At 62.5% G+C, this 56,431-nt stretch carries 59 protein-coding genes and 2 pseudogenes (1 of these 61 cut by a window edge); 44 read left to right on the top strand and 17 right to left on the bottom strand.

Annotated elements, in window-relative coordinates; translation table 11 throughout:
* Both cobA and GOEFS_RS13470 read left to right on the top strand, forming a co-directional pair.
* Positions 1-93, top strand: a pseudogene (cobA, locus tag GOEFS_RS13475) (uroporphyrinogen-III C-methyltransferase); it begins 1,159 nt to the left of the window's first position.
* Between the two features lie 61 nt (positions 94-154).
* Positions 155-1,645 carry a DHA2 family efflux MFS transporter permease subunit gene (locus tag GOEFS_RS13470; protein WP_007318475.1) on the top strand — a complete coding sequence of 497 codons (1,491 nt, stop codon included), beginning with the start codon at positions 155-157 and terminating at the stop codon, positions 1,643-1,645.
* Positions 1,646-1,715: 70 nt separating this feature from the next.
* Here the strand turns inward: GOEFS_RS13470 and yaaA are convergent, their stop codons facing one another.
* Positions 1,716-2,456: a peroxide stress protein YaaA gene (gene yaaA / locus GOEFS_RS13465; RefSeq protein WP_040525129.1), complete on the bottom strand. Its 741-nt coding sequence runs from the start codon at positions 2,454-2,456 to the stop codon at positions 1,716-1,718.
* 39 nt (positions 2,457-2,495) lie between these two features.
* Between yaaA and GOEFS_RS13460 the strand changes: the two genes are divergently transcribed.
* A complete protein-coding gene (locus GOEFS_RS13460; protein ID WP_007318473.1) occupies positions 2,496-4,226 on the top strand; it encodes a proline--tRNA ligase in 1,731 nt (576 codons plus the stop codon).
* Between the two features lie 81 nt (positions 4,227-4,307).
* On the opposite strand, the gene GOEFS_RS13455 is transcribed toward GOEFS_RS13460, so the two are convergent.
* Entirely contained in the window at positions 4,308-4,739 is a 432-nt protein-coding gene (locus tag GOEFS_RS13455; protein ID WP_007318472.1) for a ferritin-like domain-containing protein, read from the bottom strand.
* On the bottom strand, positions 4,736-5,278 hold the full coding sequence (locus tag GOEFS_RS13450) for a hypothetical protein (protein ID WP_245549847.1): 543 nt from the start codon (positions 5,276-5,278) through the stop codon (positions 4,736-4,738). The genes GOEFS_RS13455 and GOEFS_RS13450 overlap by 4 nt, the downstream gene beginning before the upstream one ends.
* 87 nt (positions 5,279-5,365) lie before the next feature.
* Here GOEFS_RS13450 and rimP point away from each other — a divergent pair, with 87 nt between their 5' ends.
* The 7 genes from rimP (at position 5,366) to GOEFS_RS13415 (ending at position 13,221) form a co-directional block, all read left to right on the top strand.
* Entirely contained in the window at positions 5,366-5,914 is a 549-nt protein-coding gene (gene rimP, locus GOEFS_RS13445; protein WP_007318470.1) for a ribosome maturation factor RimP, read from the top strand.
* 69 nt (positions 5,915-5,983) lie between these two features.
* On the top strand, positions 5,984-7,009 hold the full coding sequence (nusA, locus tag GOEFS_RS13440; protein ID WP_007318469.1) for a transcription termination factor NusA: 1,026 nt from the start codon (positions 5,984-5,986) through the stop codon (positions 7,007-7,009).
* Between the two features lie 45 nt (positions 7,010-7,054).
* Positions 7,055-7,408 carry a YlxR family protein gene (locus tag GOEFS_RS13435; RefSeq protein ID WP_040525118.1) on the top strand — a complete coding sequence of 118 codons (354 nt, stop codon included), beginning with the start codon at positions 7,055-7,057 and terminating at the stop codon, positions 7,406-7,408.
* Between the two features lie 77 nt (positions 7,409-7,485).
* Positions 7,486-10,329: a translation initiation factor IF-2 gene (gene infB, locus GOEFS_RS13430; protein WP_040525117.1), complete on the top strand. Its 2,844-nt coding sequence runs from the start codon at positions 7,486-7,488 to the stop codon at positions 10,327-10,329.
* Positions 10,330-10,454: 125 nt separating this feature from the next.
* Positions 10,455-10,916 carry a 30S ribosome-binding factor RbfA gene (gene rbfA / locus GOEFS_RS13425; protein WP_007318465.1) on the top strand — a complete coding sequence of 154 codons (462 nt, stop codon included), beginning with the start codon at positions 10,455-10,457 and terminating at the stop codon, positions 10,914-10,916.
* Between the two features lie 5 nt (positions 10,917-10,921).
* Positions 10,922-11,881 carry a DHH family phosphoesterase gene (locus tag GOEFS_RS13420; RefSeq protein WP_040525127.1) on the top strand — a complete coding sequence of 320 codons (960 nt, stop codon included), beginning with the start codon at positions 10,922-10,924 and terminating at the stop codon, positions 11,879-11,881.
* A gap of 56 nt (positions 11,882-11,937) precedes the next feature.
* Entirely contained in the window at positions 11,938-13,221 is a 1,284-nt protein-coding gene (locus GOEFS_RS13415; RefSeq protein ID WP_050949902.1) for an MATE family efflux transporter, read from the top strand.
* Here the strand turns inward: GOEFS_RS13415 and GOEFS_RS13410 are convergent.
* The 3 genes from GOEFS_RS13410 to GOEFS_RS13405 form a co-directional block, all read right to left on the bottom strand.
* A complete protein-coding gene (locus tag GOEFS_RS13410; protein ID WP_138918010.1) occupies positions 13,129-13,929 on the bottom strand; it encodes a DUF3824 domain-containing protein in 801 nt (266 codons plus the stop codon). The two genes, GOEFS_RS13415 and GOEFS_RS13410, sit on opposite strands and share 93 nt — an antisense overlap.
* Before the next feature lie 98 nt (positions 13,930-14,027).
* The gene (locus GOEFS_RS23655) at positions 14,028-14,357 is read right to left on the bottom strand and encodes a hypothetical protein (protein WP_007318461.1); all 330 of its coding nucleotides are present in this window, start codon (positions 14,355-14,357) and stop codon (positions 14,028-14,030) included.
* A 145-nt stretch (positions 14,358-14,502) separates the two neighbouring features.
* The gene (locus GOEFS_RS13405; RefSeq protein WP_138918009.1) at positions 14,503-14,832 is read right to left on the bottom strand and encodes a hypothetical protein; all 330 of its coding nucleotides are present in this window, start codon (positions 14,830-14,832) and stop codon (positions 14,503-14,505) included.
* 456 nt (positions 14,833-15,288) lie between these two features.
* Between GOEFS_RS13405 and GOEFS_RS13400 the strand changes: the two genes are divergently transcribed.
* From GOEFS_RS13400 to truB, 4 genes are all read left to right on the top strand, one after another.
* Positions 15,289-16,044: an esterase/lipase family protein gene (locus GOEFS_RS13400; RefSeq protein ID WP_040525115.1), complete on the top strand. Its 756-nt coding sequence runs from the start codon at positions 15,289-15,291 to the stop codon at positions 16,042-16,044.
* 99 nt (positions 16,045-16,143) lie between these two features.
* Entirely contained in the window at positions 16,144-17,109 is a 966-nt protein-coding gene (locus GOEFS_RS13395; protein ID WP_007318458.1) for a metallophosphoesterase family protein, read from the top strand.
* A gap of 51 nt (positions 17,110-17,160) precedes the next feature.
* Positions 17,161-17,832, top strand: coding sequence for a 4'-phosphopantetheinyl transferase family protein (locus tag GOEFS_RS13390; RefSeq protein ID WP_007318457.1), 672 nt, complete (start codon positions 17,161-17,163; stop codon positions 17,830-17,832).
* Positions 17,832-18,755, top strand: a complete 924-nt coding sequence (gene truB, locus GOEFS_RS13385; RefSeq protein WP_007318456.1) for a tRNA pseudouridine(55) synthase TruB — start codon at positions 17,832-17,834, stop codon at positions 18,753-18,755. The genes GOEFS_RS13390 and truB overlap by 1 nt, the downstream gene beginning before the upstream one ends.
* 10 nt (positions 18,756-18,765) lie before the next feature.
* Here truB and GOEFS_RS13380 read toward each other — a convergent pair whose 3' ends face one another.
* Positions 18,766-19,518 carry a metal-dependent transcriptional regulator gene (locus GOEFS_RS13380; protein ID WP_007318455.1) on the bottom strand — a complete coding sequence of 251 codons (753 nt, stop codon included), beginning with the start codon at positions 19,516-19,518 and terminating at the stop codon, positions 18,766-18,768.
* Positions 19,519-19,633: 115 nt separating this feature from the next.
* On the opposite strand from GOEFS_RS13380, the gene GOEFS_RS13375 reads away from it, so the two are divergent.
* From GOEFS_RS13375 to GOEFS_RS13355, 5 genes are all read left to right on the top strand, one after another.
* Positions 19,634-20,593, top strand: a complete 960-nt coding sequence (locus GOEFS_RS13375) for a bifunctional riboflavin kinase/FAD synthetase (RefSeq protein ID WP_040525114.1) — start codon at positions 19,634-19,636, stop codon at positions 20,591-20,593.
* 115 nt (positions 20,594-20,708) lie between these two features.
* Positions 20,709-20,978, top strand: coding sequence for a 30S ribosomal protein S15 (rpsO, locus tag GOEFS_RS13370; RefSeq protein WP_007318453.1), 270 nt, complete (start codon positions 20,709-20,711; stop codon positions 20,976-20,978).
* A gap of 91 nt (positions 20,979-21,069) precedes the next feature.
* Entirely contained in the window at positions 21,070-21,534 is a 465-nt protein-coding gene (locus GOEFS_RS13365) for a VOC family protein (RefSeq protein ID WP_007318452.1), read from the top strand.
* The gene (locus GOEFS_RS13360; RefSeq protein ID WP_007318451.1) at positions 21,531-21,857 is read left to right on the top strand and encodes an ArsR/SmtB family transcription factor; all 327 of its coding nucleotides are present in this window, start codon (positions 21,531-21,533) and stop codon (positions 21,855-21,857) included. Before GOEFS_RS13365 ends, GOEFS_RS13360 begins: the two co-directional genes overlap by 4 nt.
* Positions 21,850-22,329, top strand: coding sequence for an SRPBCC domain-containing protein (locus tag GOEFS_RS13355; RefSeq protein WP_007318450.1), 480 nt, complete (start codon positions 21,850-21,852; stop codon positions 22,327-22,329). Before GOEFS_RS13360 ends, GOEFS_RS13355 begins: the two co-directional genes overlap by 8 nt.
* Here GOEFS_RS13355 and GOEFS_RS13350 read toward each other — a convergent pair whose 3' ends face one another.
* Positions 22,330-22,962, bottom strand: a complete 633-nt coding sequence (locus tag GOEFS_RS13350) for an isochorismatase family protein (RefSeq protein WP_007318449.1) — start codon at positions 22,960-22,962, stop codon at positions 22,330-22,332.
* A 121-nt stretch (positions 22,963-23,083) separates the two neighbouring features.
* Between GOEFS_RS13350 and GOEFS_RS13345 the strand changes: the two genes are divergently transcribed.
* Together GOEFS_RS13345 and GOEFS_RS13340 are read left to right on the top strand one after the other, a co-directional pair.
* Entirely contained in the window at positions 23,084-24,049 is a 966-nt protein-coding gene (locus GOEFS_RS13345; RefSeq protein ID WP_007318448.1) for a GlxA family transcriptional regulator, read from the top strand.
* A 443-nt stretch (positions 24,050-24,492) separates the two neighbouring features.
* Positions 24,493-26,769 carry a polyribonucleotide nucleotidyltransferase gene (locus tag GOEFS_RS13340; protein WP_007318447.1) on the top strand — a complete coding sequence of 759 codons (2,277 nt, stop codon included), beginning with the start codon at positions 24,493-24,495 and terminating at the stop codon, positions 26,767-26,769.
* A 250-nt stretch (positions 26,770-27,019) separates the two neighbouring features.
* Here GOEFS_RS13340 and GOEFS_RS13335 read toward each other — a convergent pair whose 3' ends face one another.
* Complete coding sequence (locus GOEFS_RS13335) at positions 27,020-29,080, bottom strand: neutral/alkaline non-lysosomal ceramidase N-terminal domain-containing protein (RefSeq protein WP_007318446.1); 2,061 nt, start codon at positions 29,078-29,080, stop codon at positions 27,020-27,022.
* 309 nt (positions 29,081-29,389) lie between these two features.
* Between GOEFS_RS13335 and dapB the strand changes: the two genes are divergently transcribed.
* The 8 genes from dapB to GOEFS_RS13295 all read left to right on the top strand — a co-directional run bounded on the left by dapB (position 29,390) and on the right by GOEFS_RS13295 (position 36,093).
* Complete coding sequence (dapB, locus tag GOEFS_RS13330; protein WP_007318445.1) at positions 29,390-30,142, top strand: 4-hydroxy-tetrahydrodipicolinate reductase; 753 nt, start codon at positions 29,390-29,392, stop codon at positions 30,140-30,142.
* A 4-nt stretch (positions 30,143-30,146) separates the two neighbouring features.
* Positions 30,147-30,662: a hypothetical protein gene (locus GOEFS_RS13325; RefSeq protein ID WP_007318444.1), complete on the top strand. Its 516-nt coding sequence runs from the start codon at positions 30,147-30,149 to the stop codon at positions 30,660-30,662.
* A gap of 17 nt (positions 30,663-30,679) precedes the next feature.
* A complete protein-coding gene (locus tag GOEFS_RS13320) occupies positions 30,680-31,237 on the top strand; it encodes a maleylpyruvate isomerase N-terminal domain-containing protein (RefSeq protein ID WP_007318443.1) in 558 nt (185 codons plus the stop codon).
* A complete protein-coding gene (locus GOEFS_RS13315) occupies positions 31,237-31,716 on the top strand; it encodes a flavodoxin family protein (protein WP_083837330.1) in 480 nt (159 codons plus the stop codon). Before GOEFS_RS13320 ends, GOEFS_RS13315 begins: the two co-directional genes overlap by 1 nt.
* 136 nt (positions 31,717-31,852) lie before the next feature.
* Positions 31,853-33,271: an HNH endonuclease signature motif containing protein gene (locus GOEFS_RS13310; protein ID WP_007318441.1), complete on the top strand. Its 1,419-nt coding sequence runs from the start codon at positions 31,853-31,855 to the stop codon at positions 33,269-33,271.
* A 241-nt stretch (positions 33,272-33,512) separates the two neighbouring features.
* On the top strand, positions 33,513-34,358 hold the full coding sequence (locus GOEFS_RS13305) for a thymidylate synthase (RefSeq protein WP_050949901.1): 846 nt from the start codon (positions 33,513-33,515) through the stop codon (positions 34,356-34,358).
* Positions 34,355-34,858 carry a dihydrofolate reductase gene (locus GOEFS_RS13300; protein ID WP_007318439.1) on the top strand — a complete coding sequence of 168 codons (504 nt, stop codon included), beginning with the start codon at positions 34,355-34,357 and terminating at the stop codon, positions 34,856-34,858. The genes GOEFS_RS13305 and GOEFS_RS13300 overlap by 4 nt, the downstream gene beginning before the upstream one ends.
* Positions 34,858-36,093 (top strand): winged helix-turn-helix domain-containing protein, encoded by a 1,236-nt coding sequence (locus GOEFS_RS13295; protein WP_007318438.1) that lies wholly within the window; start codon positions 34,858-34,860, stop codon positions 36,091-36,093. Before GOEFS_RS13300 ends, GOEFS_RS13295 begins: the two co-directional genes overlap by 1 nt.
* Here the strand turns inward: GOEFS_RS13295 and GOEFS_RS13290 are convergent.
* The gene (locus GOEFS_RS13290; RefSeq protein ID WP_007318437.1) at positions 36,043-36,615 is read right to left on the bottom strand and encodes a PadR family transcriptional regulator; all 573 of its coding nucleotides are present in this window, start codon (positions 36,613-36,615) and stop codon (positions 36,043-36,045) included. The genes GOEFS_RS13295 and GOEFS_RS13290 overlap by 51 nt on opposite strands.
* A gap of 49 nt (positions 36,616-36,664) precedes the next feature.
* Here GOEFS_RS13290 and GOEFS_RS13285 point away from each other — a divergent pair, with 49 nt between their 5' ends.
* Both GOEFS_RS13285 and GOEFS_RS13280 read left to right on the top strand, forming a co-directional pair.
* Positions 36,665-37,279: a DUF3159 domain-containing protein gene (locus GOEFS_RS13285; protein WP_245549846.1), complete on the top strand. Its 615-nt coding sequence runs from the start codon at positions 36,665-36,667 to the stop codon at positions 37,277-37,279.
* A gap of 132 nt (positions 37,280-37,411) precedes the next feature.
* Entirely contained in the window at positions 37,412-38,176 is a 765-nt protein-coding gene (locus GOEFS_RS13280) for an HAD-IIB family hydrolase (protein ID WP_007318435.1), read from the top strand.
* Positions 38,177-38,263: 87 nt separating this feature from the next.
* On the opposite strand, the gene GOEFS_RS13275 is transcribed toward GOEFS_RS13280, so the two are convergent.
* Positions 38,264-39,040 (bottom strand): tyrosine-protein phosphatase, encoded by a 777-nt coding sequence (locus GOEFS_RS13275; protein WP_007318434.1) that lies wholly within the window; start codon positions 39,038-39,040, stop codon positions 38,264-38,266.
* Between the two features lie 151 nt (positions 39,041-39,191).
* On the opposite strand from GOEFS_RS13275, the gene thyX reads away from it, so the two are divergent.
* The 4 genes from thyX to GOEFS_RS13255 all read left to right on the top strand — a co-directional run bounded on the left by thyX (position 39,192) and on the right by GOEFS_RS13255 (position 43,541).
* A complete protein-coding gene (gene thyX, locus GOEFS_RS13270) occupies positions 39,192-39,941 on the top strand; it encodes an FAD-dependent thymidylate synthase (RefSeq protein WP_007318433.1) in 750 nt (249 codons plus the stop codon).
* A gap of 83 nt (positions 39,942-40,024) precedes the next feature.
* The gene (dapA, locus tag GOEFS_RS13265) at positions 40,025-40,930 is read left to right on the top strand and encodes a 4-hydroxy-tetrahydrodipicolinate synthase (RefSeq protein WP_040525113.1); all 906 of its coding nucleotides are present in this window, start codon (positions 40,025-40,027) and stop codon (positions 40,928-40,930) included.
* A complete protein-coding gene (locus GOEFS_RS13260) occupies positions 40,927-42,897 on the top strand; it encodes a ribonuclease J (RefSeq protein WP_007318431.1) in 1,971 nt (656 codons plus the stop codon). Before dapA ends, GOEFS_RS13260 begins: the two co-directional genes overlap by 4 nt.
* An 11-nt stretch (positions 42,898-42,908) precedes the next feature.
* Entirely contained in the window at positions 42,909-43,541 is a 633-nt protein-coding gene (locus GOEFS_RS13255) for a TIGR03085 family metal-binding protein (RefSeq protein WP_007318430.1), read from the top strand.
* Between the two features lie 284 nt (positions 43,542-43,825).
* Here GOEFS_RS13255 and GOEFS_RS23825 read toward each other — a convergent pair whose 3' ends face one another.
* A complete protein-coding gene (locus GOEFS_RS23825; RefSeq protein ID WP_245549845.1) occupies positions 43,826-44,008 on the bottom strand; it encodes a hypothetical protein in 183 nt (60 codons plus the stop codon).
* A gap of 94 nt (positions 44,009-44,102) precedes the next feature.
* Here GOEFS_RS23825 and GOEFS_RS13250 point away from each other — a divergent pair, with 94 nt between their 5' ends.
* On the top strand, positions 44,103-46,733 hold the full coding sequence (locus GOEFS_RS13250) for a DNA translocase FtsK (RefSeq protein ID WP_245549844.1): 2,631 nt from the start codon (positions 44,103-44,105) through the stop codon (positions 46,731-46,733).
* A gap of 271 nt (positions 46,734-47,004) precedes the next feature.
* Entirely contained in the window at positions 47,005-47,997 is a 993-nt protein-coding gene (locus GOEFS_RS13245; protein WP_007318428.1) for a TerC family protein, read from the top strand.
* A 17-nt stretch (positions 47,998-48,014) separates the two neighbouring features.
* Here GOEFS_RS13245 and GOEFS_RS13240 read toward each other — a convergent pair whose 3' ends face one another.
* Positions 48,015-48,299: a YciI family protein gene (locus GOEFS_RS13240; RefSeq protein WP_007318427.1), complete on the bottom strand. Its 285-nt coding sequence runs from the start codon at positions 48,297-48,299 to the stop codon at positions 48,015-48,017.
* A 24-nt stretch (positions 48,300-48,323) separates the two neighbouring features.
* A complete protein-coding gene (locus GOEFS_RS13235; RefSeq protein ID WP_007318426.1) occupies positions 48,324-48,875 on the bottom strand; it encodes an amino-acid N-acetyltransferase in 552 nt (183 codons plus the stop codon).
* A gap of 147 nt (positions 48,876-49,022) precedes the next feature.
* Between GOEFS_RS13235 and pgsA the strand changes: the two genes are divergently transcribed.
* The 7 genes from pgsA (at position 49,023) to GOEFS_RS13200 (ending at position 54,497) form a co-directional block, all read left to right on the top strand.
* Positions 49,023-49,655, top strand: coding sequence for a CDP-diacylglycerol--glycerol-3-phosphate 3-phosphatidyltransferase (pgsA, locus tag GOEFS_RS13230; protein ID WP_040525112.1), 633 nt, complete (start codon positions 49,023-49,025; stop codon positions 49,653-49,655).
* A gap of 306 nt (positions 49,656-49,961) precedes the next feature.
* Positions 49,962-50,279, top strand: coding sequence for a helix-turn-helix domain-containing protein (locus tag GOEFS_RS13225; RefSeq protein ID WP_007318424.1), 318 nt, complete (start codon positions 49,962-49,964; stop codon positions 50,277-50,279).
* Between the two features lie 129 nt (positions 50,280-50,408).
* Positions 50,409-51,242: a PspA/IM30 family protein gene (locus GOEFS_RS13220; RefSeq protein ID WP_007318423.1), complete on the top strand. Its 834-nt coding sequence runs from the start codon at positions 50,409-50,411 to the stop codon at positions 51,240-51,242.
* Between the two features lie 23 nt (positions 51,243-51,265).
* Complete coding sequence (locus GOEFS_RS13215) at positions 51,266-52,471, top strand: glycosyltransferase (protein WP_040525110.1); 1,206 nt, start codon at positions 51,266-51,268, stop codon at positions 52,469-52,471.
* Positions 52,472-52,480: 9 nt separating this feature from the next.
* Positions 52,481-52,675 carry a DUF3046 domain-containing protein gene (locus tag GOEFS_RS13210; RefSeq protein WP_007318421.1) on the top strand — a complete coding sequence of 65 codons (195 nt, stop codon included), beginning with the start codon at positions 52,481-52,483 and terminating at the stop codon, positions 52,673-52,675.
* A 199-nt stretch (positions 52,676-52,874) separates the two neighbouring features.
* On the top strand, positions 52,875-53,918 hold the full coding sequence (gene recA / locus GOEFS_RS13205) for a recombinase RecA (RefSeq protein WP_007318420.1): 1,044 nt from the start codon (positions 52,875-52,877) through the stop codon (positions 53,916-53,918).
* Positions 53,919-53,942: 24 nt separating this feature from the next.
* On the top strand, positions 53,943-54,497 hold the full coding sequence (locus GOEFS_RS13200) for a regulatory protein RecX (RefSeq protein ID WP_007318419.1): 555 nt from the start codon (positions 53,943-53,945) through the stop codon (positions 54,495-54,497).
* Between the two features lie 86 nt (positions 54,498-54,583).
* On the opposite strand, the gene GOEFS_RS13195 is transcribed toward GOEFS_RS13200, so the two are convergent.
* The 3 genes and pseudogenes from GOEFS_RS13195 to GOEFS_RS23460 form a co-directional block, all read right to left on the bottom strand.
* Positions 54,584-55,474: an amino acid ABC transporter permease gene (locus GOEFS_RS13195; RefSeq protein ID WP_007318418.1), complete on the bottom strand. Its 891-nt coding sequence runs from the start codon at positions 55,472-55,474 to the stop codon at positions 54,584-54,586.
* Entirely contained in the window at positions 55,471-56,142 is a 672-nt protein-coding gene (locus GOEFS_RS13190; RefSeq protein WP_007318417.1) for an amino acid ABC transporter permease, read from the bottom strand. The genes GOEFS_RS13195 and GOEFS_RS13190 overlap by 4 nt, the downstream gene beginning before the upstream one ends.
* A gap of 13 nt (positions 56,143-56,155) precedes the next feature.
* A pseudogene (locus GOEFS_RS23460) lies at positions 56,156-56,431 on the bottom strand (ABC transporter substrate-binding protein); the annotation flags it as partial.

The following is a 56,431-nucleotide window of genomic DNA, read 5'->3' as shown; positions in this document are numbered from 1 at the left end:
GAAGCCGCTCAGACGGCCACCGAACAGCAACTCAAACCGCCGGCGATCGTGGTGATCGGTGATGTCGCGGGGTTCACTGACGCGGCATCGTAACCCGCGAATATGCCAACGGTGATTGGCACCTAGACGCCATCTCGCGGTAGCGTCGCAGTTCATGTCTCATTCAACGGCGAACGCTGCCGCACCTGCCGACGGTGCATTCAGCAAGGTTTTCGGCCCGCAGATCCTGGTGATCAGCGGGATGCAACTGCTGTTGGTGCTCGACGGTACGGTCGCCGCTCTGGCGTTGCCCAGAATCCGTGAGCAACTGCATCTCTCCGAGGCCAGCGGCAACTGGATCATCACGGCATATGTGTTGGCATTCGGTGGACTCATGCTTCTCGGCGGGCGCCTGGGTGATGCGTTCGGGCGTAAACGTATGTTCATCGTCGGCGTCGTCGCGTTTACGTTGACGTCGCTACTATGCGGCGTCGCGCAGAACGAATGGATGCTCGTTGCCGGACGCGCACTGCAGGGGGTATCGGCGGCAATCGCCGCGCCAACCGCAATGGCCCTTGTCGCAACGACTTTCGCGCCAGGCAAGGACCGCAGCACCGCATTCGCGATCTACGCCGCGATGACCGGTATCGGTTCGGTGGCCGGGCTTATTGTCGGTGGTGTGCTGACCGAGATCAGTTGGCGTCTGGTCTTCTTGATCAACGTGCCGATCGGACTGCTGGTGGCCGTCGGCGCGGTGTGGTGCCTACGTGAGTCGCAAGGTGAACGCCTCGCGCTCGATGTGCCGGGGGCGATACTCGCGACGCTCGGTTGCACCCTCGTCGTTCTCGGCATCAACGAGGGGCCAAACGGATGGTCGAGTCCGGTGGTGATCGGTTCGTTGATCGGCGGTGTGGTGGCTCTGATCGCATTCGTCGTGGTCGAGCGGACCGCAACCAATCCGCTGTTGCCGTTCTCCCTATTCGATAACACCAGCCGAGTGGCCGCGCTGGCCGCGATTCTGTTCGCCAGCGCGATCATGATGTGTATGGCGGTATTTATCTCGCTCTACCTGCAGGGAATCCTGAAGTACTCACCGCTGCAGAGCGGCATGGCCGTCGTTCCGTTCGCTTTCGGGCTGGGCATCGCCGCCGCGATCGCTTCGAAACTGTCTCTGCGAATTCAGCCCCGCTGGCTGGTGCTGATCGGTGGCGTGGTGATCTTCGCCGGTTGCATATACGCGGCGACCATCGCCACTGGCGACCCGTCGTATTTCCCGAGTATTGGGATACCGGTCGTCGTGATCGGCTTCGGCGTCGGCATGGCGGTCATCCCACTGACCCTGTCGGTGGTCGCCGGTGTCGGCGCCAACGAGATCGGCCCGCTGACCGCGCTCGCTCAGGTGGCCCAACAGATCGGCGGCGCCGTCGGACTGGTTGCTGTCGGGGCGATGGTGACGTCGCGATCGCTCTCTCTCGGCGGGACTACGGCCCCGGTCGAGACCATGAACGACGCCGAGCTCGACGCCCTGGCTAACGGTTACGGGCTGGCATTCGCATCGTGTGCGGGTATCGCGATCCTCGCCGGCATCGTGGTGCTGTTCATGCGTTTCACACCCGCGGAAGTCGCCGAAGGGCAGGCGGCACAAGAGGCCGCTAACGCGGGCTGAAGTCTGCAAGTACAGCGCAGCGGGGGAAGGTGGCCCTCGGGTGGTGGTGACGTCGCAGACTGGAGTCTGTCTAGCCGGTTACTACTGTGATCGACGTCGGCCCATCGATCTCGACATGCTGCCCGGCGTCGGATAGGACCGCCGCCAACGCATTGATGTCTTTGACATTGCGCCGGGTGTTTACCAGATCGCGCGCGATCAGGCCTTTGTAGTGTTTGTTGAAGTGGCTCACCACTTTCCGCGAGCCGTCGGGCGCCTCGGACACGACGGTCGCGGTCACCGCGCGCTTGACGGGGCCGAGTTGCTGGTAGCTGCCCGACCGCAGATCGACGAGAAAATCGTCGACCGCGTCCAATTCTGACGACAGCACCGGCTTCCAGACCGCGCCGAGTGTGCCCATGCCGGGCAGTTTGGACCCGCCGGAGAGCCGGTATGCCGGAATCAGATCGCGCGCCCGGACGACTCCGAACAGAGCCGACCCGATGGCGAGGCGGTCACCGGCCTTGGTTTTACTCGCGCGGGTTAGGCCGGAGTAGTCCAGTGCGTCGTAGAGGACGCCGGTGTAGCGCGTGATCGCGGTGCGCGTCGGCGACAACCACAGATCGGCGTTGCGGTCGACTTCGGCCAGCTGCGACTGTCCCAGGCCAAGCGCTTTTCGGCTCGCGTCGAGGTCGGCGGCAAGTGTCACGATGGCGTCGCCGATGAGCTTCCGGTTCTCATTGAGCGCAGGAAACGACAGTGCGTCGAGGTCGAGCGGCGCGCCCGAACCACCGTCGGACTTGGTCTCGGAAGGAGGCAGGATTACCAACACTTTCATCACGTTACTAAGCTGTCCGGTGTGATTACGCGCATGTCCTCCCTGTTCCTGCGAACCCTCCGCGACGATCCGGCCGACGCCGAGGTGCCCAGCCACAAACTGCTGGTCCGTGCCGGCTATGTGCGCCGTGCTGCGCCGGGCGTGTACTCCTGGCTACCGCTGGGCCTCAAGGTGCTGCGCGCCGTGGAGAATGTAGTGCGCGAGGAAATGAATCGCATTGGCGGACAAGAGATTCTGTTGCCGGCGTTGCTGCCGCGCGATCCTTACGAAACCTCCGGGCGCTGGACCGAGTATGGCGATTCGCTCTTCCGGATCCAGGACCGCAAGGGTGCGGATATGCTCCTCGGCCCGACGCATGAGGAGATCTTCGCGAATCTGGTCAAGAGCGAGTACTCGTCGTATAAAGATCTGCCGGTCATCCTGTATCAGGTCCAGACGAAATACCGCGACGAAGAGCGTCCCCGGGCCGGCATCCTGCGTGGCCGGGAGTTTGTGATGAAGGACTCGTATTCCTTCGATCTGTCCGACGACGGATTGAAAGAAGCGTACGCCGCGCATCGCGAGGCCTATCAGCGGATCTTCGAGCGTCTGCGGGTGAGCTATGTGATCGTCTCGGCGACGTCGGGGGCGATGGGCGGAAGTGCGTCGGAAGAATTCCTCGCCGAGGCAGAGGTGGGCGAGGACACCTACGTTCGATGTGTCGAGTCCGGTTACGCCGCCAACGTCGAAGCTGTAATTACGCCGGCACCCGAACCGATTCCGCTCGACGGACTACCCGAGGCCGTTGTCCACGACACCGAGAACACGCCGACCATCGATTCCCTCGTCGAGTGGGCGAACGGGGCGCTCGACCGCGAGGTGACCGCGGCGGACACCTTGAAGAATGTCATGGTGAAAGTGCGTGAGCCCGGTGGCGAGTGGGAACTGCTCGGTGTGGGCATTCCCGGCGACCGCGAGGTGGACTTCAAGCGTCTCGAAGCATCGCTTGAGCCAACCGAAGTCGCGTTGCTCGACGAGGCGGACTTCGCTGCCAACCCATTCTTGGTTAAGGGATATATCGGGCCGAAGGCGTTGCTGGCCAACGGTATTCGCTTCCTCGTCGATCCTCGGGTGGTTTCGGGAACCGCGTGGATCACCGGTGCCGACGTATCCGGCAAACACTATGTCGATCTGGTCGCCGACCGTGATTTCACGGCGGACGGCACTATTGAGGCCGCTGAGGTTCGCGACGGCGACCCGTCACCCGACGGCCAGGGAAAACTGGTGTCGGCCAAGGGAATTGAGATCGGACATATCTTCCAACTTGGCCGCAAATACACCGATGCCTTCGAAATCGACGTCCTTGGCGAGAACGGTAAACCGGTGCGGCTCACCCAGGGGTCCTACGGCGTCGGGGTGTCGCGGCTCATCGCGGTACTCGCCGAGCAATGGCACGACGACAAGGGGCTGCGCTGGCCGAAAGAGGTGTCGCCGTTCGGTGTGCATCTGGTGATCGCAAACAAAGACGAGGCTGCGGTCGCCGGCGCGGAGCAATTGGCTGCCGATCTCGACGCCGCGGGTGTGGAAGTGCTCATCGACGACCGTAAGGCGTCGCCGGGGGTGAAGTTCAAGGATTCCGAATTGATCGGTGTCCCAACGATTGTCGTCGTCGGGCGTGGGTTCGCCGACGGTACCGTCGAAATTCGCGACCGCTTCAGTGGTGAGACCGCGACCGTCCCGGTCGACGGTGCCGTCGAAGCTGTGCTGACGTCGGTGCGGGCGTAGGTTCTGCTGCTGGAAATGTCCCCGTGACGGGTGCGGGCGCTATATCGCCGCTTGCTCTCGTGACGGGGGACATTTTCAGAGTTACTTCGCTCCGGGCAATGCGACCGTCGCGGGCTTAATCCCCGACGCCGCGCGCCAGTACGCGGCACGCAGTGCGCAATCGGTTAGCCCGCTCACGGCCAACCGCCGGATCGGCTGAGTATCGGCGCGCTCGGCGAGTGACCGATATGCCTGTGCCGCGTCATCTTCCGATGCGAGGGCGGCCTTCGCCGCGGTCGCGGAATTCGTTACTTCAACGGACAGAACATATCCGGGTGCTGTCGCGCGGGCCTGTCCACCGGCCGACACAAGGGCATCGTTGAGTTCATCGCGCCGAGCGCGGTGTTCGGCGATATAGGTGGCAACCGCCGCCCGACGCTCACCCGTCGTGAACGCGGTCAGCACTCCGTAGGTGTATACGGCCGCGTGTTCCGCATCGACGGCAGCGCCGAGCGCATCTGTGGTGTCGCTCATGCCAATTGAACCTTTCGCAGAGTTGTCGTCGACGCGCTCACCGACGCGAGCAGTCCGGCGCGGTAGCCGTCCATCGATACCCCGACGTCGGCGGCCTGACGCGCGGAGCGATCCAACTGGGTACGAAAGGAGTCCAGGGTGATCGCCGACGTCGACGGCGTGCCCGACGTCGGCGGGGTAGCCGGAAGTGATTGCGCCGCTTCGGGATCCAGTCGAGTGAGTTCTTCGCGCAGTGCCGTGGCGTGAGCTTCCCGCTCGGCACGCACGACACCAAGTGCCGCAGCATAATTCGGGTTGGTCGCCACCAATGTGCGTGCCGCGTCGGCATCGGCCGTGGCGGCGGTCGCCACCGGCGTCAACTGTTGTGCCAACAGTTGATCGGCGGTTGGGCCGCGATCACATGCGCTCAACGCGGGTGCCACGGCGAGCCCGCTAAGGCCCAGTAGGCTACCGGCCAGGACGGTTCGTCGGTTCAGCTCGCGGGTCACAATCGACCATGATGCCATTGGCGCGCCGATGATTGCCGGACCGTCGGGCAACGAGCGAGCCTAAGTAAGCGGACGGGCCGAAGTGGACTAGACTAGATCGCCGACGCACCGCACAACTGAAGACGAGGAGCCCCCGGCGTGAGCACAGCACCGATGCCGCCGCAGCAGATACACGAACTCGTCGCCCCGCGGATCGCTGCCGACGGATATGACGTCGAAGACCTCGCTACGAAGCCGTCACCCGACGGTGGCATCGCCATAACCATCGTCGTCGACCGGGACGGCGGAGCCGAACTCGACGCGCTGGCAAAACTGACGCGCGACCTCGTCGAAATGATCGATTCAGCGGTACCCGACGCCGATTACACCCTGGAACTCACGACCCCCGGCATCAACCGACCTCTGACCGAACCGCGACATTGGCGACGAGCGCAGGGACGAAAGGTCGACGTGGATGTGTCCGAGGGCGGTAAAACCGAGCGCATCTCGGGCCGTATCGGCAGGTCAGCCGATGGCGTTGTTGATTTGATCCGCAACGAGCGCGGGCGGTTCACCACGACGACGATTGATCTCAAGTCGGTAACCAAGGCGGTCGTACAGGTCGATTTCAGTGCCCCGAACGCCACCGAACTGGAATTGTGTGGCCTGGACGACGCGGCAATCGCACGCCTGACGCGCAAGAACTGACATATCCGCACCAACTTTTGACCACAGCATCGACTAGCGACCCACAAGTAAATAGGAGCACAGGCCAACATGAATATCGACATCAATGCACTGCGGATGATCGAGGTCGAGAAGGGTGTCTCGATCGACACGGTCATCACCGCGATCGAATCGGCGCTGCTGACCGCCTACCGACATACCGACGGATACGCGCAGCACGCGCGGGTCGATGTCGACCGGAAGTCTGGCGTGGTGCGTGTGATGGCGCAAGAGGTCGACGAAACCGGCGAGATCGTCCACGAATGGGATGACACCCCGGCAGACTTCGGTCGAATCGCGGCGACGACGGCCCGCCAGGTGATCCTGCAGCGTATTCAAGATGCCGAGAACGAAAAGAATTTCGGCGATTTCGCGACCCACGAGGGCGAGATCGTCGGCGGCGTCGTGCAGCGCGATGTACGGGCGAACGCCCGCAACATGATCATTGTGCAGATCGGCAGCGACGCGCACGGAACCGAAGGTGTGATTCCGCAGGCCGAGCAGGTGCCGGGAGAGAAGTACGAGCATGGCGATCGGCTGAAGTGCTACGTCGTCGGCGTGACTCGCGGCCAACGCGGACCGCAGATCACCCTGTCGCGCACCCACCCGAATCTCGTGCGCAAGTTGTTTTCGCTTGAAGTCCCAGAAATCGAGAACGGTCAGGTCGAGATCGTCGCCGTTGCGCGCGAGGCGGGCCACCGCTCGAAGATCGCCGTGCATACCGCCGTGCCCGGGCTCAACGCGAAAGGCGCGTGCATCGGACCGATGGGCCAGCGCGTGCGCAACGTGATGAGCGAACTGGCGGGCGAAAAGATCGACATCATCGACTTCGACGCCGACCCCGCGGTCTTCGTCGCCAACGCGTTGTCGCCGGCGAAGGTGCTGTCGGTGACGGTAATCGATGAGGAGAGCAAGGCCGCTCGAGTTGTGGTGCCCGACTATCAGCTCTCGCTGGCAATCGGCAAAGAGGGGCAAAACGCCCGATTGGCGGCCCGGCTAACCGGTTGGCGAATCGACATCCGATCCGATGCCGACCCGGAGCCGACAGCGTCGGACGAGACCGGCGCGCCCGCCTGACGCGGCCGGCTCGATTCCGATTTGCCTACGACGGTAGACTGTTCAATGGTCGATGTGGCGACACGTCCGGTGATCCGGATGTGCCTTGGATGTAGACAGCGCTCGGTGGCACGTGGAGCGGCCGCAGACCTTGTCCGGATCGTGGCTCGTGAGAGTGACGCCGGGCTGGTGATCGTGATTGATCACCGCAAGTCCATGCCGGGACGCGGAGCCTGGCTGCACGCGCGGACCGACTGTGTGTCGGCGGCGGTGCGGCGTAAGGCGGTGCCAGCGGCATTGCGAGTCAACGGGGTCACCGTTGACCCGGACGATCTCAGCGCAGCTGTACTGAGATCGACGCAGAACGAGGCTCACGGAAGTGGGCCGGAACAGGTAGCAGAAGACATGAGCACACCGTGAAGTTCCCACGATGAGCACGTTTCTAACGTAAACCGAGGTCGCAGCGGGTCCCGCTCGACCTCCAAGTGAGGAGAGCAGTGGCAGGCAAGGCCCGCGTGCACGAACTGGCCAAAGAGCTGGGCGTGACGAGCAAGATTGTGCTCGAACGTCTGAAAGAGCAAGGCGAGTTCGTAAAATCCGCATCGTCGACAGTTGAAGCCCCGGTGGCGCGTCGACTGCGGGAATCATTCCCCAGCTCCGATGGAGCAGCAGAAGCAGCCCCGAAGGCTGCCCCCAAGAAGGCAACTCCCAAGGCGGCCGCATCCGCGGACGCTTCGACAACGACGCCGGGACCCAAGCCCGGTGCCCGTAAGCCAGGTGGCCCCAAGCCCGGAGCGCCTAAGCCAGCAGCCGCCGAGGCTCCCGCGGCTCCGACGCCGTCGGCGCCCGCCCCGAGCCCTACGCCGACTCCAGAGCCCGAGGCCGCTAAGCCCGCGGCGTCGGCAAAGCCGAGCACCCCAGCGCCGGGACCCAGTGCCCGCCCAGGTCCCAAGCCCGGACCGCGCGCACCCCGCGTCGGCAACAATCCCTATTCGTCGGCCCCCGCGCCGGCTCCCCGGCCGCCGGCCTCGCGTCCTGGCCCGAGTCAGGGCGGTCCTCGCCCCGGCCCAGGTCAGGGTGGACCGCGTCCAGGTGGCGGTCGTCCAGGTGCAGCGGGCCGACCCGCGGCGAGTGGACGTCCTGGCCCCGGCGGCGCACGTCCCGGTCCTGGTCAGGGTGGTCCCCGGCCTAACCCGGGCAGTATGCCTCCTCGTCCCAGCCCAGGTGCGATGCCAAGCCGTTCGGCTCGACCCGAAGCGGGTCGTCCCGGCGGTCGTGGCGGCCCCGGTGGCGGTAATCGCGGCGGCGGTGGCGGTGGCTACCGTGGCGGCCCAGGCGGGGGCGGTAACGCCGGCGGACCTCCTGCAGCAGGTGGATTCCGCGGTCGTCCCGGTGGCGGCGGTGGTAACCGTGGTCGCGGTGGTGCCGCGGGTGCGTTCGGTCGTCCGGGCGGAGCGCCACGCAGGGGACGCAAGTCCAAGCGGGCAAAACGCGCTGAATACGAGAACATGCAGGCCCCAGCGGTCGGCGGTGTGCGGTTGCCGCACGGCCAGGGCGAAACGATTCGCCTTGCCCGCGGTGCGTCACTGTCGGATTTCGCCGACAAGATCGGTGCCAACCCGGCGTCGCTGGTCCAGGCTCTGTTCAACCTCGGCGAGATGGTCACGGCCACCGAGTCGGTGAATGACGAGACGCTGGAGCTGCTCGGTTCGGAAATGAACTACACCGTTCAGGTGGTCAGTCCCGAAGATGAGGACCGCGAGCTGCTCGACAGCTTCGATCTGACCTACGGCGAAGACGAAGGCGGCGAGGAAGACCTCGAGCAGCGTCCGCCGGTGGTCACCGTCATGGGTCACGTCGACCACGGTAAGACTCGACTCCTTGACACGATCCGTAAGGAAAACGTGCGTGAGGGCGAGGCCGGTGGCATCACCCAGCACATCGGTGCGTACCAGGTGAATACTCACCTCAATGGTGAAGATCGCTTGATCACCTTCATCGATACCCCGGGTCACGAGGCGTTCACCGCCATGCGTGCTCGTGGTGCCAAGGCGACCGACATCGCGATCCTCGTGGTCGCGGCCGACGACGGCGTAATGCCGCAGACGGTTGAAGCGGTCAACCACGCCCAGGCGGCTGATGTACCAATCGTGGTGGCAGTCAACAAGATTGATAAGGAAGGCGCGGATCCGACGAAGATCCGTGGCCAGCTCACCGAGTACGGCCTCATTCCCGAGGAATACGGCGGCGAGACAATGTTCGTCGACATTTCGGCCAAGCAGGGCGACAACATCGAGGCTCTTCTCGAAGCTGTCGTACTAACCGCCGATGCCTCGCTCGACCTGCGGGCCAACCCCGACATGGACGCTCAGGGTGTTGCCATTGAGGCGCACCTCGACCGTGGCCGTGGCCCGGTGGCAACCGTGCTCGTGCAGCGCGGAACGCTCAAAGTCGGCGACTCGGTTGTCGCTGGCGACGCTTACGGTCGTGTGCGTCGCATGGTCGACGAACACGGCGACGACGTCGAGGCGGCACTGCCGTCGCGGCCGGTCCAGGTCATCGGCTTCACGTCGGTGCCGGGTGCGGGTGACAACCTGCTCGTCGTCGAGGAAGACCGCATCGCACGACAGATCGCCGACCGACGCAACGCGCGTAAGCGCAACGCACTGGCCGCGCGTAGTCGCAAGCGGATCAGTCTGGAAGATCTGGATTCGGCGCTGAAGGAAACCAGCCAGCTGAACCTGATCCTCAAGGGCGACAACTCGGGTACCGTCGAGGCCCTCGAAGAGGCATTGCTCGGCATCGAGATCGACGACGAGGTGCAGTTGCGCGTCATCGACCGCGGTGTCGGTGGCGTCACCGAGACCAACGTCAACTTGGCAGCGGCATCGGATGCGATCATCATCGGCTTCAACGTCCGCGCGGAGGGCAAAGCCACCGAGCTCGCCAACCGCGAGGGCGTCGACATCCGGTACTACTCGATCATCTACCAGGCGATCGACGAGATCGAGAGCGCGCTCAAGGGCATGCTCAAGCCGGTATACGAAGAGGTCGAGTTGGGCCGCGCCGAGATCCGCGCGATCTTCAAGTCGTCCAAGGTCGGCAATATCGCGGGCTGCATGATCAGCTCGGGTGTCGTCAAGCGCAACGCCAAGGCGCGCTTGCTCCGCGACAACGTCGTGGTCAACGAGAACCTCACCATCTCGTCGCTGCGGCGTGAGAAGGATGACGTGACCGAGGTCCGCGAAGGCTTCGAATGCGGTTTGACGCTGACGTATAGCGATATCAAGGTCGGCGACATCATCGAGTCGTACGAACTGCAAGAAAAGGCACGGGATTAGCTCCTGAGTCCTAGCTCCTCCTGCTGCGTGATGAGAGTTCACTCCCGCCGCGCAGCAGGAGGAGTAGTTTTTCGTTAGGTGCAGCCCACCTAGTTGTAGGTAGTGGCAGGGGAAAGGAATTCGACGTGGCAGATCCGGCGCGCGCGCAGCGACTGGCCAAGCGCATTTCATCGATCGTGGCTTCCGCGATCGGTTCGGAGATCAAAGATCCGCGGTTGGCGCATGTCACCGTGACCGACTCGAAGGTGTCCGGGGATCTGCATGACGCGACTGTTTTCTACACGGTGATGGGGGAGTCGATCGATGACGAACCCGACTATGCCGGCGCGGCGGCCGCATTGGCCAAGGCAACCGGTGTGCTTCGCTCGAAGGTTGGGGCGGGTACCGGCGTTCGATTCACCCCGACGTTGACGTTCATTCTCGACACCGTCCCCGATGCCGCCCGGCAAATGGACGAACTGCTGGCACGTGCCCACGCGAATGACGAGTTGGTCGCTCGGCAGGCCGAGGGCGCCAAGCCCGCGGGCGATGCGGATCCATACAAATCGGCCGAGGACACCACCGACGACTCCGACGGAGCGCAGTGACCGGAATGCTCGCTACTGACACGCCAAATGTCATTGCCGATGCTCTGCGTGATGCCGACGCGGTGACGATTCTGTGTCACGTCCGACCCGATGCGGACACCATCGGCAGTGGTTTGGGCTTGGGGCTGGCGCTGCGCCGCCTAGGCCTCGACGTCGAGGTGTCGTTCCCCGGCGACACGCCGTTGCCCGACGGGCTCAGTGAGTTGCCCGGTGTCGAGTTGTTGGTCGCCTCCGACGATGTGGTCGGATATGACACCGTCGTCGCTGTCGACGCCGCAACTCTCGGTCGATTAGCTTGTCTCGCATCGTATTTCAGTGAGGCGACGCGCAGTATCGTGATCGATCACCACGTGTCCAACACCGGCTTCGGGTCGATCGACTATGTCGATCCCGGTGCTGACTGCACGGCGGTGCTGGTGCTCAACGTTGTCGATCGACTGGGCGTCGACGTCGACGCCGATATTGCGACGTGCCTGTACGCGGGCCTCATCACCGATACCGGTTCGTTCAAGTGGGCGCGTCCGGCCTCGCTGACCATTGCCGCCCGTCTGCTGGAGGCCGGGGTAGACGGTGCTCGATGGAGCAGGACGCTGCTCGATAGCCACCCGTTCGCGTGGCTGCAAATGGTCGAGAAAGTCCTTGCGACGGCGACGCTCCGCGAAGACGCTTTGCAGGGGCGTGGTCTGGTGTACGCCGTGATTGACCACGCTGCCTCCGAAGGTCTGGACTGGGCCGAGTCGGAGAGCGTGATCGACGTCGTGCGGACGGTCTCCGAAGCCGAGGTGGCGGCGGTCTTCAAAGAAGGCAAGCCGGGAGAGTGGACGGTGTCGCTCCGGTCCAAGTCGTCGGTCGACCTGGTTCCCATTGCGCAATCGCATGGCGGCGGTGGCCATCATCGCGCCGCTGGGTATAGCGATACCGGCTTCGCGGATGATGTTGTCGCACGCTTGGTTGACGCGCTCTGACTGAAGTACCTGGCGACGATGCGGCCACCTCCGCGCTCGACTCGGGCGGGCGTCGCATTGCCGTATTGGCGACGTCGGCGTTGGCGGTACTCATCGCACCGCCGCTCTATCTACTCCTGGATCTTGCTGTTGTCGGGCGCCTGGGCGCGCATGAGTTAGCGGCGCTCGGCGTTGGAACCCTGGTCCTGTCGATCCTCAGCACTCAGTTGACCTTTCTCGCCTATGGCACCACGGCGCGCTCGGCGCGGCGCTTCGGCTCCGGTGACCGCGACGGTGCGATCGCCGAAGGCGTGCAGGCGACGTGGATCGCTCTGGCCGTCGGGGTACTTATCGTCGGCGTGGGATTCGCCGCGGCGCCGTGGGTTATGCGTGCACTGGTTCCCGACGACACCGTCGCCGCCGATGCTGCCGGTTGGTTGCGTATCGCGATCTTCGGCGTCCCGTTGATCCTCGTCGCGATGGCAGGCAACGGCTGGATGCGCGGTATTCAGGAGACGCGCGCCCCGGTGGTGAATGTGATTGTAGGGCTCGGGGTTTCAGCGTTACTCTGCGTCGGCCTCGTTCACGGAGTCGGCGGACTGCCACGGCTCGGATTACCCGGCAGCGCATGGGCGAATCTGGTCGGACAGGGACTCACCGGCCTGTTGTTCGCGGCTGCGCTGTTGCGTCGTGTGGTCGGGTCGACGGTGTCGTGGCGTCCCGATCTGACGGTGATCCGCGCACAACTCATCATGGCGCGAGACTTGATCGCGCGCAGTCTTTCATTTCAGATCTGCTTCGTCTCGGCTGCCGCTGTCGCCGCTCGTTTCTCGGTGGAAGCCGTTGCGGCGCACCAGGTTGTACTACAGGTGTGGGAGTTTCTTACGCTGCTGCTCGATTCGCTGGCCATTGCCGCGCAGAGTCTCGTCGGTGCCGCGCTGGGCGCGATGGCAGTCGGCAAAGCGAAAGTCGTTGCGCGACGCGTGACTTCAGCGTCGGTGGCCGTGTCGATTGTGGTCGCCGCGTTACTCGCGGCTGGTGCGTCGGTACTGCCACGCGTATTCAATTCCGACCAGGCCGTGCTCGATGCCATCGCGACGCCGTGGTGGTTCTTGATCGCGATGTTGCCGATAGCGGGAGTGGTGTTCGCGCTCGACGGCGTGCTGTTGGGCGCGGGCGACGCGGCGTTCTTGCGTACCGCGACATTGGCTTCCGCGCTCGGCGGATTCCTCCCGCTGATCTGGCTGTCCCTGATTTTCGACTGGGGCCTAGCGGGGATCTGGACCGGGCTGATCGTCTTCATGGTGCTGCGGCTGATGGCCGTATGGTTGCGCTACCGGAGCGGTGCCTGGGCTCGGTAGGGGTGCTGCGGCCGGTTGATTGGGAAGTGGGGTACCCGGGAACTGTTGTGGCACATAGCCTTGTGGTGTGATCGCTCGCGCGGGCTGACGCATTGACATTCCGATGCGGTCGCAAGCCCGCATGGCAAGGATGCTGATCACTATGGCGAGATCGATTGCGGCGGTGGTTAATATGTTGATTAGCCAAGGTTCGAGTGCCCAATCGATGTCGCTTATCCAGATGGCGAGCGCGATCAGAAGGACTGTCGGGACCAGGCCGACCCATGCGAATGGCGTACGCCGCCGAGCGATACCCCACGACAGCACCATCCCGACGATCCACAGGGTGATCGTCATCCAGCGAATGCTGGCGTGAACCCCCGACTCCGCAGTCAATTGCGCGAATACCGGGGGCATCGTTAACAGCCGCTGCACGCCGAGCACGATCACCGCGGTAGCCGCCGCGGCGACTCGCCGCGCAGTCGAGCGGCCCCACGCCAGTACCGCGATAGTGATGAGCACCGTGGGAATCGAGAACAATCCCCAGAAGATCCACGAGATGGTCAAGTCGGTGAGGTCGGTGAGGTTGAGATCGGAACTGTTGAGCACAATGCCGACGACGTCAACCGGCACAATCACCACGAACCCGATTACCGCGCTGATAACGATGTCTACGAGGGGGGAACGTTGGCGAGGCGTCGGTGGGTAGTTCGCCGGTGGGAATGTCACGAGGCAATTTTCGCAGACGGAATGCGGGTCCGTGTCATTCAGACCGAGTACCGATTGCCGTCGTGATCGTCAGTTAGGCCACTCAGTGGACGCGTCGGTCACAGAGTCGGCGGCGCCGGTCGGGAGTGCTTGGGTTGGTAGGTAGATTGCGGCGGGATTTCCGGAGCTGGGTAACTCGGCGGTGGAGTTTGAGGAGCATAGTTCGGCGGCGGAAACTGTTGCGGCACATAGCCTTGCGGCTGGAATTGGCGCGGTGGCCTGCGCATCGCCATGCCGATGGCGTCGCACGCCCAGATGGCGAGGATGCCGAGCAGGATGACAAGGTCTGTGATCAGTCCGACGGCTAAAGGGTGTGTGTAGTCCGCGACGTCGTAAGGAAGAGATGGCCAAAAGAACTTTATTGCCACCCATGCTGTGGCAATGATCATTGCCGGCACTACGCCGAGCCACGCGAAGTCGGTGCGACGACGCGCGATGCTCCATGAGACGACAAACCCGATAACCCAGATTGCTCCCAGCGCCGTGCTTGTTTGCGTCTGTCGCCCGAAGATCGAAATTGAATGCGGAAGAAGATCAGAAAATGGGGGAATCGCGTATATGCGTATTGCGCCCAGCAGTACAACCGCCACGGCACCGGCGCTGATGCGTCGTACCGGTGTGCGGCCCGATGAGCAGCAGAATCACGAACAAGATCACCGGAGCGGTGTCGAACATCCAAGTGGGCCACCAGCCGGAAGTCTCGAAACTCTCGGTGGGATATTCCGGGTTGTCGTATATGCCGACGATGTGGCCTGGTACGAGCACAACCAGCCCGATCACCGTGCTGATCGCGATGTCGACGAGCGGGGAGCGTTCGCGAGGAGGCGTTGGCAAAGTCGGCGTGGGTGGCGGTGGGGTTGTCACTCGGCAATTCTCGCCGCTAAAGTCGCGATGGTTGGCATGGCTGTCATTCACGCGAATACTTGGCCCCCGGGATGGTCGAGCGCCGAGGGGAGCCAGTTCTCTCCCCCCGATGGTCGAGTTCCGAGGAGAGAGTTAAACCCAACCTCTCGATGGTCGAGTTCCACCCCAGATGGTCGAGTTCCGAGGAGCGCTAGCGACGAGGTGTATCGAGACCCGGTGAGGTGACCGCCAAACTCGCTGCGGCGCAATCGATTCCGAGATAGATATCACTCGGTCTCGATACGCGCGCGTCTCGCTGGCGCTCGCCGAGCGCACTAGACCATCGGGACCCGCCGCGCACTCGACCGCCTAAACTGACCCGCGAGCTGTGAACCATCCATCCGCGCCAGCCGACACCAATACGCGAGTCGTATACCCAACTTACCAACCAGATCAACTTAGGCTAACCTTCTAAGAATGTCGGTTCGTCGAATTCTCTTCGCAATAGTCAGTGTCATCACAGTGGGCGCCTTCGCGGTCGCAGTACCGGCCCAGGCCGCGCCGCAGCAGACTCGCGTGCTGCTCATTCCTGGTCAGTCGTTCGGCACTACGCCGTACACCCTGATGGCGGACAACCTCACCTCACGCGGGTACCCGACGACTCTCCTCGACCTCAAGGGATTCGACGTCAGGGCCGATGCCAGGGCGATCGGCAAGGCCGTCGACCGTGAACGCCGCGCGCATCCGGGCGCCAAGGTCGCGCTCGTCGGACACAGCATGGGCGGAATGTCGGCGCGTTGGTACCTCAAAGAATTGGGTGGAACCAAGAAGGTCGCCACTTACGTCGCAATTGGCAGCCCCCAGTACGGTTCTTCGGCCGCTTGCTCGCAGAACGTTGGCCGTGAAGTATGCCCCGGGAACAAATTCCTGACCGCGATCAACAAGGGTGACGACACTCCCGGTCCGACCAAGTACTTCGGCGTGCGCAGCGCACGCGAGTACGCAACCGGCGACCTCGACGGCGGTCAATGCCGGGTGACCCCGGTGCCGGCCAACGAATCTCTGCCGCGACTGGGTCTTGAGCACACTTTCGAATCCTTCGACTCGCGAGTATGGGACGTCACCGTCGCGTCGTTGAAAGGCAATTGCGCCGGTCGTTTCGTCACCGATCGAGATGGCACGCTGAACTACAAGAAGTCTTTGCGGCCTGGCGCGCCGGGCTACCGCCCCTGACAACTGACAACGAGATAGGCCGCCGGAACGACCACCGGCGGCCTTTTCGTTGCGCCCGTTTTTGGGTCGCGGCCGGGCGATCTGGAAGGATGGAAAACCGTGGCAACTCTCTGGGCGATCAGCGATCTGCACGTAGCGCACCGCGGCAACGAGCACATCGTCGATCAGATTCGTCCCACCGACGCCGACGATTGGCTGATCGTCGCCGGCGACGTCGCCGAACGCACCGACGACATCATCGACACTCTTCGACGTCTGCGCGCACGTTTCGCCACCGTCATCTGGGTGCCCGGCAACCATGAGCTCTACACCACAGCCAAGGACCCACTTCAGATTCATGGCGTAGCACGGTACGACTACCTCGTACAGGCATGCCGGGACATCGACGTGGTGACGCCCGACGACATCTTCCCGATCTTCGACGCTGGTGTCAGCGGTTCCGAGCCGGTGCGGATTGTGCCGATGTTTCTGTTGTACGACTACACATTTCGTCCCGAGGGCACCACTACCGCGCTGGCGGCGCTGGCACTTGCCCGCGAGCGCAATGTCGTAGCGACCGACGAATTCCTTATCTCTCCGGAGCCGTACCCGACCCGGGATGCCTGGGGCCGCGCCCGGATCGAAGCGACGCGAAAGCGCCTCGACACGATCGACCCTGCCGAGCGGACAATCCTGATCAACCACTGGCCCCTGCGACGAGAGCCGACCGACGCGTTGATGTACCCGGAGTTCGCCCTATGGTGCGGCAGCGAACTCACTCACGACTGGCATACCCGCTACCGAGCCGCCTGCGCCGTATACGGCCACCTGCATATTCCGCGAACCACCTGGTACGACGACGTCCGCTTCGAGGAGGTCTCGGTTGGCTATCCGCGCGAATGGAAGCGCCGCGGACTGCCCGAGCCGTTGTTGCGGCAGATCTGGCCAGATCCCGGAATGAGGCCGAGTGACCTTCCCGAACATGGTGCGCGATTCGAGCTACCAGCCGACTATCAAGAACGAGCCGCCGAGTTTCGTCGGAAACTCGAAGAACGCCAAGCGCGGCGCAGGTCGGAGTCGAAATGACGTTGGCAGCGATTGCGTTGGCAACGTCACATGAGAAGTTAGGCAGCACAGTTGATTGAACAGATTCTGCCGTCCGGTGTCATCGGTGTGGAGGCATTTGACGATCCCGCGGGATTAACCGCATTGCCCGCCGAGGAACCGATCATCGGCCGGGCAGTGGAAAAACGGCGCCGCGAATTCATCACTGCCCGACATTGCGCACGAGAAGCGTTGTCGCAGTTGGGTGCCGACGCCGGACCGATCATGCGCGGCGAGACCGGTGAACCGCTCTGGCCGCGCAACGTCGTCGGATCCATTACGCACACCGACGGCTACCGCGCGGCAATCGTCGGTTATGCGATGGCGATTCGATCGCTCGGAATCGATTCCGAGCCGCATGACGCACTGCCCGAGGGCGTGCTCGACCACACCAGTATCGCCGCGGAGCGCGATGTGCTCGCAACACGTCCGGCGGGGCTGCATTGGGATCGACTTCTGTTCTGCGCCAAGGAGACAACATACAAGGCGTGGTTTCCGCTGACCCATCGCTGGTTGGGTTTCGAGGACGCACACATCGTGTTCGAGCAGACTTCGGGTTCCGATGGCGGCGCGGCATCGGGCACCTTCACGTCCACGATTCTCATCGACGGAAAGACCGACGACGGGGGAGAACCATTGCTGCACTTGCCCGGTCGCTGGCTGATCGACCAGGGTTTCATCACGACGACGATCACGCTGATCTGATGGCGGAGGACCACGCACATCTCGACAATGCCGGACTAGTTGTCGTCGACAAGCCGGCCGGAATGACCAGTCACGACGTTGTAGCCAAGTGCCGCAAGGGGTTCAATACACGTCGGGTCGGGCACGCCGGGACGCTCGATCCGATGGCGACCGGCGTTTTGGTGGTCGGTATCGAGCGAGCGACCAAATTGCTCGGGCTGTTGTCACTGACGACCAAGTCGTATGAAGCGACGATTCGTCTCGGTCAAGCTACCGACTCCGACGACGCCGAGGGCGCAGTTGTGTCGACCGCCGACGCGTCCGAATTGACCGACGGCGAAATTGCCTCTGGCGTAGCGGAATTGACCGGCGACATCATGCAGGTGCCGGCCAAGGTGTCAGCCATCAAAGTCGATGGCCGGCGTGCGCACGCCCTCATGCGTACCGGTGAGGAGTTCGAACTCGCCGCGCGGCCAGTAAACGTACAACGCTTCGCGGTCGTCGCCACCCGACGCGAAGGGCAATTCGTCGACCTCGACGTCGAGGTCGACTGTTCCTCGGGAACCTATATTCGTGCGCTGGCACGCGATCTGGGCGGCGCGCTCGCGGTTGGCGGCCATCTGACCGCGTTGCGCCGCACCAAAGTCGGCCCGTTCGGGCTGGAACACTCGCGCACGCTTGATGAACTGGTGCGCGATCCGGAGACTGGGGGGACGCCGCCGCTCAGTCTGCATATCGACGAGGCAGCAAAACTGGCGTTCCCGCACCGGCAGATCAGTTTCGAAGAGGCGGAGGGCATAAGCCAGGGCCGTTGGTTAGAACCGGTGGGACGTAAAGAAATCTATGTCGTGATCGACCCGGCCGGCCAGCCGATCGCTCTGATTCGCGAGAAGGGCCGACGGGCCTCGTCGGTGATGGTGGTACGACCGGCAACTCTGCGCTAGTAGCGCCGCGCTAACTCGCGTGCGGGTCCAAATAGATTGCGTGCGTTGCGATATCGCCAAGATCCAGCGTTGTGCCGCCATTGACCTCGATGCTGGTGGTTCCGGCGAACGGACGCTTCTCGACGACGGTCAGCACGCAGTCCAGGGCGACGCCAACCTCGTGGAAGTAGCGGAGCATGTCGGGGTCGGTGTCGGAGATACGTGCGACGGTTCCGGAGTCGCCGACCGACAGGTCAGCCAGCCTGGTCGCGGACGGCAAGGCCATCGACCCGTCGAGCGCCGGAATGGGGTCGCCGTGCGGATCACGTTCTGGGTGGCCGAGTTTCGAGTCAATCCGCGCCATCAATCGGTCAGATACCGCGTGCTCGAGGATCTCGGCCTCATCGTGCACTTCATCCCAGCCGTAGCCGAGCTCGGACACGAGAAATGTTTCTAACAACCGGTGTCTGCGCACCATGCTGATCGCGGCGATCTGACCGGACTCGGTAAGGCTGACCGCGCCGTACTTCTCATGGGAGACAAGGCCTTGGTCGGCGAGTTTGCGGATCGATTCGGACGCCGTTGACGGCGAGACACCAAGCTTCTCGGCGAGCATCTTGGTAGTGACTTTGACTTCTGCCCACTCCTGCGCGGTCCAGATCACTTTGAGATAGTCCTGGGTGACCGACGTCAGATCTTCGACCGATGTCGTCGGGGGTGCCGTGGCGCTATCGGCGTTCTCGTCGGGGACGCGTTGTGACGCGGGGCCGGAGCGGTTAGGCATGGGTAACAGTCTAGGCGTGCAGGGTTGACGATGTCGCCTGGTGTCGTTGGCGTGCGTGTCGGTGATGACGTCCTTGCCGCGCAGTGGCGATCAGGGTGCCTGTAGGCTGTGACTCGTGTTGCGTTGGCGAGGGCTCGACGACATTCCAGCAGACTGGGGTAGATGCGTGGTCACCATCGGAGTTTTCGATGGGGTCCACCGGGGACACGCACAATTGGTACATGCCGCGACCGCGGCGGCGCAGCAGCGCGGTGTGCCATCTGTGTTGATGACATTCGATCCGCACCCGGCCGAGGTCGTGCGTCCGGGGAGTCACCCGCCGCAGCTGACCACCTTGACCCGGCGCGCCGAACTCGCCGAAGCGATGGGTATCGACGTCTTCTGCGTTATGCCATTCACCCCGGTGCTGGCCGCACAGTCGCCGAAGGATTTCGTGCACGAAGTACTCGTGGAGCGGCTACACGCGTCCGAGGTCGTCGTCGGCGATAACTTCACCTATGGCAAGAAGGCCGCCGGCACTGTCGACAAACTCCGTGAATCCGGCGCCCGGTTCGGCTTTGAGGTACAAGCGATTTCGCTATTCGGTGAACATGCGGTGACATTTTCGTCCACCTACATCAGGTCGTGCGTCGCTGCCGGCGACGTCGAGTCAGCTGCCGAAGCGCTTGGCCGTCCGCACCGAGTCGAGGGCGTGGTCGTTCGTGGTGACGGACGCGGTCGTCAACTCGGGTACCCGACGGCCAATGTCGCGCCGCCGATGCATTCGGCGATTCCCGCCGACGGTGTGTACGCCGCGTGGTTCACCGTATTGGGTGCGGGACCCGTTGTGGGACAAGTGGAACCGGGGGCGCGATATCAAGCCGCGGTATCGGTTGGTACCAACCCAACATTCTCGGGTCGCACCCGCACCGTCGAAGCATTCGTCCTCGACACCAGCGCGGACCTCTATGGCCAGCATGTGGCAGTCGATTTTGTCGCACATATCCGGCCGATGGTTGCTTTCGACAGCATCGATGATCTGCTTGCCGAGATGGCGAAAGACGTCGAAAAGACGCGACGAGTGCTAGGGGAGTAGCTGCTCGCGATTTGGGCGCGCCGGTTGCCCGCTGGTACTCTGGCTCCTCGGTGTTGCTGCAGTCCGCGGTGGCGCACCAGGTGAATGGACGCGGAACTGAAATAAGGAGACTGCCATGGCATTGACTGCCGCGCAGAAGAAGGAAGTCCTCACCGAGTACGGCCTCCACGAGACCGACACCGGTTCGCCCGAAGCGCAGGTCGCCCTGCTGACCAAGCGCATCACCGACCTCACCGAGCACCTGAAGCAGCATAAGCACGACCACCACAGTCGTCGTGGCCTGCTGCTCCTCGTCGGCCGTCGCCGTCGTCTGCTCAAGTACGTCGCCAGCGTCGACATCGAGCGTTACCGCTCGCTGATCGAGCGCCTCGGCCTGCGCCGCTAACGCACAGATTTCAGCTGGCCGCGTCACCACTCGGTGGCGCGGCCAGTTTTTGCCCTTGATTTAGTTTCCATATGGGGAAATAATTGCCCATATGGACGACAATGTATTTACCTCGGCTGTGTTCTACCGGGACCCAAAGGCGGCGCTCACTTGGCTGAGTGACGCGTTCGGGTTTGAGACGACGATGGCCATCGACGGCCCGCCCGATGCGCCGGAGATGTCCCATTACGAGATGGCCGCCCCGTCGGGCGGTCGGATAATGATCGGCGCCCAGTGGGCCGAGTGGACACGCAGCCCGGCCTCGATCGATGGTGCGAATACTCAAACGGTCCACGTGCAACTGACTGATGACATCGATGCGCACTTTCGCCGGGCGCAAGCCGCCGGTGGTGTGGTGCAGGCAGAACCGTCCGATCAGTTTTACGGTGACCGGACCTACCGCGTGGTCGACCCCGAAGGCCATTGCTGGACGTTCGCGCAGCATATTCGTGACGTGACGCGGGCAGAGGCGGAAGCGGCCATTGGCCAGCCGATTGTCTCGTCGAGCTGGGAATGAGCGACCTCGATTCGACGATCACCGCACTTGCAGATCCGGTGCGCCGCCAGGTCGTCGAATTGCTGGCGAAGCGATCGATGCGATCGGGTGAGCTAGCCGAAGCGGTCGGAGCCACTCCGTCGGCACTGAGCAAACATCTACGTGTGCTGCGGCAGCGTGGCGTCGTCGAGGAGTTTCACCCGGAGTTCGATGCCCGTGTCCGGATTTACACGCTGCGGTCGGCGCCGATGATCGAATTGCGCACGTGGCTGGAAGCTGCTGAGCGCGGCTGGTCCGAGCAACTGTCGTCGTTCGCCGAATTCGTGGAGGGTGAGGATGCCTGACGGATCGCGAGTGCTAGTCGCACTGCGGGTCAATGTGACGGCCGAGCGAGCGTTCACGACCTTCACCGAACAAATCGGCCGCTGGTGGCGACCCAATCCGCTCTTTCAGTTTGTGCCGAATTCGGTTGGCACACTGGAATTTTGGCCGGGGCCGCGGGGTTGCCTGATCGAACGCTACGACGATGGCACGGTTTTCCAGATCGGCGACGTCAGGGTGTGGGAGCCGCCGTCGCGGTTAGTGGTCGGATGGCGTCAGGAAGGCTTTCCGCCCGATGCCGATACCGAGCTACATGTCCGGTTCGATCAGATCGACGGTAACCCGGTCCAAACCCGGGTAACCGTCGAACATTACGGCTGGGATCGAATTCCACCGGAAAACGCTGTGCGGCATAGCTTTCCGCTCGACGTATTCTCGCTGCGGTTCGCGCAGTGGTGGAAACGGCAGTTGGCCGAATTTGGAAATGTGGTGTAGCTATACCGCCGCGCCGCGACCCGCCAATGCGGAGGTAACCAGGTTGTTCTTCACCAGGGGAGTTCCGTCTTTAAGCGCGACGAGCCAATCGGCGGTCGTCGCGACAGCCGCGAAATTCGACTGCAACATCACCATCAGCGTTGTATGCAACTGTTCGGCGGTAACCGAGCCTGCTTCATTCGCGAGATGTATCGCGCCAGAGGCGTCGGAGAGAATTTCTGCCTGCAAGCCCAGACCTTCGGCTTCGATCGCGGTCGCCAGATCGCAGTTGTTGGTCATGAAACCGACGATCGTGATGGTGTCGACATTCCGCTCCGCAAGCCACTGAGCGACGTCGGTGCCGGCGAATGTCGACGCAAAGTTCTTCTCGACGTACTTGGCGTCGTCGGGAGCGGCCGCGGCGATAGCGGGCTGTAGTTGCCAGCCTTCCGAGCCGGCGGCGAAAACCGGCGCTTGCTCCGGAAAGGTATGCGACACAATGACAATCGGCATTCCGGCTGCCTGTGCAGCATTGATCGCGGCAATTGTGTTGGCCACGGATTCTTCGCGTGGCGGGTACTGGATCTGCAGCGGGCCGTTCTCGTATTCCTGCTGGACGTCGACGACGATGAGTGCTCTGCGTGGTGCGGTCATTCGGGTCTCCAATCGGGAGGTGTGCTGTGTACATCGATGAGTCTGCGCGGTGCGTGCTTGCAATGGGAGTGGCCGTTATGCACACTATCGATGGAATTAGGCCATCAGCGAAAAGGTTGTCATGAGAATCGCGATCTATGTCTTCGAGGGCGCGTCGTTGTTCCATATCGCGGCACCGCTGGCCGTATTCGGGGAAGTCGGTCGAGTGGTGCGCGACATCGAATGGTCGACCGTGCTGTGGTCATTCGGCGGCCAAGCGGTCCGCACCGCCGAGGGCAACACACTGTCCGGCGTAGCGGGCCCGGAAGTCATCGATGACGCGGATATCTTCGTAATCCCTACCTGGCCAATGGATCTGCCCGCCGCCGACGCTGGCCTGTGCGCGGCTCTTCGCGCGGCCCATGAGCGAGGTGCGGTAATCGTCGGGCTGTGTTTGGGTGCGACTGCCATAATCGACGCCGGCCTGCTCGACGGTCGTGCGGCCGTGACGCATTGGGGTTGGATACCTCAACTGACACAACGAAATCCGAATGTCGTGCTCGATACTTCCGTGCTGTATATCGACCACGGCGACGTCATAACGTCGGCCGGCACGGCTGCGTCGATCGACGCGTGTCTGCATATTGTGCGCCGCTATCTCGGCGCGTCGGCGGCTAATCAGGTCGCTAGGTATCTCGTCGTCGCTCCACATCGCGACGGCGGTCAGGCTCAGTACATCGAGCGCCCCGTGGCTCCGCAGCCGGACGGTGATCCGATAGGAGAGGTCTGCGAATGGGCGTTGGCCAATCTCGACGGCGACCTGTCGGTCGATGTCCTTGCGGCGCAGGCGAATATGAGCCGACGGAGTTTCGTACGGAACTTCCGTGCGGCGACCGGAACGCCACCTGCTCAATGGGTTACCGACCAGCGCCTCGACGAATCGCGCGTCCTTCTGGAGAACACCCGGTGGGGGATGGACCGGATAGCGCATGCGTGCGGATTCGGCAGCGCGGTGACGTTTCGGCAGAATTTCGTTCGTCGCTATACCACCACGCCGTCGGCATACCGCGCCCGTTTCGGAGTGTCCGGGGACGCGGAAGCGGGGTAGCAGCGCTGGAACTGTCCCCGTGGCGGGCAAGGACCGCGATATAGCGTCTGCTCGGCTCAGGGGGACAGTTCCAGGAACAATTGCGGCCGGCCATCCCGTGGAATGGCAGGCGCCAGCTTGTCAAGTGATAAACTCAGCACGGAACATCGCCAGTTGCAGATGTCAACAGATGAAGTTTGGTGGGTTCGAGTCAGAACGGTCCTCGGTAGTGGCTGCCGGAGCCTAAGGGTTCCGACAGCTTCGATCGAAGGCCGTCTGCAATCACAGCGCCCTGTTGGAAGGGCCTGTGCAACGCCGACTCTCTGTGCGACCTCTCGCATTCTCGCTATGTCTCGCGACACCTTGTCGTACCCGCAATGCTGGTGCTCAGGGGTCGTAAACGTGTAAACATCCGGCGGCGCCGACGAGCGGCCCGCCGCAGTGAAAGGGATAACCCCGAACATATGACTACTGAAGTCAACACCGACGTCGAATACGACGACGACGTCACCGAAGCCACCGCCGTTATCGACAATGGCAGCTTCGGCACCCGTACTATCCGTTTCGAAACCGGTCGCCTTGCTTTGCAGGCCGCCGGCTCCGTCGTGGCCTACCTCGACGAAGAGACCATGATCCTGTCGACCACCACCGCGTCGAAGGCGCCGAAGGATCACTTCGACTTCTTCCCGCTGACCGTCGACGTCGAAGAGCGTATGTACGCCGCGGGCCGCATCCCCGGCTCGTTCTTCCGCCGTGAAGGCCGCCCGTCGACCGATGCGATCTTGACCTGCCGTCTGATCGACCGGCCGCTGCGTCCGTCCTTCGTCGACGGTCTGCGTAACGAGATCCAGGTCGTCGAGACGATTCTGTCGCTCAACCCCAACGACCTGTACGACGTCGTGGCGATTAACGCCGCATCGGCGTCAACTCAGATCGCTGGCCTCCCGTTCTCCGGCCCAGTGGGCGGTGTGCGTGTCGCGCTGATCCCGACCGAGGAGAACAAGGCCGGACAGTGGGTCGCGTTCCCGACCGTCGAGCAGCTCGAGGGCGCCGTCTTCGACATGGTGGTCGCTGGCCGCATCGTCGACAGCGGCGACGTCGCTATCATGATGGTCGAAGCCGAGGCCACCGAGAACGTGTTGGCGCGCATCGCCGAAGGTGCACAGGCACCGACCGAGGCCATCGTGGCCGAGGGACTCGAGGCCGCCAAGCCGTTCATCGCCACACTGTGTGAGGCGCAGAAGAGTCTGGCTGAGCAGGCTGCCAAAGAGACCGGCGAGTTCCCGCTGTTCCCGCCGTATGCCGACGATGCTTACGCCGCAGTCGAAGCCGCCGCATCGGAGAAGCTGGCGCAGGCACTCACCATCGCCACCAAACAAGAGCGCGACGCTGCCACCGACAACCTCAAGGGCGAACTGCTCGATCAGCTCGCCGGCCAGTTCGAGGGTCGCGAGAAGGAAATTGGTGCGGCCTACCGCTCGCTGACCAAGAAGCTCGTCCGTCAGCGCATCCTGACCGACCACTTCCGCATCGACGGTCGCGGTATCACCGACATCCGGTCGCTGTCGGCCGAGGTCGCCGTGATCCCGCGCGCACACGGCAGCGCTCTGTTCGAGCGCGGCGAAACCCAAATCATGGGTGTCACCACGCTGGACATGGTCAAGATGGCTCAGCAGATCGACTCGCTCGGACCGGAGACGTCCAAGCGCTACATGCATCACTACAACTTCCCGCCGTACTCGACCGGTGAAACCGGCCGCGTCGGTTCGCCCAAGCGTCGCGAGATCGGCCACGGTGCACTCGCCGAGCGTGCGCTGGTGCCGGTGCTGCCGAGTGTCGAAGAGTTCCCGTACGCGATTCGCCAGGTGTCCGAAGCTCTCGGATCCAACGGTTCGACGTCGATGGGTTCGGTCTGCGCGTCGACCATCTCGATGCTCAACGCCGGTGTGCCGCTTAAGGCTCCGGTCGCCGGTATCGCGATGGGTCTGGTCTCCGACCAGGTCGACGGCGAAACCCGCTACGTGGCGTTGACCGACATCCTCGGTGCCGAAGACGCCTTCGGCGACATGGACTTCAAGGTCGCCGGTACAAAGGACTTCGTCACCGCGCTGCAGCTCGATACCAAGCTCGACGGCATCCCGTCGAAGGTGCTTGCGGGTGCGTTGAGCCAGGCTCGCGATGCGCGCCTGACCATCCTCGACGTCATGGCCGAGGCCATCGACGAGCCCGACGAGATGAGCCCGTTCGCGCCGCGGATCACCACCATCAAGATTCCGATGGACAAGATCGGTGAGCTGATCGGCCCCAAGGGCAAGACGATCAACGGCATCACCGAGGAAACCGGCGCCAACATCTCCATCGAAGATGACGGCACCGTGTTCGTCGGCGCGGCTGACGGCCCGTCGGCTCAGGCCGCGATCGACAAGGTCAACGCCATCGCCAACCCGCAGCTGCCCAAGGTCGGCGAGCGGTTCTTGGGCACGGTCGTCAAGACCACCGCCTTCGGTGCGTTCGTTTCGCTGCTGCCGGGCCGCGACGGACTGGTCCACATCTCCAAGCTGGGCCGTGGCAAGCGGATCAACAAGGTAGAAGACGTCGTGAGCGTCGGATCCAAGTTGCAGGTGGAGATCGCCGACATCGATGAGCGCGGCAAGATCAGCCTGATCCTGGTCGACGACGAGGCCAAGGCCGCGCCGGCCGAGACCGTCGCGGAAGCGGCCGAGACCAACGCCGACGCCTGATCTGTTTCGTTGAGCGGTCCGCGACACATGTTGTCGCGGGCCGCTTTTCGTTCATATCGAGCTAGACCCTGACCTTGGTTTGGTGGTAGGCCACTATCGGCCTCGCTGACTTTTTCGTCCCCCTGAGCGCCATCGGAGGGCATATTGCCCTTCCAGCCAACCCACGGGGACGATTTTGCGGGCGTGCACGGTAAAATCGAGTTGTCGCACGCCCGAATTGCCCCGCGAGCACATGCCGGGTGTGGCTGCCTTATCGGACCTCGATCCGGCCGCTGGTCCCCGTGAAACTCGTAATCTTTCCCGACGCCGCCTTCGCGTCGCCGAAATACCGCACGCGATAACGTCCCGACGTTCCGCGCGGAATGCGCCAAGTGATCGTTATCGTCGATGCCGAGACGCTGCCGGCCGGACGAGACCACGTCAATTCGGTGGAGGCGTGGTCATCGTCGAAGGCGGTTTCCCAGCCGCTACCGGTGAAACGCTCGATGGCGAAGTAACCGCGGGTGTTGGCGCCCCGGTGAATCCTATTGCTGGGGAAGGCACCACAAAATCCGACGCGCACCGTCTGGCCCGCGCGTGCCGACGACGGCGCCGATTTCACGACATCGCCGAACCGACATCCGGGATGTGGAGTATCGGCGGGTTGCGATCCGAGCAGATCTGGTTGGAGGCCAGCATGGTTGGCCGGTCGCGGACCGGTGCTGAGCTTCGCGCCGCGTGCCATCGCTCTCGCCATCTTGTCCAGCTCCTGCATATACGCGCATAGCGTCCAGCGGCCGAATAGGGTTTCGCCACCCTCGTACTGCTGTGCGACGTACTCTTCGGGCGTGGTCACGTATTGGCTGTAACCGTTCGAATAACCTTGTAGCAGAACATTTTCCAGCGGCACCTTTAGGGCGTCGGCGACAATACGTCTGATCCGCAGTCCTGCGACGATGGTGGATTCGGTCGGGATGGCAGCCAAGACGAGATCGCCGATCCGGATCAATTGGAGCGGAAGTGTCTGCTCGATCCAAGGACGAGGTGGCAATAGCCCGAGTGGAAAGAGAATCGCCTTGGGCGCCTGGGCGTCGATGATCCATTGTGGGGGAGTCGGATTCGCGCCAGCGCCGAGCGCCATCGCGAGTTCATTGCGTACACCTTCGTTAAGAAACGACAACTGACTGCGCGTGTTGTCTTCCTGGCTGGTGGCGGCCGCCGCCGCGCCCATCATTGCCGGCGTCGTGCGCGCCGTCTTGCCGTGTGGTGTGTAGTGACCGCTGATCGACACATTCGCCATGTCGACGTAGCGAGTAGTCGCATCGATGCCCGCCCTCGACATAGGCCGTGCGCCGGCCAAGGCATTCTGACCGGCCCGGTCTTGACGTTGGCCGATGATGACCCGGTTGGTTCGATTGTCGGCGGTCGGTCCGCCCGGATGCATCTTGCGTAGCCACATGTTTGGCGTCATGTCGCCGGAATTGGTTTGTGCGTGCGCGCTGACGATATTCGGATCGCGCTGCTCACCGAGATATGCGGCGTATCCCTTGTTGTCGGGCGCGATCTGAAAGTTGGCGTCGGTCAGCGACGTTCCGTGGGTGGCGAACCACGTGATCTCGCCGATAGCGGAACCGTTGCGGCGCAGTCGAAGTGCGGTGACCTGCGGGTCGATATGATTGGGGAAATGGCGCTGCTCGTCGGCCGGGTTGAGGGTGAACGCCGTCAGCGAGCGGTTCGCCGATGCGTTGTGCAGTTCGGTGTGGCCGAGTTCGACGGTGCCGGGCCCGAGGCTGCGGTGCGCGGCGTCGACCGCTTCTAGGAGCCCGTCTACTTCGGCGCGGAAAGAGTTATGCCGGTGACCTTTTGCGGCCAGGACGTAGGCGTAGTCCCACGACGTACCACCGCACGAATTGTGATTGTGAGTGGCGTTGACGTTCACGTTGTGCACGTTGTAGGTATTGCCATAGCGCTTGGCAAGTTCGGCGAGCAACGTTTGGTGGTGCGAGGTGAAGACGCACGCGATGTCGGCGGTGATGAAAAGAACACGTTTACCGCTCGCGGCATCGGCGATGATGTACGCGCGTGCCCAGGTCCGTTGCAGCAATCCGTCGGCCACCTGGTCCATGTCGGAGTAGCCCATCATGCCTTGCCCGGCGATGGCGCCGGTCATATCGCCCTTGCCCGCGCCGACGAGATAACCCGACGTCGGTGTGGCGGTTGCCGGTCCGCCGATCGCGGTCGTGAGCGTCGACGCGATTGCCGCGCCGGCACCGATCGTCGCGCCGGTGCGCAAGAAGGTACGACGGTCGAACCCAGTCTGGTCGTCGGTCACGAAGGCTCACTTTCCACCAAGCAGGCGCTTGTTTCCTGAGGACTCTAGCGGAAATCTGATCGATTGATCAGATAAGTGTCACCGAACGCTGCGAACCAGCGATTGTCACCAGGTGAGTGGCCGCCGCGAACTTTATCGACGTTCTTGTGAATCGTCGACGGTGCGTCGGCGCGTAAACGTCTAGAAAGTCTGGCGACGGCAAGGACGCGCGTCTGGAGCCTTATCAGACGCTGACGAAGCGGGGTGGGACAATGGTCGGGTAGCGGACGATCACCGCGACTAATCACCGGGTCGAAGGAGCGCATCAGCGTGAGTGAAGTAACCAAGGTCGGCGTGCTGGGTAGTGAAGGCAAGGTCGGGCAGGCGATCGTCGCGGGTGTACAAGGCGCAGATGGTCTGACTTATAGCGCGGGTGTCGACAAAGGTGACTCGTTGAGCGACTTCGTCGAATCAGGCACGCAGGTCGTTGTGGATTTCACCCACCCCGACGTCGTGATGGACAACCTGAAATTCCTGGTGGACAACGGGATTCACGCGGTGATCGGTACAACCGGGTTCACCGACGAACGCCTAGACACCATTCGCGGCTGGCTTGCCGATGCCCCCGAGGTCGGGGTACTCATCGCGCCCAACTTCGCCATCGGCGCCGTGTTGAGTATGCGATTCGCCCAGCAGGCGGCTCGCTTCTTCGACTCCGTCGAAGTCATCGAGTTGCACCACCCGCAGAAGGCTGACGCACCGTCGGGTACGGCGACGCGAACCGCTAATCTGATCGCGGCGGCGCGCGCTGAAGCTGGTGTCGGGCCGAGCCCCGACGCGACGTCGATCGCGCTCGACGGTGCGCGCGGCGCTGTCGTCGGCGACGTGCATGTGCATTCGGTGCGCCTCGCGGGACTTGTTGCGCACCAAGAGGTTTTGCTCGGTACACAGGGGGAGACGCTGACCATCCGCCATGATTCGATCGACCGGACATCGTTTGTGCCGGGTGTGTTGCTCGGGGTTCGCGAGATCGGCGCGCGGCCGGGACTGACCGTCGGCCTCGACGCGCTGATGGATCTATAAGCCGATGTCGGACGAATCGGCAGACCCGACGTCGGGCCCCAAGCAGGGGCCCGACCTCACGCGCAAAGATGCCCGCCCGATCGTGTGGATGGTCGGGTTCATCTGTGTCGCGCTCGTGGTCTACCTGGTGTTACTCGGTAAACAAGGCATCGACCTGATTGCCGAAGGATCAGTCGTCGGGATCGGGTTGGGTTTCGGCGTGCTGATTCTGCCCCTTCTCGGCGCGTGGATGCTCTACACCACGCTGCATGCTGGCATCGAACACCAAAAGTTGGCTCGGATTATGAAGGCCGAAGGGCGCGAACTCGATGTATCTCAGTTGCCCAGGCGAGCGTCCGGCCGCATCGAACGCGACGCCGCTGACGAATTGTTTGCACAGGTCAAGCAGGAGTGGGAAGCTGACCCGGCGGACTGGCGCAGCACATACCGAATCGCGCGGGCCTATGACTACGCGGGTGATCGAAAGCGGGCCCGGGAGATGATGACTCGCGCCGTTAAGCAGTTCCGGGCGGCGGAGTAGAAGCGAGCGAATTGCGCATGGCTCACGGGATGCAGGTACTTGCCGACGCCGAGCAGCTATGGGCTGGGGCGCTGGGGCAGGTTCGCGCTGACGTGCTTGATGACTCGAGCGGCTGCGCGGACTGGACTAATCGTGATCTGATCAATCATGTTGCAGGCGGCGGACATCGGTATTCGATGTTGCTCACCGGTGCGAGCGCGGAAGATACCGCGGCGACCAGAAATAGCGACTATGTCGGCACCGATCCCGTTGCGGAGTTCTGGCGGTATGAAAACTTGTTTGTCAGCGTGGCGCGGTCGGCCAACCTCGATCTTCTGGTCGACCACCGAGCCGGGCGCCGCACCGGGAGAGAATTGTTGACGATGCGAGTAATGGACTTGACGTTGCACACTCACGACCTTTGCTGCGGGATAGATGTCGCGTGGGAGCCTCCAGAGCGTGTCACGAAGTATTTGTTGACTGACGCGGCGGCGGTGATCGAGGAATTACGCGGGCTCGGCTTGTTCGGTGCTGCGTGCACGCCACGATCGGCATCGTCCACTGACCGGTTACTAGCCTTCGCGGGGCGCTCGTAATGTCGTCGCGCAATTCGGCAGTGAACCGTCGTTTGTTGATCGTCCACCATACGCCGTCGCCGCATTGCCAGGCGATGTTCGAGGCGGTAGTGAGCGGCGCGACCGACCCGGAGATTGAGGGCGTCGAGGTTGTGCGGCGGGCGGCGCTGTCCGTGTCGGCCAGCGACTTCCTCGATGCGGATGGGTACGTGTTGGGGAGTCCGGCGAATCTGGGATATATCAGCGGGGCGTTGAAACACGCGTTTGACCAGAGCTACTACCAGATTCTTGATTCGACGCAGGGGCGTCCGTTTGGGTTGTACTTGCACGGAAACGAGGGAACCGAGGGCGCGGAGAGCGCGGTTGACCGGATTACCGCTGGGCTCGGGTGGGAGAAGGCCGCCGAGTATGTGGTGGTGTCGAATAAGCCGGATAAGGCTGCGCTGGAACGGTGTTGGGAGCTGGGCGCGACGGTTGCAGCTGGGCTGATGGAGGGGTGAGGCGTGGTGGACTTCGTGGAAATGAGACGTCGGGCCGCGAACGCCGCAAGAAACACATTGCGTAACAATAGAAACTATCTTCACTAGAACACCAGTTCCAGGGCTTCTTGTCATACCCCCTCGCTAAAATTAGGACATGAAAGCCAGCGAGATCGATACCTTCATTTCGTCGCTGATCGACGATCTGGAAGACACCGCGCATAGTGACGGCGCCGAGTTGGGGCGCCTGCTGACCTATCCCGAGCCCGTAGTCGACGATGCTGAACTCCTCGCCACGCTCGTCACAGCTAGCCGCCTCCGGAACGTCGCCGATGCTCTACTCACGCGAGTCGCGGGCGCCGCCGAGAGTGCGGGCGTCGCTGTTCGCAAACGTGACACCGCGGCCAATATGCTTGTTTCCCTGGGGATTCCACCTTTCGTGGCGTCAAGACTAATGAAAGTCGCGCGGACACTGCGGCTATTGCCGGGGTTGGCATCGACTACTCGCGATGCTCGTCTGTCCGGAGAGCACGCGGCCGCGGTAGTTACCGGTTTGGCGCACATAACCAACCGAGTGAAAGACCTCGACTCCGATGAGCGCGCGGCGCTGGTGTCGAATCTGATCGCGCAGGCCGTCAGCGGCACACCGAATGACGTCACCACATGGGCGCGGAAGACCGCGCTGGAATTGGTGCCGGAGAGTGTGCCGGCCTCGATCGCCGAGGATCGAGAGCTGAATGAACTCTCGCTGTCGACCGGCGACGACGGGCGTACGCACGCCGAACTAGATCTGGATGTGCTGGCGGGGGAGAAGTTTCGCGTCGCGTTGGACCCATTGACGACGCCTGTTCCACAGCCCGACGGTAGCGCGGACCCGCGTTCAGCCCGGCAACGTCGAGCTGACGCCTTCGAGCAGATTCTCGACACCTATCTGCGTGGGGAGGATCGTCCGTACAGCGGGGGTCAGTTACCGCATGTGGCGGTGACCATTCCGAAAGGTGGCTGCGCGCAACACTATTCGACCGATGCGGATGGTGAAGCCGACATAGCAATTTCGGGGCGCGAGGGAACCAGCTCAGTCGCCACTGGCGAAAAATCTCAGGCGCCCGCGTCCACTTCCGCACAGGTGCCCAGTCTCGACTTCGGTCAGCCAATCTCACCGCAGACCGCCGAGATAGTCGCATGCGATTGCGAGTTCACCGCGATGATCCTCGACGCGGAGGGAGTGCCGCTGGATATCAAGAAGACACAGCGCCTATTTCCGCCAGAGTTGCGGCGCGCCTTGATTATTCGTGACAAGGGCTGCAGTTTCCCCGGCTGTGGCAAACCGCCGTCCTGGTGCCAGGCGCATCACCTGCGTTACTGGAGTCAGGGCGGTGAAACCACCATCGGCAACGGCGCACTCCTTTGTCAGCGCCACCACACGATCATCCACCACACCGAATGGGAGATGCGGATGGGATCAGACGGGCACCCGTGGTTCTCGTCTCCGCCCATCAGTCCCGGCGCCCAGCGGTCGTGGATGCGCTCCCAGGCCCGCCGCACTCTGACCATCGATTCCACCGCGGCCGCCTGATTTGTTGACCGAACCGGCAGCTATAGACCACATCTGCCGTACTGGAGTACCTGTTCGTTGAAAACCTCATAGAGAACCCGCCGGCTCAGGATCGGTCGGGGTCACGATCGGGCCCCGACCGACTCTGGATTGCCATCACCCTCGTGCGCGGACGTGCCCCGAGCCCTGGGCCTGTCCGGGCGCCACGCCGACCCGCAGGTCACCGGCTGCACACGAGGACTCTTCACTACACTGGCTAACCGTGAGTGTTGCAACTTCGCCGCAAACAGCCGGAGGCGTCCAGCCCGACGCTGTCCCGACGCCGTATGAGGATCTGCTGCGGCTCGTGCTCGATACCGGCACCCCGAAGGCCGACCGCACCGGCACCGGCACACGCAGCATCTTCGGGCATCAGCTCCGCTACGACCTGTCGCAGGGATTTCCGCTGATCACCACGAAAAAAGTGCACCTCAAGTCGATCATCTACGAACTGCTGTGGTTCCTTCGCGGCGATTCCAACGTTCGATGGCTGCAGGACCGCGGGGTGTCGATCTGGGACGAGTGGGCTAGCCCGGAAGGCGACCTCGGCCCGGTGTACGGCGTCCAGTGGCGAAGTTGGCCGACACCTTCCGGCGAGCATATCGACCAAATCGCTGGCGCCCTGGAGATGCTCAAGTCCAACCCGGACTCTCGCCGCAATATCGTCTCGGCATGGAACGTGGGCGAAATCCCGCAAATGGCGCTCCCGCCATGCCACGCGTTCTTTCAGTTCTACGTCGCCGACGGCAAACTGTCGTGCCAGCTGTATCAACGATCGGCCGATCTATTTCTCGGCGTCCCATTCAACATCGCGTCCTACGCGCTGCTGACACATATGATGGCCCAACAGGCCAACCTCGAAGTCGGTGACTTCGTGTGGACGGGCGGCGACTGCCATATCTACGACAACCACGTCGAGCAGGTGCGGACCCAGTTGTCGCGGGAACCGTTCGAGTATCCGAAACTTCAACTGCGCAAACGGGATTCGATCTCCGACTACGAGTTCGACGATATCGAGATCGTCGGGTACCAGTCGCACCCGGGGATCAAAGCGCCGGTGGCCGTGTGAGCGACGTACCGTCGCTGATCCGGCTCGTCTGGGCGCAAGATCGCAACGGCGCGATCGGCAAAGACAACACCATCCCGTGGCGCGTGCCCGAAGACATGGTGCGATTCAAAGAACTGACCCTCGGCCACCCAGTGATTATGGGCCGCAAGACGTGGGATTCCCTGCCGCCCAAGTTTCGCCCACTTCCGGGTCGACGCAACATTGTGGTGACCCGCGACGAGTCGTGGTCGTCGGCCGGCGCAACCGTCGCTGGCAATGTCGAGGAGGCGTTGGCGCTCGCCGAAGACGACGTTGTGTCGGTCATGGGTGGTGGTGAAATATACCGCGTGGCAATGCGATACGCGACAGAGTTGCGGATTACCGAAATTGACCTCGAGGTTGACGGCGCCGATGCATACGCTCCGAGTATCGGCGATGATTGGATTACCGACGCTGGTGAGCCGCTAGTGTCGTCGTCGGGGGTCGGTTACCGTTTCGTCGACTTTCGGCGACGCGCCTGATGGTGGCCCGTAGCCGAGAGCTGTCGGCCGCTCAGGCCCGCAGAATAGCGCTGGCAGCACAGGGATTCACTGATTCTTGGCTATCGACGACGCCTGGTCGCACCGACCTCAAGCGCGTCCTTCGGCGCACCAAGCTCATCCAGATGGATTCGGTGAACATTCTCGCCCGCGCCCATTACATGCCGATGTTCAGCCGAGCCGGCGCCTACGACACCGGAGTTCTCCAACGCGCCGCGTGGAACCAGAGTCCTCGTCCACCGAGACTTCTCGTCGAATACTGGGCACACGAGGCGGCGCTCATCCCGATTGACGACTGGCCCCTGTTCGGTTGGCGAATGAACCACTTTCGTGAGGGCAGATACCGCTATACGCGAGAGGTTCTGCGGCGCAACAAGTCTCAGGTCGACGACGTTCTCGCCGTCATCACCGACAGTGGTGCCAGCACACCCCGGCAGATCGAAGAGGCGCTCGGCATCGAGCGGCAGGGAGCGTTGAAGGGCTCATGGTGGGACCGCGGCGAGGTCAAACACCTCTGCGAGGCGATGTTCGCTGGCGGCACGCTGTCGGCGGTCCGCAATGACCACTTCGTTCGCCACTACGACCTCGCCCCACGCGTTCTGGGGCCAACCGCTGACGTCGTAGTCAGCGAGCGAGAAGCGCACCGTCAGTTGGTATCTCGCGCGGCGAACGCTCACGGACTGGCAACGGTGGCAGACCTCGCCGACTACTACCGACTGAAAACCGCCGACGTGCGTGCGGTACTCGGTGATCTGATCGACGCGGGCGAGGTCACCGAGGTCAGAGTGGAAGGTTGGTCAGATCCGGCTTATCTACATCGATCCGCGAAAGTTCCTCGCGCCGTAGATCACTCGGCGCTCCTGTCGCCGTTCGATCCGCTAGTCTTCTATCGGCCACGTACCGAGCGGCTCTTCGACTTTCACTATCGCATTGAAATCTATGTGCCTGAGCACAAACGGGTGCACGGGTACTACGTTCTCCCATATTTACTGGGCGATTCGATTGTGGCTCGCGTCGATTTGAAAGCGGACCGCAAGGCCGGTGTCCTGCAAGTGCTTTCGTCACATATCGAGCCCGGCCACGACAGGACGACGGTGGCGACTAGCCTTGCCCGAGACCTCTCGACCATGGCTCATTGGCGTGGGCTCGATACCGTAGAGGTGCGCTCACGGGGTGAGTTGGCTCCGGCCTTGCGTGCGGCGATCCGACAGAGCTGACGGACCATCAGCGTCTAATCTCGCGAAAGCCCAATCAGCCCAACCGATTTCCATCTCGGCTTTGCGTAAACCGAACTCGAGAGCGATACGTCCATTTACCGAGATCGAATCAACGTCACCGTCGATCCGTTCCAGGATCTGGTTCAGATGCGCCTTCTGGGCGACCGCGTGCTCACGATGTGCGCGAAATATCTCGCGCGCCTCGGCTGGGGATATGACGTCGAGGAAGAAGACCCGTAACAACAAATCGCTGCGCCTCGGCTTCCTCGTCGGCGGTTCACGCAGCCAGATGCGCAGAGCCTCGCGACCATCGCGGGTGATCTCGTAGACCTTGCGCCCGCGCGCGCCTTCGGCTGAGACGGTGATGAGTCCAGTGCCGGCCATCTTGTTGAGCTCGGTATATACCTGGCTCTGGGTAGCGGGCCAGACATTGGCCATTGACGAGTTGAAGATCTTCATCAGGTCGTACCCGCTGGCCGGTTGATTGTCGAGAAGGCCCAGCAACGCATATCGCAAGCTCATCGCTCGATCATATTCCACTATTGACATGTCTGGCTATAGGTTTCTATCTTTGACATGTCAGAATTGGAATGTCTTGGAATACCAAGCCCAGGAACAGGAACCGTCGATGACCTATCTACGCGGCTTTATCCCTTGGATCGCCTACGGCATCGTCGCGGCGTCCGTCGATTGGCGGTGGGGAGCGTTCACGGCGCTCGCTGTGAGCGTGTTTCTGACTATTCTCGACCGTAGGTCTGGCGCGAAGGTCGACGCACAGATCTTAGAAGTCAGCGCCGCTGTCTTCTTCGCGGTGCTGACCGTCGTAGCATTCCTCGCGGAGGACAGTTCAATTCACGAATACGACAGTTCGTTGTCGTTCGGCTGGCTAGCACTGACCGCGTGGGTATCGCTGGTGATCGGTAAGCCGTTCACCGAGGGCATCGCGCGGCGCGAAGTGCCCGAGAAGTATTGGCACACCGAGCGATTCAAGCGAATCAATATCGTGATCACCGCCGCTTGGGCGATAGCGTTCACCGTCACGTGCGCAGCTGTGACGCTCATCTTCTTTCTTGACGGCGGCCAGACCGTCGAGATCGTCGTACAGGCGGCCGGTTTCGTGTTACCTGTCGTCTTCACACGCTGGTACCGCTCGAAGGTTGCCGCGACCGCGAACCAGGCCCTTTGAGTGGCGCGCTAGCGCACCGCAGCCCGATCGCGCCAACACCCTGGATCGATGATGTTCGGTGCGGGATGAGACAGTAGAGCCGACAAAAATGCCCGGCTCGCTGGAATAACACGTAAAGGAACACCGAGAAGTATGGCGGTATCGGCCAACGGCAAGACGTATTCGCTGGTGATGTTCGACCTCGACGACACGCTCGCGGCGTCGAAGAGTCCGCTCAGCGACGACATGGCCGCGCTACTTCGCCGGCTATTGGCGACCACCCGAGGATGCATCATCTCCGGTGGCAACTACACGCAGTTCCAGACGCAGGTGCTCGCTCGGATCGGCGAGTTCGACGGCATTGGCAACCTCCACCTGATGCCGACGAACGGTACGCAGTACGTGCGCTGGTCAGGTAGCGAGTGGGAGACGGTCTACGCCGAAAATCTTTCCGACGACGAGAAGTCTCGAGCATTGAGCGTCGTCGAAGAGGGCGCGAAGAAGCTGGGTCTGTGGGAGTCGAGGACGTGGGGGCCGATCCTCGAAGACCGGGGCTCCCAGATCACCTTCAGCGCACTCGGCCAGCAGGCTCCCGTCGATGCTAAGGCCGCGTGGGACCCGGACGGCGCGAAGAAGGAATCCCTTCGCGCCTACGCTGCCGAGCGGCTACCCGATCTGGAGGTCCGCAGTGGCGGCTCGACGTCGGTCGATATCACTCGTAAAGGTATCGACAAGGCTTATGGCGCAACACGATTGATGGAAATCCTCAGTGTCGGCACCGACGAGATCCTATTCTTTGGTGACCGTCTCGACGAGGGTGGCAACGACCGGCCGGTGATTGAACTCGGCATCGACTCCGTGCACGTCCACGGATTCGACGACACGTTCGCGCGGCTCAGCGCCATCGTCGACAACTAGCTAGATCCGCGCAAATATGTCCCGAGGATGCGACGGGCGTCCATATGGCGTTTGTGCCATCCTCGGGACATATTTCGGCAACTGACTTCAGTAGACCCGCTGCGGCACCCGGACGGCGTCGCGCAGCGCGGTCACCTCTTTGGCAGACAGCCCGAGTCCAGTGCGGATGTAGTTGTCGAAGCTGCCGTAGACCTTATTCGCCGTGTTGAATGAGGCGCGCAGCCACGAGATGTTCACGCCGTTGAGCGGATCGTTGGGACTCGCGTGGCGGTAGGTATTGCTGGCCAGATAATCCCTCTCCACCGTCGCTCGGTCGACGCCGGCAATGGTCAGGACCATTGCCGCGGTCCAGCCAGTGCGATCCTTACCAGCACTGCAGTGGAAGATCACCGAATCGCCCGCGGCGACAGTGCGCGTGATGATCCGCAACGTCGAGGCGAATTGTGCGCGTGCCTGTCGATCGGTGATGAACGAACGGTAGGCGGAGTTCAGGTCGATGAGGTTGGTGATTGGGGTTCCGCCGAGGATGTCCTTCTCGTAGGACTTGGCGCCGGGGATCGCGTGATCGGGTTGTGCGGCGCGCTCGATGGAGGTTCGCAGGTCGATCACCGCGGTGACCTTGCGCGCGGATAGTTTTGCTTTGTCGGCGGAGCTGAGTTTGGACAGATTGTCACTGCGAATGATCGCCGAGCTGATCGATTTGTGGTCGGCGGTGGCGTATCCGTCGAAAGTGCGAGTGTTTTGTGTGCCGTCGAGTTTGATCAGACGCTCTGGCGCGACAAGGGATTTGGGTGCCGCAGCAGCTGGAGCGGCGACGAGCACGGGGGTGCCGATCAGTGTCGTCGCTGCGATGGTGGCTGCCATGATTTTTCCGAATGAGAGAGACTTCACCCAGTGATTGTTACAACGTCGGCTGACGGTGCGCCACTATTGGAATCCGAGCAGCGGGTTAACATTCTCTCCCGTCAGTCCTGAGATTTACCGAGATGATCATCGGTGAGAGGAAGTGTTAAGCGTGTCGAGGTCTGTGCCGTTGAAGGTCGAACTGGTGGCGGCGACGTCGTTTCACGCGCCCGACCTCGGCTGGGAGACAGACGTCGACGGTGGCGAGGCATTGGTCGAATTCGCCGGACGCGCCTGCTATCAGAGTTGGGACAAGCCCAATCCGCGCACCGCGACGAACGCCGGGTACCTACGCCACATCCTGGAGGTCGGTCACCTTTCGCTGCTCGAACACGCCAATGCGACGTTCTACATCACTGGCGTCTCGCGCTCATGTACCCACGAGTTGATCCGGCATCGACACTTCTCCTATTCGCAACTGTCGCAACGTTTTGTGCCCGAACATGATTCGAATGTCGTGCCGCCACCGGCGATTCGCGGCGACGCACATTTGGAGGAGTTATTCGCCAAGGCGACCGACGCCAGCCGCGACGCGTACGTCGAACTGCTCGAGGCGTTGGAAGCGAAGTTCGCCGACGTGCCGAACGCGATCCTGCGTCGAAAGCAAGCGCGTCAGGCGGCGCGGTCGGTCCTGCCCAATGCCACCGAGACAAAGATCGTCGTGACCGGCAATTACCGCGCTTGGCGGCATTTCGTCGGCATGCGCGCCACCGAGCACGCCGACGTCGAAATCCGGCAGCTGGCAATCGCTTGCCTGCGGGAATTGCTCGCCGTCGCGCCGACGGTCTTCGGCGACTTCGAGATCGGCGAATTGTCCGATGGCAGTGAGGTAGCAACGTCGCCGTTCGTGCTGGAGGGATGACTAGACCCGGGTGACGCCAGCCACGGTGAAACTCGGTGTGCCCCGGTACGAACCGGTCATCGGGCCAGGTAGCCTTGTCCACTATGACTGCAGGTGAGGCGCCGGTGAGTGCGCATCCGTTTGGGACTATTGGTGTGGCGATGGTGACGCCCTTTACCGCGGACGGCTCGCTTGACCTCGATAAGGCCGCAGAACTCGCCGACCACCTCGTAACCAAGGGCTGTGATGGCCTCGTCATCTCGGGAACGACCGGCGAATCGCCGACGACCCAGCCGGAAGAGAAGCTCGAAGTTTTGCGGGTCGTGCTCGACGCCGTCGGTGACCGCGCCAAGATCACCGCTGGTGTGGGAACCTACGACACGTTGGAAAGCGTGGAGTTTGCCCGCAACGCCGAACAAGCCGGTGCGCACGGCCTACTCGTGGTTACGCCGTACTACAGCAAACCCCCACAGTCGGGATTGTTGGCGCATTTCCGTATGGTCGCCGACGCCACCGATCTTCCCGTTCTGATCTATGACATTCCGGGCCGCTCAGTCGTCCCCATCGCCACCGACACCATCCGCGCGCTCGCGGATCATCCGAATATCAAAGGCGTCAAAGACGCCAAGGGAGATCTGCATGCTGCGGCTCATTTGATCGCCACCACCGAACTGGAGTTCCTGTCCGGGGAGGATGCGCTCAATCTGCCCTGGCTCTCGATCGGCGCGACCGGCTACGTCAGCGTCATCGGCCATCTCGTTCCCGACCGTCTGCGTGAGATGCAGTTGGCCGTCGAGAAGGGGGATATCGCAACCGCCCGTGAGCTCAACGTGTCGATGGGTCCGCTGGTCAACGCGATGGCGCGACTCGGTGGCGTGTCGATGGTCAAGGCTGCGTTGCGCATCCTCGGACTCGATGTCGGCGATCCGCGATTGCCGCAGGTCGCACCGACCGGCGCGCAGATCGAAGGTCTGATCGCCGACCTACGCGCCGCGAAGTTGCTGTCGTGAGCACCCCGCAACGGCCACGTCGCCGTCGTAGCGCGACCCGTCAGGCCGGGCCTCCGGTTGACCAGCCAATAGAGCGCAAAGCCGAGACGCCGGAGCCCGAAGTTCCGCAGGCACCGCCCATTGTTGAAGAGGTGGTCACGTCCGTGTCGGCGGATCAGCAACCATCGAAAAACGTGGCAAAGAAGTACGAACGTCGTGGTGGCCGCAAGTCAGGATCGGCCAAACCGTCAGCGGCACAAAAGAATTCGACGCAGGCGCCGCGGGTCGCGGCCAATGAGGCAACCGATCGCCTCGGCGCTCCAGCCAAACTCAAACGTGGCGGTCTACGCATCGTCGCGTTGGGCGGCATCGGCGAGATCGGCCGCAATATGACGGTCTTCGAATACAACGGCAAACTGCTGATCGTGGACTGCGGTGTGTTGTTCCCCGAAGATCAGCAGCCCGGTGTCGACCTGATCCTGCCCGACTTCCGGTATATCGAGGACCGGATGGACGACGTCGAGGCGATCGTTCTCACGCACGGACACGAAGATCACATCGGCGCACTGCCATTCCTATTGCGCCAGCGCAGCGACATCCCGGTTATCGGTGCGAAGTTCACCCTCGCACTGGTCGCCGCGAAATGTCGTGAACATCGTTTGCGCCCCAACCTCGTCGAGGTCATCGAAGGTCAGCACACGAGCCACGGACCGTTCGACTGTGAGTTCTTCGCGGTCAATCATTCGATCCCGGACGCTCTGGCCGTGGCGATCCGTACCCCGGCGGGTGTGGTGCTCCATACCGGCGACATCAAGCTCGATCAACTGCCGCTCGACGGTCGCCTGACCGACCTGGCCGGCTTCAGCCGTCTCGGCGACGAAGGAGTCGACCTATTCCTCGTCGATTCCACCAACGCAGAGGTGCCCGGTTTCGTCACTCCCGAACGTGAGATCGGTGGCGTCCTCGACAGCGTCATCGGTAAGGCCAAACATCGTGTGATCGTCGCTTCGTTCGCGAGTCACGTACATCGCATTCAGCAGATCATCGATGTCGCGCATACCCACAACCGCCGGGTTACCTTTGTCGGCCGGTCGATGGTCCGCAATATGCAGATCGCGCAGGACCTCGGTTATCTTTCGGTGCCCGACGGCGTCGTCGTCGACCTCGACACCGCGGCGACCTTGCCCGATCATCGGTTGGTGCTGATATCGACCGGATCGCAGGGCGAACCGCTATCGGCGTTGTCGCGGATGGCACGCGGCGAACACCGGCAGATCAACATTCGCTCCGACGATCTGGTGGTTCTGGCGTCGTCGCTGATCCCGGGTAACGAGAATTCAGTGTTCGCGGTGGTCAACGGGCTGGTTAAGCGCGGTGCGACGGTTATTACCCAGCAGAGCGCCAAGGTGCATGTATCCGGGCACGCGTCGGCCGGCGAATTGTTGTACCTCTACAACGCGGTTCGCCCGAGCAATGTGATGCCGGTGCACGGCGAATGGCGTCATCTGCGCGCCAACGCGGCACTGGCCGAGGCGACCGGTGTCGCCGCGGATCGGATAGTGCTGGCTGAAGACGGCGTAGTGGTTGACCTGGTTGATGGCCGTGCCTCAATTGTCGGACGCGTCCCCGTCGGCCACGTCTACGTCGACGGTTTGTCGGTAGGCGACGTCGGGGAGACGACGCTGTCGGACCGGTTGGTTCTCGGTGAAGGTGGTTTCATCGCGATCACCGTCGCCGTCGACGCTGCCACTGGCCGCGCGGTCAGTGCACCGGAGGTTTCCGGCCGCGGCTTCTCCGACGATCCCGCCGCGCTCAAAGACGCGGCCGACCTCGTCGACCGTGCGTTGGAAAGCCTTGCGGCCGAAGGCATTACCGAGATCCATCGGATCGCGCAGACGATTCGCCGCACCGTTGGTCGATGGGTCGCCAAGGAGTACCAGCGCAAGCCGATGATCGTGCCGACCGTGCTCGCGGTCGGGGACAACTAAGGACCGCCCCGGTGACTTACGCTCGCTCCGAACGTCGCGCCTTGGCCGCGACGTTGCGCGACGTCGGGCCCGACGCGCCAACTATGTGCGATGGCTGGACCGCCCGCGACCTCGCAGCACACATCATCGTGCGTGAGTCACGTCTCGACGCGGCGCCGGGTATCGCGGTCCCCGCACTCGCCGGATATACCGAAAAGGTGCAGTCGAAGGTGGCGGCGGGGGAGTGGACGTCGATCATCGATCGAGTGGCCGATGGTCCGCCGTGGTTTTCACCATTTCGTCCGCTGGACCGCTGGCTGAATCTCTCGGAGATGTTCGTCCACCATGAAGACGTGCTGCGTGGCGGAGTCGACGCGACGTCGGACTGGACACCACGCGTGCTCGATGCGGGCCTGCAGAAGGCGCTTGTTGGCGCGGTTCGCAATGCCGTGCGGATTGCCATGCCGAAGCCGCCGGTACGAGTGATTCTGCGTACGCCCGACGGTGCAGCGGTAGCCAGCGTCGGCTCCGGTGAGCAGGTGACTGTCACTGGCACAGCCGGTGAGCTGCTGTTATTCACCTTCGGTCGGGAGCCGGTGCAGGTGAGTCTGCACGGCGACGACGCCGCGGTTGCCGCGTTGACGGCCGCGCCTCGCGGGGTTTAGCGCACGGCCCCGAGCTGAAACCTGCAGCCTCGATGCCTGCGAGGGGATATTTCCCTTGCCGACGCTGACGTCGCAGCTTTGCGCCTAACGATGCCCTTGATGTCACGAAAGCGACACGGCCGACCCGATGCCGGTGTTGCGGGTGTGACTGAAGTGAACCTGAGAGACTAGTCTGTCGGCATGGCTTCGAAAGCAACTGCTCGCGCTGGCGCGCGCTCATCTGCCGGAGGAACCCGTGGTTCGAGCGCCCGAGGTACCTCTGGCACCCGATCTGCCGGTGGCTCTCAACGCGGTGGCGCACGTAAGTCGACCGCGACGAACGCTGCTAAATCAAAGGCGCCGGCCAAGTCGACGTCGAAGGGTAGCTCAACAAAAACTGCCCCCCGCAAGTCCGCTGCGAAGACTCGTTCCGGTTCGGCCACCCGGTCGGCGTCGGCCGGTCGGGTCAGCACCGCGTCGGCTGACATTCACCACCGCCGCCCCTCGGTCGCGGCGTCGGCTGGGCGCGGTCTTGGCGCGGGTTGGACGCTGCTCGCGCGAGGCGTCGGCAGCCTCGCCCGCATGGGGGCGGGCTCGACCCGTGGTGGCGACGACCGCTATGACTACGACGAGATCCCCTTCGACGAGGACGAGAACGAATTCCTCGACCAACCCGCGCCGCGCGATTCCCACTCCGGCATGCGTCGCGTGCCAGCGGGTGCCGATGGACACTCACATCGTCGCGATGGAGCGGGTCTCGCGCTGATCGTCGTCGCGGCGGTGATCGGAGCGGGGGTGTGGTTTGCCGCTGCCGGCCCGGCAGGTGCGTTCATCGACACGTTGGTGCGCGCCATCGTGGGGGTCGTGGCAGTCGTGGTGCCGATCGCGTTGGTAGCTCTGGGAATCATGTTGATGCGCCGGCCGCCGAACCCGCGACGTCGCCCGCACTACATCGGCGCGGGTTTGCTTATCGGGCTGCCATTGCTAGGCCTTATTCACCTGATTGCCGGATCGCCGCGCGGACTCGACGCTCGGTCGGACGCTGGTGGCTACCTCGGCTTCGTAGTCGGGACGCCGTTGACCAATGCGGTCACCGAGTGGATCTCGGTGCCAATCTTCTTGCTGTGCATGGCATTTGGTGGCCTTTTGCTTTCTGGCCGGACCGTGCGTGAAGTTGTCGATGCGATCGCCGGCTATCTCGGACTCAGCCACGACGATCAGTATTACGACGACGATTACTACGACGACGGCGAATACGACGACTACGACGATGAGGCGCCAGACGTCGACGAAGCCGAGGATGACCACGAATTCGGCGCGGCCCCCGCTGCCGAGCGTTCGGCCGATCCCTATGACAACTATCCGCCCGACGAGCAGCCGGCTCGCCGACGGCGCAGTCGTAAGGCCGCTCCAACCTCAGCAGGCGCGGCCGACATTCTCGCGGATCTGACCACCGAACCCATCGGCGGAATTCGGCGGACTCCGGTGTCACCGGATATGGTGACCGAGCCGATCAGCGATGACACCGACGACCTCTTCGCCGATCCTGCGCCCACTTCACGATCGACTCCGAAGCGTAAGACCGCGGGTGAAGCCGCGCGTGAGCGTGCCGCACAGGAATCGGCTCGTTCGGCGCCGAAACCCGTTGTCGCACCGGTCATCGAGGACCGCGACGACGACGCGGACAACGAACCGCTTGCCCGGCCAATGGCGGATTCGGAAGGAACCTACCGTCTGCCTCCACCGTCACTGCTGATCGATGGCGACCCGCCCAAACTCGGCAGCAGCGCCAACGACGAGATGATCGAGCGCATCGGTACCGTACTCGAGCAGTTCAAGATCGATGCCGCGGTTACCGGCTACACCCGCGGGCCGACCGTCACTCGATACGAGGTTGAACTCGGTCCGGGCGTGAAGGTGGAGAAGATCACCGCACTCCAGCGCAATATCGCTTACGCGGCGGCGACCGATAACGTACGGCTGCTCGCGCCGATCCCGGGTAAGTCGGCGGTCGGCATCGAGGTGCCCAACGCCGACCGAGAGATGGTTCGCCTGGCCGACGTCTTGGCGTCGCCGAAGAATCGGAAGGACCGGCATCCGCTGGTAATCGGTCTCGGCAAGGATATCGAGGGCGACTTCGTGACCGCCAACCTCGCGAAGATGCCGCACCTGTTGGTCGCGGGTTCGACTGGTTCCGGTAAGTCGAGCTTCGTCAACTCGATGCTGGTGTCGTTGCTGCAGCGAGCGACGCCCGACGAAGTCCGGATGATTCTCATCGACCCCAAGATGGTGGAACTTACGCCGTACGAGGGCATCCCGCACCTGATCACGCCGATTATTACGCAACCCAAGAAGGCCGCCGCCGCGTTGGCGTGGCTGGTCGAAGAGATGGAGCAGCGGTACCAGGACATGAAGTCCTCCCGGGTGCGTCATATCGACGACTTCAACGCGAAGGTTGCCTCGGGTGAGATCAGCACGCCGCTCGGCTCCGAGCGCGTGTACAAGCCCTATCCGTATATCCTCGCCATCGTCGACGAGCTCGCCGACCTGATGATGACCGCACCGCGCGACGTCGAAGATGCGATTGTCCGCATCACGCAGAAGGCTCGCGCGGCGGGTATTCACCTGGTTCTGGCGACCCAGCGACCGTCGGTAGACGTAGTTACCGGCCTGATCAAGACCAACGTGCCCTCGCGTCTGGCGTTCGCAACATCGTCGCTGACCGACTCGCGCGTCATCCTGGATCAGCCCGGTGCGGAAAAACTCATCGGTATGGGTGACGGACTGTTCTTGCCGATGGGTGCCAACAAACCGATTCGTATGCAGGGCGCGTTCATCACGGACGAAGAGATTTCCGCCGTCGTCGACTACACCCGCGAACAGGCCGAACCCGAGTACACCGAAGGGGTTACCGCGGCCAAGGCCAGCGACAAGAAGGATATCGACGCCGACATCGGCAACGACCTCGACGACCTGTTGCAAGCCATCGAACTGGTGGTCTCGTCGCAGTTCGGGTCGACGTCGATGTTGCAGCGCAAACTCCGCGTCGGATTCGCCAAAGCCGGACGCCTCATGGATCTCATGGAGACTCGTGGCGTCGTCGGGCCGAGTGAAGGTTCCAAAGCCCGCGAGGTCTTGGTGAAACCGGAGGATCTCGCCGGCGTGATCACGTCGATCACCGGTGGCGGTGCCGAGGATGACTCGACCGAATAGTGCGTGAAATATACTGTGCCGCAGGCTAATTCGTCTGCGGCGCAGTCGCGTTGTGCGGATGTCCGAATTCTCAGGTAAGCTGGTCGACGATCCGAGAGGGGAGTATCCCCCAACGGCAACCCGTCAATACGGCCGGGCCGGGCACGTGCCATCACGCTGCTGAGAGCTCAAGACCCGGGAAGTCGACCCGCATAGCGGGTGGGAGAGACCTCTGGCATCGCATGAGATCCACCGCTGTCTATGCGGCGGTGCTGCGCGCTGGAGGTTTGCCTTGGAAGTATCAGCCATCGTCTGGATTGTCACCATTGCGGTGATTCTCGGCCTATTCGTTTTCGATTTCTTCGCCCACGTTCGCGTTCCCCACGCGCCGACCCTGAAAGAATCGGGTACCTGGTCGGCGGTATACATCGCCATCGCGGTGCTATTCGGCGGATTCGTCTGGTGGAAATGGGGTGGGACATTCGGCGGCGAGTATTTCGCCGGCTATGTCACCGAGAAGGCGCTATCGGTCGACAACCTTTTCGTATTCGTCATCATCTTCGCGAAATTCGCGGTACCTAAGGAATATCAGCAGAAAATTCTGCTCCTGGGCATCGTGATGGCGCTGGTGCTACGTGGTGCGTTCATCGCCGTCGGAGCCGCGGCGATCAGTACCTACAGCTGGGTGTTCTACCTGTTCGGCGGATTCCTGCTCTATACCGCGATCAAACTGATCCGCGAATCCGACGACCCGGTCGAGCATGAAGAGGAGCGCGAAAGTCGGCTGGAGCGGTTCGTGAAGCGAGTCCTCCGCACCTCCGACAATTACGACCGCGACCGCTTGTTTACCCGTATCAACGGCAAGCGAATGGCTACGCCGATGCTGATGGTGCTCATTGTCATCGCTTTCACCGACGTTCTGTTCGCGCTGGACTCAATCCCGGCGATCTATGGACTGACTGCTGAGCCGTATATCGTCTTCACGGCTAACGCCTTCGCGCTGATGGGTCTGCGCCAACTGTTCTTCCTGCTCGGTGGTCTTCTCGATCGCCTGGTGTACCTGAGCTATGGATTGTCGTTCATTCTCGGCTTCATCGGCGTCAAACTGGTGCTGCACGCCTTGCATGAGAACACGTTGGGCTTCATCAACGGCGGCGAGCATGTGGCGGTACCGGAAATCTCGACGCCGCTGTCACTGAGTGTGATCATCGGAACATTGGTTATCACCACGGTGGCGAGCCTCCTGAAATCCCGGAAGAAGTCGGAGCCGTCGCCGATCGAGTAGTTCTACGGGCCCGGTGCCTAGGGCTCCACGGGCCCGAAGACTGGCGTCCACTCGATTGCGCGAACGTCACTCACGCCGCCGACCTTCTGGAACGGATCGTCCGCGAGCAAGGTCCGCGCCGCGTCTTCACTGTCGGCGCGGACCAGGAAGAGGGCACCCGAGCCGTTGGTGAACGGCCCGGAGAGAATCACCGCGCCGGCTTCCAGCTGTTCGCTCAGCCATGCGCGGTGGGCCGGACGATGCTCATCGCGCAGGGCGAGTTTCTCGGGTAGATAGGTGTATTCGACGGCGATGACGGCCACGATGGTCTCCTAGGGTTGATGAAATCAGTTGAGTGCGACCAACATTCGGGTGTTTCCGAGGGTGTTGGGTTTGACGTAGGAAAGATCCAGGAACTCGGCGACACCGGTGTCGTAGGAGCGGCACATCTCTTCGTACACCTCGCGGGTGACCGGGGTGCCTTCGATCTCGACGAATCCGTGCCGGCCGAAGAACTCGGTCTCGAAAGTCAGTACGAAGACCCGCGACAACTCCAATTCCCTTGCGACCGTGAGTAATTGGCTGACCACCCGATGCCCGATGCCGCGCCGGCCGAGGGAAGCATCCACCGCGACGGTACGAACCTCGCCGAGGTCGGCCCACAGTACGTGCAGTGCGCCGCAGCCGACGACCTGTTCGGTTCCATCGTTGGAGATGGTGGCGACCCAAAATTCCTGTACCGCTTCGTATAGCGTCACGAGGTTCTTTTCCAGCAGAATGCGGCCGGCGTATTGATCGACGAGGGCCTTGATCCGCGGCACATCAGAGGTGCGCGCGCGTCGAACGACGATATCGTTCGACGTAGCGGCACTTTCCGGTGGCAGATCTGCTGGACTCATGCCCGAAATCCTAATGTTCTCGTCGAATAGATAGCGCGGCAACCCACGCGCCGCGATGCCGTGTCGGCCGAGTAGTTACGCTATCCACGTGAGATGCACGACTGTGTACGTTGGCCCGAGGGTGTCATTGACGTGTCGGCTAATCGGATGACCGAGCACAAGCGCGTCAGCGAGCGGTTACCGGTACCGGAGGCTAAACCCGATCACATCGCGGATCCGGTGGACGTGGTGCCGGTGGTCAACATCGCCAACGCGCTGACCGTATTCCGGATCGTGCTCGTGCCGGTTTTCGTTGTCACCCTGTTCCTCGACGGTGGACACGACACCGCGTGGCGGTTGATCACCACGGGGATTTTCGCGCTTGCGGCACTGACCGACCGCTATGACGGTCGCCTCGCACGCGAGCGGGGGCTGGTCACCGATTTCGGGAAGCTCGCAGACCCGATCGCTGACAAGGCGTTGATCGGCGCGGCGTTGATCGGCCTGTCCATCCTTGATGATTTGCCCTGGTGGGTCACCGTGGTGATCCTTGGTCGCGAGCTTGGGGTGACCGCGCTGCGGTTCTGGGTCCTGCGGCACGGCGTGATCCCGGCAAGCCGTGGTGGCAAGCTCAAGACTTTGCTGCAAGTGCTCGCGATCGGTCTGTTCCTCCTACCGCTGCCGCAGCCGTGGGAATGGGTGGCGTGGGGTTTCATGGTGGCGGCAGTCGCGGCGACCGTGATCACCGGCGTCGAATACGTCTGGCAAGCGGTGGCGCTACGCCGAAACTCGACGAACTGACTCCCGCGAAAATCGTCCGAATATCACGGTGCGAAGGGCATATTGCCCCAGGTTGGCAGATTATCGGACGATTTTCGCTGGCGGCGGGCGCCGACGGGGCAAGGCCGTGGTCGTTTTGTCGACGCGGCGTGTGGTTCGCGGCGACAGTGGGCACTTTCGACTAACCTCGGCAGACACGAACTCGCATGGTCGGCGATAGCGCCACGAGACGACACACTAAAGTTGAGCGCTAAGTCGGTATGACCGGTTCGGGAACCAGGGGGACCGCGTACGCGTTGGACTTCAAGGACGAGACAGGAGAGCACGATGGCACAGCTGTTGCGAGAGGCGCTTGGGGATACCTTGCGTCAGGCGCGGACTGACCAGGGGCGCACGCTGCGTGAGGTGTCGACCAACGCGCGAGTAAGTCTCGGATACCTCTCAGAGGTTGAGCGGGGACAAAAAGAAGCGTCGAGTGAATTGTTGGCATCGATCTGCGATGCGCTTGACGTTGAACTCGCTGATCTGTTGCTCGCTGCCGGTGAAGCGCTCCGACCAGCGCCTGCCGACGTCATGGCGACTACGAAGGTCGTTATCCCGGCACCGTCGTCGGGCGAGCGCTCGACGGCTCTGGCCGCGGCCTGAGGATGGCCGCAGCCGGGTGCGTCGACGGGCGTGATCGCGATAGCCTGGTCACACCCCTGGCTATTCGCCGCGCTAGTTTTGATGCAGGTATCCCGACGACAGTCCTTTCGATGGAGTTGACTTTCTGACATGGCAAACCCGTTTGTGAAGTTGTGGAACTATTTGATGGCGCTCGGCAACGCCAAGATCGACGAGAATGCCGACCCGCGAATCCAGATCCAACAGGCCATCGAAGACGCGCAGCGCCAGCACCAAGAGTTGTCGCAGCAAGCGGCGTCGGTGATCGGTAACCAGCGTCAGCTGGAGATGAAGCTCAACCGTCAGCTCGAAGAAGTTGAACGTTTGCAGGCCAACACGCGTCAGGCATTGACCCTCGCCGATCAGGCCACCGGGGCCGGTGACACTGCTAAGGCGCAGGAGTACACCAACGCCGCCGAAGCATTCGCCGCACAGTTGGTGTCGACCGAACAAAGCGTCGAAGACCTCAAGACACTGCATGATCAGTCGCTGCAGGCCGCCCAGCAGGCCAAGCAGGCGGTCGAACGCAACGCGATGATGTTGCAGCAGAAGCTCGCTGAGCGTTCCAAACTGCTCAGTCAGCTGGAGCAGGCCAAGATGCAGGAGAAGGTCTCGGCATCGCTGCAGCAGATGAGCGAGCTGGCCGTGCCGGGAAACACTCCGAACCTGGATCAGGTCCGGGACAAGATCGAACGTCGGTATGCCAACGCGCTGGGGTCGGCCGAACTCGCGCGCAACACCGTGCAGGGACGAATGGCCGAGGTACAGCAGGCGAGTGTGCAGATGGCAGGTCACGCTCGACTCGAACAGATCCGCGCCAGCATGAGTGGAGCGCCGTTGGCAGGTAGCGAGCAGGCCACCCCGCAGGTATCCGGAAACGCGAATCTCACCAAACCGGCTGAATCGCAGGAGAACCCGCAGGCTGACCCCCAGGCCCAAGGCTGACAATCGACTCGCCGCGCCGACCGCTGGTCGTCGGGCTGGTTGCCGGACCCGACGCCGGCCATGCGTTCCCTGCGTTCGCTCTCGCGGAAAAACTTGCCGCCGTTGGGCATTCGCCGGTCGTCTTCACCGGATTGCGTTGGTTCGACGCCGCGGCCAGACGCGGAATCCGGGTTGTCGAACTTCCCGGACTTGATGTCGACCTCTCTGACGACGACGCCGACGCCGGAGCGAAACTTTCCGTGCGGGCCGCGCGGATGGCGGTGGCGCTGGCACCGGTTCTCGTCGCCCATCGCGTTGATGTGGTGGTCACCGATGTCATCACCGTCGCAGGTGGCTGGGCCGCTCAGTTGGCCGGTATCGGCTGGGTCGAATGCTCGCCGCATCCGTTGTACGCGCAGTCCCGTGGCCTGCCGCCGATCGGTGCGGGCATGGCGCGCGGTGAGGGAACGCTCGGACATCTGCGCGATACGGTGTTGCGCGCGTCGAGCGCACGTGCGCTGCGGCTCGGCCGCCGTCAGCGCGGTGCGGCCCGCATGTCGATCGGACTGCCAGCCGATCCGGGGGAGATAGCGCGTTTGGTCGCGACGTTGCCCGGCCTCGAGGTGTATCGGCCGGACTGGCCTGCCGACGCGCACCTGATCGGTCCGCTCCTCTGGGAGCCGACCGACGCATCGTTGCCGCTGCCTTCCGGTGACGGCCCGTTGGTCATGGTCGCGCCGTCGACAGCGGTGATCGGCGCAGCCGATATGGCCTCGACAGCGCTTGCGGCATTGTCCCCCGAGCATTTGAATACTCCTGTGCGAGTGGTGATTTCAGGTATGACGACTCCGTCAGACGAAGAGATTCGTGCCTCAGGTGGTGTGAACGTGACCGCGGGCTTTGGGCGCCAGGACGAATTGGTCGCCGCAGCGGATCTGGTCATCTGCGGCGGCGGGCACGGGATGCTCGCGAAGGCGCTGGGCGCGGGTGTGCCGGTGGTGACGGTGCCGGGCGGCGGAGATCAGTGGGAGTTGGCCAATCGGGTTCAGCGGCTCGGTGCGGGCGTTCTGGTGCGGCCGCTGGATGCGCCCTCGCTTGCCGAGGCGGTTCGCGAGGTACTCGCCGGCGTTGGCTTCACTGCCGCGGCCGCTCGTGTCGCGGCATCGGCTAGCCAGGTCGTAGATCCGGTCCCGGTGATCGAACGAGCCGCGATGCGGGCGTGGTCGGCACCGCGCCGGGGAGACACGTAGGATGCTGGCGTGCGTCTGACCGAATTCACCGAACTGATCAACACCGAATTCGGCGAGGTAAGCGCGGGTTCCATGCTTATTGACCACGTGTTATCCGACTTGGGTGGCATGACGGCGGCGCAGGCGATCGAAGCCGGTGTTGATCCGCGTGAGGTGTGGGTCGCGCTCTGCCGCGACTTCGATGTGCCCCGTAACCGTTGGTGATCTGACTCCGGAAATCTCGGCGCGTCGCACTTGCAATCGAACATCCGTTCGCTACTGTTGGAACTCGACGGAACCAAATCCACCCCCGAGAACGTCCAAGATATCGGCGGCGCGACAGTGGCGAAACCGAAGTTGTCAGAGGGTCTCGCTAGCGTGGCACACCAGAAACCCACTCAGTCCTCACCAAGGAGAGATCGACATGGCACCAGCGTCACAAGACCGGGAAAAGGCACTCGATCTGGCTCTCGCCCAGATCGACAAGAATTTCGGCAAAGGCTCGGTGATGCGCCTCGGCGAGGAGACTCGCCAGCCCATCGAGGTCATTCCGACCGGTGCCATCGCACTGGATATCGCGCTGGGCATCGGTGGTTTGCCCCGCGGCCGCGTCGTCGAAATCTACGGCCCGGAATCGTCGGGTAAGACGACCGTCGCGCTGCATGCGGTCGCGAACGCGCAGGCACAGGGTGGTATCGCGGCGTTCATCGACGCCGAGCACGCACTGGACCCCGAGTACGCGACCAAGCTCGGTGTTGATGTCGATGCCCTGCTCGTATCCCAGCCCGATACCGGTGAGCAAGCGCTGGAGATCGCAGATATGCTGATCCGTTCCGGTGCGCTCGATATCCTCGTCATCGACTCGGTGGCGGCCCTTGTGCCCAAGGCCGAAATCGAAGGTGAAATGGGTGACAGTCACGTCGGCCTGCAGGCCCGGCTGATGAGTCAGGCGCTGCGCAAGATGACCGGTGCGTTGAGTAACTCCAACACCACCGCGGTCTTCATCAATCAGTTGCGTGAGAAGATCGGCGTCATGTTCGGTTCACCGGAGACCACCACCGGTGGTAAGGCGTTGAAGTTCTATTCGTCTGTGCGCCTTGATGTTCGGCGTATCGAGACGCTCAAAGACGGTACTGACGCTGTCGGCAACCGTACTCGCGTGAAGGTCGTGAAGAACAAGGTTGCTCCGCCCTTCAAGCAGGCTGAGTTCGACATTCTCTACGGTCATGGCATCTCCAAGGAAGGTTCGCTCATCGATTTGGGTGTGTCCGAGGGATTCATCCGCAAGTCGGGCTCATGGTTCACCTACGAGGGGGACCAGCTAGGCCAGGGCAAAGAGAACGCCCGAAAGTTCTTGCTGGAGAACACCGATATCCGCGATGAGATCGAGAAGAAGATCAAAGAGAAGCTGGGAATCGGCGCGACGCTGGATGCCGACGAGGTCGCCCCGGCTCCCGTTGAGTTCTAGATCGAATTCATCCGAGCAGCAGCGATGACTGAGTCAGCGACGCCGCGTACCCGTGCATCGGCAGACGGAGTCCCCCCATCGGGAAAGATTCCGGGGGAGTCCAAGGCCAGCGCGTGGGACGCGGCGTTGCGCCTTTTGGGGGTGCGTGCCCGCAGTCGGGATGAGATGCGGAAGCGGTTGGAGCGCAGAGGGTTTGAGGCCGCCGAGGTCGAGTCGGTAATGACTCGACTCGACTCGGCCGGTCTCCTCGATGACGCGGAGTTCGCCAGCGAGTGGGTGCGCTCACGCCATGCGAACTCCGGTAAAGGGCGTATCGCGCTGCGTCACGAGCTCGTGGCGAAGGGAATCGATAAAGCTGTCGTTGAAGACGCACTAGCCGATGTCGACCCAGACGCCGAGCGTGAGATCGCGGCGGCGCTGGTTTCCAAAAAGCTGACACCGTCGCTGATTGAACAAGCTCAAGTCGATCGGGCAGGTCGAGAGAAGGCGTTCCGGCGGCTCGTCGGAATGTTGGTGCGCCGTGGCTATTCTCAGTCGATGTCGATCGACGTGGTGAATGACGCCTTGCGTACCGGCTGAAGCAGCCAGCGCATTACGTAGACCGTTTTTAGAAAGCGATATGGCGCCGAGAAATTCGGCGCCATATCGCTTTGAGTTGAGTTCCGCTACTTATTCAGTCCCGGCAGTGCTTCGGTTGCGCCCAATTCGAGTTCTTCGGTGGTTGCTTGGCCACGACCCCGCCGACCACTACGAACTCTTCCCTCGATATACGTTGCCAACGACGACAACCCGAAGTTGATCACAATCATGACGATCGCCACCACGATCAGCACCGGGAGATAGTTGCCGTAATACGACGCCGACTGCAGACTCGACCGGACCACCTCGATGTAGCCGATGATGTAACCAAGGGCAGAGTCCTTCAGTGCGATCACCATCTGCGAGATGAGTGCCGGCAACATCGCGGTGATTGCCTGCGGCAGCAAGATAATCCGCATGGTCTGAGACTTCCGAAGACCAAGTGACACAGCGGCTTCCGACTGACCGCGCGGGAGCGACTGGATACCCGAGCGCAGGATCTCGGCGATAACCGAACCGTTGTAGAGCGTCAGACCCGTGACCACCGCGGCGAAAGCCAGTTGTGACGACGGGAAGATCGCGTAATCGGCGAACAGGTAGTAGGCGAAGATCATCAGGATCAGCACCGGGATGGCGCGGAAGACCTCGGTGAATGTGCCAGAGAGCATGCGCACCCATCGATGGTCCGATAGCCGACCGATGCCGAGAACTGACCCGAGGATCATCGCCAGGATGATCGATACGATTGCGGCCTTTAGGGTTCCCCACAGACCGGGCAGAATATAAGTGGTCCAGGTTGTCCCTTTGACGAAGGGGCTCCACTTCTCGGAGTCGAGCTGTCCGTTATCGGCGAGGACAATGATCACGTACGCCGCGATCGCCACCACCACCGCGATGAACACGACGGCGATGATGTTGTTGCGTACCCGAGCCTTGGGGCCGGGGGCGTCGTAGAGGACTGTTGCTTGCGCGCTCATCGTTTCACCGCGAATCGTTTAGCCAGGTACCCGAAGATAAGTCCCTCGGTCAAGGTGATGATCATGAAACCGATCGCGATGATGACGAAGACCGCGATCACCTGATCGGCGAAATTCTCGATCTCCTCCTTCATGAGCAGCGACGCCTCGGCGACACCGATCACGGAGGCGATCGTGGTGTTCTTGGTCAGCGCGATTAACACACTGCCCATCGGGCCAATCACGGTCCGGGCCGCTTGCGGCAACACGATGATCCCGAATACCTGGGTGAAGGACAGACCCAGTGAACGTGCGGCTTCTGCCTGTCCGAGCGGAACCGTGTTGAACCCGGACCGCAGCGTCTCACAGACGAAAGTCGCTGTGTAGAGAATGAAGGCGAGTACAGCGATCCAAAAGTTGTTATTCGAGACCTGATTGCTGAACTGCAAACCGAGATTCTGATACAGGCCGAATGAACAGAAGATCACGATCAGGGTGAGCGGCGTATTGCGCACGATATTGACGTAGGTCGTCGCGAAGCCACGCATCACCGGCACCGGTGACACCCGCATGCCGGCGAGCAAGGTGCCCCAGATTATGGCGCCGACTGCCGAGAAGAATGTGAGTTTAAGGGTCATCCAGAAAGCGGGCCACAGTTGTGGGCCCATTTCGGACCAGAGTTCACTCATTGTTGTCGCCCCCTCACTTCAATCCAGCCGGGCACGGCTTGCCCGGGGTCGGTTTCACGAAATCCAGATCGCCCGGGGTCGGGGTGAACTTATAGGTGGATCCATCTCCGACCCGGCTGATCATCTGGTCAACCGTGCCATTGCCGATATTGGTGCGTAACGCCTGCTGCCACGGCGAGTTCGGTCCTTCGGGCTTCATCATCGCGCGTAGTGCCTCGTTAACAGCGTTGACCGCGTCGGTCGTGCCTTTAGCCATGCCGATGCCATAGCGCTCGGTGGAGAAGGGAGT

The organism is Gordonia effusa NBRC 100432, assembly GCF_000241305.1.
Classification (GTDB): Bacteria; Actinomycetota; Actinomycetes; order Mycobacteriales; family Mycobacteriaceae; genus Gordonia; species Gordonia effusa.
Note: the sequence above shows the minus strand (reverse complement) of the source record. Positions and strands in the feature narration are given on the sequence as shown.

Bases quoted from the DNA above. Each gene is read 5' to 3' on its own strand.
- GOEFS_RS13380 (WP_007318455.1), bottom strand. From the start codon at position 19,518: ATGCCTAACCGCTCCGGCCCCGCGTCACAACGCGTCCCCGACGAGAAC.
- GOEFS_RS13455 (WP_007318472.1), bottom strand. From the start codon at position 4,739: ATGAGCGACACCACAGATGCGCTCGGCGCTGCCGTCGATGCGGAACAC.
- GOEFS_RS13340 (WP_007318447.1), top strand. From the start codon at position 24,493: ATGACTACTGAAGTCAACACCGACGTCGAATACGACGACGACGTCACC.
- GOEFS_RS13365 (WP_007318452.1), top strand. From the start codon at position 21,070: ATGGACGACAATGTATTTACCTCGGCTGTGTTCTACCGGGACCCAAAG.
- GOEFS_RS13350 (WP_007318449.1), bottom strand. From the start codon at position 22,962: ATGACCGCACCACGCAGAGCACTCATCGTCGTCGACGTCCAGCAGGAA.
- GOEFS_RS23825 (WP_245549845.1), bottom strand. From the start codon at position 44,008: ATGTCAGCCGACGCGGTGCTGACCCGACCGGCCGACGCCGACCGGGTG.
- GOEFS_RS13200 (WP_007318419.1), top strand. From the start codon at position 53,943: ATGACTGAGTCAGCGACGCCGCGTACCCGTGCATCGGCAGACGGAGTC.
- GOEFS_RS13235 (WP_007318426.1), bottom strand. From the start codon at position 48,875: ATGAGTCCAGCAGATCTGCCACCGGAAAGTGCCGCTACGTCGAACGAT.
- GOEFS_RS13315 (WP_083837330.1), top strand. From the start codon at position 31,237: ATGTCGTCGCGCAATTCGGCAGTGAACCGTCGTTTGTTGATCGTCCAC.
- GOEFS_RS13325 (WP_007318444.1), top strand. From the start codon at position 30,147: ATGTCGGACGAATCGGCAGACCCGACGTCGGGCCCCAAGCAGGGGCCC.
- GOEFS_RS13220 (WP_007318423.1), top strand. From the start codon at position 50,409: ATGGCAAACCCGTTTGTGAAGTTGTGGAACTATTTGATGGCGCTCGGC.
- rpsO (WP_007318453.1), top strand. From the start codon at position 20,709: ATGGCATTGACTGCCGCGCAGAAGAAGGAAGTCCTCACCGAGTACGGC.
- GOEFS_RS13470 (WP_007318475.1), top strand. From the start codon at position 155: ATGTCTCATTCAACGGCGAACGCTGCCGCACCTGCCGACGGTGCATTC.
- pgsA (WP_040525112.1), top strand. From the start codon at position 49,023: ATGACCGAGCACAAGCGCGTCAGCGAGCGGTTACCGGTACCGGAGGCT.
- GOEFS_RS13225 (WP_007318424.1), top strand. From the start codon at position 49,962: ATGGCACAGCTGTTGCGAGAGGCGCTTGGGGATACCTTGCGTCAGGCG.
- GOEFS_RS13460 (WP_007318473.1), top strand. From the start codon at position 2,496: ATGTCCTCCCTGTTCCTGCGAACCCTCCGCGACGATCCGGCCGACGCC.
- GOEFS_RS13295 (WP_007318438.1), top strand. From the start codon at position 34,858: ATGGTGGCCCGTAGCCGAGAGCTGTCGGCCGCTCAGGCCCGCAGAATA.
- GOEFS_RS13280 (WP_007318435.1), top strand. From the start codon at position 37,412: ATGGCGGTATCGGCCAACGGCAAGACGTATTCGCTGGTGATGTTCGAC.
- GOEFS_RS13250 (WP_245549844.1), top strand. From the start codon at position 44,103: ATGGGGGCGGGCTCGACCCGTGGTGGCGACGACCGCTATGACTACGAC.
- GOEFS_RS13435 (WP_040525118.1), top strand. From the start codon at position 7,055: ATGGTCGATGTGGCGACACGTCCGGTGATCCGGATGTGCCTTGGATGT.
- GOEFS_RS13195 (WP_007318418.1), bottom strand. From the start codon at position 55,474: ATGAGCGCGCAAGCAACAGTCCTCTACGACGCCCCCGGCCCCAAGGCT.
- GOEFS_RS13420 (WP_040525127.1), top strand. From the start codon at position 10,922: ATGCTCGCTACTGACACGCCAAATGTCATTGCCGATGCTCTGCGTGAT.
- GOEFS_RS13400 (WP_040525115.1), top strand. From the start codon at position 15,289: ATGTCGGTTCGTCGAATTCTCTTCGCAATAGTCAGTGTCATCACAGTG.
- GOEFS_RS13345 (WP_007318448.1), top strand. From the start codon at position 23,084: ATGAGAATCGCGATCTATGTCTTCGAGGGCGCGTCGTTGTTCCATATC.
- GOEFS_RS13190 (WP_007318417.1), bottom strand. From the start codon at position 56,142: ATGAGTGAACTCTGGTCCGAAATGGGCCCACAACTGTGGCCCGCTTTC.
- GOEFS_RS23655 (WP_007318461.1), bottom strand. From the start codon at position 14,357: ATGATCATTGCCACAGCATGGGTGGCAATAAAGTTCTTTTGGCCATCT.
- GOEFS_RS13320 (WP_007318443.1), top strand. From the start codon at position 30,680: ATGGCTCACGGGATGCAGGTACTTGCCGACGCCGAGCAGCTATGGGCT.
- nusA (WP_007318469.1), top strand. From the start codon at position 5,984: ATGAATATCGACATCAATGCACTGCGGATGATCGAGGTCGAGAAGGGT.
- GOEFS_RS13310 (WP_007318441.1), top strand. From the start codon at position 31,853: ATGAAAGCCAGCGAGATCGATACCTTCATTTCGTCGCTGATCGACGAT.
- GOEFS_RS13275 (WP_007318434.1), bottom strand. From the start codon at position 39,040: ATGGCAGCCACCATCGCAGCGACGACACTGATCGGCACCCCCGTGCTC.
- recA (WP_007318420.1), top strand. From the start codon at position 52,875: ATGGCACCAGCGTCACAAGACCGGGAAAAGGCACTCGATCTGGCTCTC.
- GOEFS_RS13355 (WP_007318450.1), top strand. From the start codon at position 21,850: ATGCCTGACGGATCGCGAGTGCTAGTCGCACTGCGGGTCAATGTGACG.
- dapA (WP_040525113.1), top strand. From the start codon at position 40,025: ATGACTGCAGGTGAGGCGCCGGTGAGTGCGCATCCGTTTGGGACTATT.
- GOEFS_RS13290 (WP_007318437.1), bottom strand. From the start codon at position 36,615: ATGAGCTTGCGATATGCGTTGCTGGGCCTTCTCGACAATCAACCGGCC.
- truB (WP_007318456.1), top strand. From the start codon at position 17,832: ATGGCGGAGGACCACGCACATCTCGACAATGCCGGACTAGTTGTCGTC.
- GOEFS_RS13360 (WP_007318451.1), top strand. From the start codon at position 21,531: ATGAGCGACCTCGATTCGACGATCACCGCACTTGCAGATCCGGTGCGC.